51 protein-coding genes and 1 tRNA gene are annotated in these 57,671 nt (G+C 64.1%); 28 read left to right on the forward strand and 24 right to left on the reverse strand.

The annotated features are described in order from the left end of the window. The 3 genes from EBB59_RS06765 to EBB59_RS06775 form a co-directional block, all read right to left on the reverse strand. Nucleotides 1–6,159: non-ribosomal peptide synthetase (locus tag EBB59_RS06765; RefSeq protein WP_122101399.1), on the reverse strand; the 6,159-nt coding region annotated here is incomplete at its 3' end. Next, nucleotides 6,156–12,674, reverse strand: a complete 6,519-nt coding sequence (locus tag EBB59_RS06770; RefSeq protein ID WP_158601734.1) for a non-ribosomal peptide synthetase — start codon at nucleotides 12,672–12,674, stop codon at nucleotides 6,156–6,158. The genes EBB59_RS06770 and EBB59_RS06765, both read right to left, overlap by 4 nt. Before the next feature lie 187 nt (nucleotides 12,675–12,861). Continuing rightward, complete coding sequence (locus tag EBB59_RS06775; RefSeq protein WP_122101401.1) at nucleotides 12,862–13,908, reverse strand: TauD/TfdA family dioxygenase; 1,047 nt, start codon at nucleotides 13,906–13,908, stop codon at nucleotides 12,862–12,864. Between the two features lie 64 nt (nucleotides 13,909–13,972). On the opposite strand from EBB59_RS06775, the gene EBB59_RS06780 reads away from it, so the two are divergent. Next, a complete protein-coding gene (locus tag EBB59_RS06780; RefSeq protein WP_158601735.1) occupies nucleotides 13,973–14,728 on the forward strand; it encodes a thioesterase II family protein in 756 nt (251 codons plus the stop codon). On the opposite strand, the gene EBB59_RS06785 is transcribed toward EBB59_RS06780, so the two are convergent. The 6 genes from EBB59_RS06785 to EBB59_RS06810 all read right to left on the reverse strand — a co-directional run bounded on the left by EBB59_RS06785 (nucleotide 14,694) and on the right by EBB59_RS06810 (nucleotide 21,486). Further along, on the reverse strand, nucleotides 14,694–16,214 hold the full coding sequence (locus EBB59_RS06785) for a PepSY-associated TM helix domain-containing protein (RefSeq protein ID WP_158601736.1): 1,521 nt from the start codon (nucleotides 16,212–16,214) through the stop codon (nucleotides 14,694–14,696). The two genes, EBB59_RS06780 and EBB59_RS06785, sit on opposite strands and share 35 nt — an antisense overlap. A 31-nt stretch (nucleotides 16,215–16,245) precedes the next feature. Next, a complete protein-coding gene (locus EBB59_RS06790; RefSeq protein WP_158601737.1) occupies nucleotides 16,246–16,455 on the reverse strand; it encodes a hypothetical protein in 210 nt (69 codons plus the stop codon). A gap of 65 nt (nucleotides 16,456–16,520) precedes the next feature. Then, entirely contained in the window at nucleotides 16,521–17,150 is a 630-nt protein-coding gene (locus EBB59_RS06795; protein ID WP_122101405.1) for a 4'-phosphopantetheinyl transferase family protein, read from the reverse strand. 135 nt (nucleotides 17,151–17,285) lie between these two features. Beyond that, nucleotides 17,286–19,505 carry a TonB-dependent siderophore receptor gene (locus tag EBB59_RS06800; protein WP_122101406.1) on the reverse strand — a complete coding sequence of 740 codons (2,220 nt, stop codon included), beginning with the start codon at nucleotides 19,503–19,505 and terminating at the stop codon, nucleotides 17,286–17,288. A gap of 281 nt (nucleotides 19,506–19,786) precedes the next feature. Beyond that, entirely contained in the window at nucleotides 19,787–20,989 is a 1,203-nt protein-coding gene (locus EBB59_RS06805; protein ID WP_245979122.1) for a DUF418 domain-containing protein, read from the reverse strand. 14 nt (nucleotides 20,990–21,003) lie between these two features. After that, nucleotides 21,004–21,486: an FKBP-type peptidyl-prolyl cis-trans isomerase gene (locus tag EBB59_RS06810; protein ID WP_122101408.1), complete on the reverse strand. Its 483-nt coding sequence runs from the start codon at nucleotides 21,484–21,486 to the stop codon at nucleotides 21,004–21,006. 79 nt (nucleotides 21,487–21,565) lie between these two features. On the opposite strand from EBB59_RS06810, the gene EBB59_RS06815 reads away from it, so the two are divergent. Next, nucleotides 21,566–22,111: a C40 family peptidase gene (locus EBB59_RS06815; RefSeq protein WP_122101409.1), complete on the forward strand. Its 546-nt coding sequence runs from the start codon at nucleotides 21,566–21,568 to the stop codon at nucleotides 22,109–22,111. A gap of 170 nt (nucleotides 22,112–22,281) precedes the next feature. Beyond that, nucleotides 22,282–22,944, forward strand: a complete 663-nt coding sequence (locus EBB59_RS06820) for a C40 family peptidase (RefSeq protein ID WP_122101410.1) — start codon at nucleotides 22,282–22,284, stop codon at nucleotides 22,942–22,944. A 297-nt stretch (nucleotides 22,945–23,241) separates the two neighbouring features. On the opposite strand, the gene EBB59_RS06825 is transcribed toward EBB59_RS06820, so the two are convergent. Further along, nucleotides 23,242–23,562: a hypothetical protein gene (locus tag EBB59_RS06825; protein ID WP_211327701.1), complete on the reverse strand. Its 321-nt coding sequence runs from the start codon at nucleotides 23,560–23,562 to the stop codon at nucleotides 23,242–23,244. Between the two features lie 88 nt (nucleotides 23,563–23,650). On the opposite strand from EBB59_RS06825, the gene EBB59_RS06830 reads away from it, so the two are divergent. After that, the gene (locus EBB59_RS06830; protein WP_122101411.1) at nucleotides 23,651–24,139 is read left to right on the forward strand and encodes an NUDIX hydrolase; all 489 of its coding nucleotides are present in this window, start codon (nucleotides 23,651–23,653) and stop codon (nucleotides 24,137–24,139) included. Nucleotides 24,140–24,145: 6 nt separating this feature from the next. Here EBB59_RS06830 and EBB59_RS06835 read toward each other — a convergent pair whose 3' ends face one another. From EBB59_RS06835 to EBB59_RS06845, 3 genes are all read right to left on the reverse strand, one after another. Continuing rightward, entirely contained in the window at nucleotides 24,146–24,412 is a 267-nt protein-coding gene (locus EBB59_RS06835; protein WP_122101412.1) for a DksA/TraR family C4-type zinc finger protein, read from the reverse strand. 115 nt (nucleotides 24,413–24,527) lie between these two features. Then, entirely contained in the window at nucleotides 24,528–24,995 is a 468-nt protein-coding gene (locus tag EBB59_RS06840) for a ferritin-like domain-containing protein (protein ID WP_122101413.1), read from the reverse strand. A 39-nt stretch (nucleotides 24,996–25,034) separates the two neighbouring features. Further along, a complete protein-coding gene (locus EBB59_RS06845; RefSeq protein ID WP_122101414.1) occupies nucleotides 25,035–26,375 on the reverse strand; it encodes a dicarboxylate/amino acid:cation symporter in 1,341 nt (446 codons plus the stop codon). 113 nt (nucleotides 26,376–26,488) lie between these two features. Between EBB59_RS06845 and EBB59_RS06850 the strand changes: the two genes are divergently transcribed. The 3 genes from EBB59_RS06850 to EBB59_RS06860 all read left to right on the forward strand — a co-directional run bounded on the left by EBB59_RS06850 (nucleotide 26,489) and on the right by EBB59_RS06860 (nucleotide 30,586). After that, the gene (locus EBB59_RS06850; protein ID WP_122101415.1) at nucleotides 26,489–28,204 is read left to right on the forward strand and encodes an alkaline phosphatase family protein; all 1,716 of its coding nucleotides are present in this window, start codon (nucleotides 26,489–26,491) and stop codon (nucleotides 28,202–28,204) included. A gap of 113 nt (nucleotides 28,205–28,317) precedes the next feature. Further along, a complete protein-coding gene (locus tag EBB59_RS06855; RefSeq protein WP_211327702.1) occupies nucleotides 28,318–29,109 on the forward strand; it encodes a 3-hydroxybutyrate dehydrogenase in 792 nt (263 codons plus the stop codon). A gap of 277 nt (nucleotides 29,110–29,386) precedes the next feature. Continuing rightward, on the forward strand, nucleotides 29,387–30,586 hold the full coding sequence (locus EBB59_RS06860; protein ID WP_158601738.1) for a patatin-like phospholipase family protein: 1,200 nt from the start codon (nucleotides 29,387–29,389) through the stop codon (nucleotides 30,584–30,586). Between the two features lie 30 nt (nucleotides 30,587–30,616). On the opposite strand, the gene EBB59_RS06865 is transcribed toward EBB59_RS06860, so the two are convergent. Continuing rightward, on the reverse strand, nucleotides 30,617–31,033 hold the full coding sequence (locus EBB59_RS06865) for a CopD family protein (protein ID WP_122101417.1): 417 nt from the start codon (nucleotides 31,031–31,033) through the stop codon (nucleotides 30,617–30,619). A 36-nt stretch (nucleotides 31,034–31,069) separates the two neighbouring features. On the opposite strand from EBB59_RS06865, the gene EBB59_RS06870 reads away from it, so the two are divergent. From EBB59_RS06870 to EBB59_RS06880, 3 genes are all read left to right on the forward strand, one after another. Then, a complete protein-coding gene (locus EBB59_RS06870; protein ID WP_245979124.1) occupies nucleotides 31,070–31,666 on the forward strand; it encodes a class I SAM-dependent DNA methyltransferase in 597 nt (198 codons plus the stop codon). After that, nucleotides 31,663–32,067, forward strand: a complete 405-nt coding sequence (locus tag EBB59_RS06875; protein ID WP_211327703.1) for a hypothetical protein — start codon at nucleotides 31,663–31,665, stop codon at nucleotides 32,065–32,067. Before EBB59_RS06870 ends, EBB59_RS06875 begins: the two co-directional genes overlap by 4 nt. A 102-nt stretch (nucleotides 32,068–32,169) precedes the next feature. Continuing rightward, nucleotides 32,170–33,417, forward strand: a complete 1,248-nt coding sequence (locus EBB59_RS06880) for a polyhydroxyalkanoate depolymerase (protein ID WP_122101525.1) — start codon at nucleotides 32,170–32,172, stop codon at nucleotides 33,415–33,417. A 39-nt stretch (nucleotides 33,418–33,456) separates the two neighbouring features. On the opposite strand, the gene EBB59_RS06885 is transcribed toward EBB59_RS06880, so the two are convergent. Both EBB59_RS06885 and EBB59_RS06890 read right to left on the reverse strand, forming a co-directional pair. Further along, complete coding sequence (locus EBB59_RS06885; RefSeq protein ID WP_122101420.1) at nucleotides 33,457–34,365, reverse strand: sensor domain-containing protein; 909 nt, start codon at nucleotides 34,363–34,365, stop codon at nucleotides 33,457–33,459. Then, nucleotides 34,362–34,745: a PadR family transcriptional regulator gene (locus EBB59_RS06890; protein WP_122101421.1), complete on the reverse strand. Its 384-nt coding sequence runs from the start codon at nucleotides 34,743–34,745 to the stop codon at nucleotides 34,362–34,364. Before EBB59_RS06890 ends, EBB59_RS06885 begins: the two co-directional genes overlap by 4 nt. Nucleotides 34,746–34,844: 99 nt before the next feature. Between EBB59_RS06890 and EBB59_RS06895 the strand changes: the two genes are divergently transcribed. Continuing rightward, nucleotides 34,845–35,321 (forward strand): DUF1579 family protein, encoded by a 477-nt coding sequence (locus EBB59_RS06895; RefSeq protein ID WP_158601739.1) that lies wholly within the window; start codon nucleotides 34,845–34,847, stop codon nucleotides 35,319–35,321. Next, nucleotides 35,318–36,241, forward strand: a complete 924-nt coding sequence (locus EBB59_RS06900; protein ID WP_211327704.1) for a peptidylprolyl isomerase — start codon at nucleotides 35,318–35,320, stop codon at nucleotides 36,239–36,241. Before EBB59_RS06895 ends, EBB59_RS06900 begins: the two co-directional genes overlap by 4 nt. A 30-nt stretch (nucleotides 36,242–36,271) precedes the next feature. On the opposite strand, the gene speG is transcribed toward EBB59_RS06900, so the two are convergent. After that, entirely contained in the window at nucleotides 36,272–36,814 is a 543-nt protein-coding gene (gene speG, locus EBB59_RS06905; RefSeq protein ID WP_122101423.1) for a spermidine N1-acetyltransferase, read from the reverse strand. Nucleotides 36,815–36,922: 108 nt separating this feature from the next. Here speG and EBB59_RS06910 point away from each other — a divergent pair, with 108 nt between their 5' ends. Continuing rightward, on the forward strand, nucleotides 36,923–37,216 hold the full coding sequence (locus EBB59_RS06910; RefSeq protein WP_122101424.1) for a hypothetical protein: 294 nt from the start codon (nucleotides 36,923–36,925) through the stop codon (nucleotides 37,214–37,216). A 437-nt stretch (nucleotides 37,217–37,653) separates the two neighbouring features. On the opposite strand, the gene EBB59_RS06915 is transcribed toward EBB59_RS06910, so the two are convergent. The 4 genes from EBB59_RS06915 to EBB59_RS06925 form a co-directional block, all read right to left on the reverse strand. Then, on the reverse strand, nucleotides 37,654–38,514 hold the full coding sequence (locus EBB59_RS06915; RefSeq protein WP_122101425.1) for a sulfurtransferase: 861 nt from the start codon (nucleotides 38,512–38,514) through the stop codon (nucleotides 37,654–37,656). Beyond that, nucleotides 38,511–39,128, reverse strand: coding sequence for an NUDIX hydrolase (locus tag EBB59_RS06920; RefSeq protein ID WP_425451808.1), 618 nt, complete (start codon nucleotides 39,126–39,128; stop codon nucleotides 38,511–38,513). Before EBB59_RS06920 ends, EBB59_RS06915 begins: the two co-directional genes overlap by 4 nt. Further along, nucleotides 39,125–39,325, reverse strand: coding sequence for a DUF1289 domain-containing protein (locus EBB59_RS14555; RefSeq protein ID WP_425451809.1), 201 nt, complete (start codon nucleotides 39,323–39,325; stop codon nucleotides 39,125–39,127). Before EBB59_RS14555 ends, EBB59_RS06920 begins: the two co-directional genes overlap by 4 nt. A 63-nt stretch (nucleotides 39,326–39,388) precedes the next feature. Continuing rightward, nucleotides 39,389–40,081 carry an FKBP-type peptidyl-prolyl cis-trans isomerase N-terminal domain-containing protein gene (locus tag EBB59_RS06925; protein ID WP_122101426.1) on the reverse strand — a complete coding sequence of 231 codons (693 nt, stop codon included), beginning with the start codon at nucleotides 40,079–40,081 and terminating at the stop codon, nucleotides 39,389–39,391. A 141-nt stretch (nucleotides 40,082–40,222) separates the two neighbouring features. Here EBB59_RS06925 and EBB59_RS06930 point away from each other — a divergent pair, with 141 nt between their 5' ends. From EBB59_RS06930 to nth, 3 genes are all read left to right on the forward strand, one after another. Further along, nucleotides 40,223–41,005: an enoyl-CoA hydratase/isomerase family protein gene (locus EBB59_RS06930; RefSeq protein WP_122101427.1), complete on the forward strand. Its 783-nt coding sequence runs from the start codon at nucleotides 40,223–40,225 to the stop codon at nucleotides 41,003–41,005. Continuing rightward, nucleotides 41,005–41,367, forward strand: coding sequence for a hypothetical protein (locus tag EBB59_RS06935; RefSeq protein WP_122101428.1), 363 nt, complete (start codon nucleotides 41,005–41,007; stop codon nucleotides 41,365–41,367). The genes EBB59_RS06930 and EBB59_RS06935 overlap by 1 nt, the downstream gene beginning before the upstream one ends. A 125-nt stretch (nucleotides 41,368–41,492) precedes the next feature. After that, nucleotides 41,493–42,134: an endonuclease III gene (gene nth, locus EBB59_RS06940; RefSeq protein WP_122101429.1), complete on the forward strand. Its 642-nt coding sequence runs from the start codon at nucleotides 41,493–41,495 to the stop codon at nucleotides 42,132–42,134. 204 nt (nucleotides 42,135–42,338) lie between these two features. Here nth and EBB59_RS06945 read toward each other — a convergent pair whose 3' ends face one another. After that, nucleotides 42,339–43,637 (reverse strand): porin, encoded by a 1,299-nt coding sequence (locus tag EBB59_RS06945; RefSeq protein ID WP_122101430.1) that lies wholly within the window; start codon nucleotides 43,635–43,637, stop codon nucleotides 42,339–42,341. 375 nt (nucleotides 43,638–44,012) lie between these two features. On the opposite strand from EBB59_RS06945, the gene pstS (EBB59_RS06950) reads away from it, so the two are divergent. The 10 genes from pstS (EBB59_RS06950) (at nucleotide 44,013) to rnt (ending at nucleotide 52,887) form a co-directional block, all read left to right on the forward strand. Further along, on the forward strand, nucleotides 44,013–45,002 hold the full coding sequence (pstS, locus tag EBB59_RS06950) for a phosphate ABC transporter substrate-binding protein PstS (protein WP_122101431.1): 990 nt from the start codon (nucleotides 44,013–44,015) through the stop codon (nucleotides 45,000–45,002). Between the two features lie 255 nt (nucleotides 45,003–45,257). Then, nucleotides 45,258–46,340 carry a phosphate ABC transporter substrate-binding protein PstS gene (gene pstS / locus EBB59_RS06955; RefSeq protein WP_122101432.1) on the forward strand — a complete coding sequence of 361 codons (1,083 nt, stop codon included), beginning with the start codon at nucleotides 45,258–45,260 and terminating at the stop codon, nucleotides 46,338–46,340. 91 nt (nucleotides 46,341–46,431) lie between these two features. Next, the gene (pstC, locus tag EBB59_RS06960; protein ID WP_122101433.1) at nucleotides 46,432–47,394 is read left to right on the forward strand and encodes a phosphate ABC transporter permease subunit PstC; all 963 of its coding nucleotides are present in this window, start codon (nucleotides 46,432–46,434) and stop codon (nucleotides 47,392–47,394) included. Beyond that, a complete protein-coding gene (gene pstA / locus EBB59_RS06965; protein ID WP_122101434.1) occupies nucleotides 47,394–48,284 on the forward strand; it encodes a phosphate ABC transporter permease PstA in 891 nt (296 codons plus the stop codon). The genes pstC and pstA overlap by 1 nt, the downstream gene beginning before the upstream one ends. Nucleotides 48,285–48,306: 22 nt before the next feature. Continuing rightward, a complete protein-coding gene (gene pstB / locus EBB59_RS06970; RefSeq protein WP_122101435.1) occupies nucleotides 48,307–49,122 on the forward strand; it encodes a phosphate ABC transporter ATP-binding protein PstB in 816 nt (271 codons plus the stop codon). A 125-nt stretch (nucleotides 49,123–49,247) separates the two neighbouring features. Further along, nucleotides 49,248–49,958, forward strand: a complete 711-nt coding sequence (phoU, locus tag EBB59_RS06975; protein ID WP_122101436.1) for a phosphate signaling complex protein PhoU — start codon at nucleotides 49,248–49,250, stop codon at nucleotides 49,956–49,958. 121 nt (nucleotides 49,959–50,079) lie between these two features. Beyond that, a complete protein-coding gene (locus tag EBB59_RS06980; protein ID WP_122101437.1) occupies nucleotides 50,080–50,493 on the forward strand; it encodes an HvfA family oxazolone/thioamide-modified RiPP metallophore in 414 nt (137 codons plus the stop codon). Between the two features lie 31 nt (nucleotides 50,494–50,524). Further along, nucleotides 50,525–51,352, forward strand: coding sequence for an HvfB family MNIO-type RiPP peptide maturase (locus tag EBB59_RS06985; RefSeq protein WP_122101438.1), 828 nt, complete (start codon nucleotides 50,525–50,527; stop codon nucleotides 51,350–51,352). Beyond that, nucleotides 51,349–52,098, forward strand: coding sequence for an HvfC family RiPP maturation protein (locus EBB59_RS06990; protein WP_122101439.1), 750 nt, complete (start codon nucleotides 51,349–51,351; stop codon nucleotides 52,096–52,098). Before EBB59_RS06985 ends, EBB59_RS06990 begins: the two co-directional genes overlap by 4 nt. Before the next feature lie 144 nt (nucleotides 52,099–52,242). Continuing rightward, the gene (gene rnt / locus EBB59_RS06995) at nucleotides 52,243–52,887 is read left to right on the forward strand and encodes a ribonuclease T (protein WP_122101440.1); all 645 of its coding nucleotides are present in this window, start codon (nucleotides 52,243–52,245) and stop codon (nucleotides 52,885–52,887) included. A 33-nt stretch (nucleotides 52,888–52,920) separates the two neighbouring features. Here rnt and rlmB read toward each other — a convergent pair whose 3' ends face one another. Beyond that, entirely contained in the window at nucleotides 52,921–53,664 is a 744-nt protein-coding gene (rlmB, locus tag EBB59_RS07000; RefSeq protein WP_122101441.1) for a 23S rRNA (guanosine(2251)-2'-O)-methyltransferase RlmB, read from the reverse strand. 35 nt (nucleotides 53,665–53,699) lie between these two features. Then, on the reverse strand, nucleotides 53,700–56,168 hold the full coding sequence (gene rnr / locus EBB59_RS07005; RefSeq protein WP_425451810.1) for a ribonuclease R: 2,469 nt from the start codon (nucleotides 56,166–56,168) through the stop codon (nucleotides 53,700–53,702). A 110-nt stretch (nucleotides 56,169–56,278) separates the two neighbouring features. On the opposite strand from rnr, the gene EBB59_RS07010 reads away from it, so the two are divergent. Together EBB59_RS07010 and EBB59_RS13795 are read left to right on the forward strand one after the other, a co-directional pair. Next, nucleotides 56,279–56,363, forward strand: a tRNA-Leu gene (locus EBB59_RS07010). A 1,146-nt stretch (nucleotides 56,364–57,509) separates the two neighbouring features. Beyond that, the gene (locus tag EBB59_RS13795) at nucleotides 57,510–57,650 is read left to right on the forward strand and encodes a hypothetical protein (protein WP_158601740.1); all 141 of its coding nucleotides are present in this window, start codon (nucleotides 57,510–57,512) and stop codon (nucleotides 57,648–57,650) included. Nucleotides 57,651–57,671 lie beyond the last annotated feature (21 nt).

The following is a 57,671-nucleotide window of genomic DNA, read 5'->3' on the forward strand; positions in this document are numbered from 1 at the left end:
ACAACGCGACGTGCGCACCGGCAGCACGCCGGCCCGATCCAGCACCGCCGCGAGCGATGCCGCGGCGGCGTGCAGCTCGCCATAGGTGGATGCGCGATCGCCTTCCAGTACTGCGAGCGCGTCCGCCGGCTGCGACCACAGAAGCGTTGCCGCCGGAGCGGTCACGATGGGCGGGGGTGCGGCCGTATCGATTGCCGCATCCGTACGCAGCAGGTCGGCCACGCGGCACTCCGGCGTCTCCACCACGTGCAACAAGGTCAAGGCGGTGAACTCCAACATGGCCGCTGTCGCCTCGGGCGCGATACGCGAAGCATCCAACAGCGCTTCCAGACGTAACTGTTGGCGATCGGACACACGCAGGGTGAGCGCGTAATGATTGGCGGAGCGGGTTTCGCGCACGTGCAGCCGGAACGGCAGGTCGGCCATATCCATCGCCGGAAAATTCTCGACCACCAACAAGCTGGAAAACGCCTGTTCTGCCGACAGGCCGCTGTCTTGCAGCACGTCGGCGAGCGCGACGACGTCGTTGGCGGCGATCTCCACCATCTGTTCGCGCAGCTTGGCAAGCCAATCGCTGGCCGATTTTTCCGGGTCGATACGAAGGCGCAACGGCAGGGTGTTGATGAATACGCCCACCATGCTTTCGACACCCGGCAGGTCGGCCGGACGGCCGGAGCGCGTCACGCCCAGCACCACGTCATCGCTGTTGCCATAGCGCGCGACGGCCAGGCCCCAGGCCAGGCTGAGCAATTCACTGAGCGTGCAGCCATGCTCGCGGCAGAACGTGCGTACCTGGGCGCTATCCGCGTCGGAAAGCGCGAATACGCACTCCTCTCGGCGCCCCGGCGTATCGGGCTGTTCCGGAGACGGCAACGCCACCGCGCCTTGGTAGCCGGCAAGTCGTTCGCGCCACCACTCGCGCTGCGCGGACAGGTCTTGCCGGTCGCGCCACGCCAGATAGCGGGCGAAGTCCGGCGCCGGCGCCACCTTCGGCACCGCACCGCGCGCGGCCGTGCGGTAGTGCTCGAGTATCTGCGACACCAGCAGCGGCGTGCTCCAACCGTCGACGATCAGGTGATGGATACTCCATACCAGCCAGTAACGCCCTTTGCCACGGACGAACAGGCACATCCGCGCCAGCGGGGGCTCGGCCAGATCGACGCTGCGTGCCTGATCTTCTTCGAGCCACGCGCGCAACGCGGCTTCTTGAGCGCCGTCCTCCAACGCGGACCAATCGATGACCTGCCAAGGTGCTGTGGCCTTGGTGATGACCAACTGGTGCGGCAGCGAGATTCCTTCCCATAGCATCGCCGTACGCAGCATGGGTTGGCAGGCGACCGTGGCTTGCCAGCCGCGCGCCAGCGCATTCACGTCGACATCGCCTTCGAGTTCCGCCACGGTCTGCTGGAAATAGGGATCGCGACCGCTACGGCGGAGGCTTTCCACCAACACGCCGCGTTGCAGCGGAGTCAGAGGGAACGCACGCTCGATCGCCTGGCCATCCGCTCGCGCAGCCAGCACAGTGAACTCGTGCCCAGGTAACCTCATCTGAGGCAGATCGCTCGGCGTCAACCTCCCCTGCCCCGGTCGCAGGCAATGGGCGATAAGGTTCTTCAGTTCATCGGCGAATGCGTCGGCCCAACGTTGGATCGTCGAGGCATCGAAGGCTTCGCCGGCGTAGTTCCATGCCAGTTCGAGACGCGCGCCGACGACACGTGCGTTGATTTCCAGTAAGACATCGGGCGGATTGTCGGCGCCGTTACTGGAGGGCAGCGCCTGCGCATCGAGTTCAAAGCCTGGATGCCCGCCGGTATCCACCACACCGTGATAGTTGAACAACACCTGCCCTGGGGGTTGCTCGGTGAGATGACCGGCGGCACACAACGGGAGGTATTCCAGGCCGCGTTGTTGAACGGCCCGGATCTGTTCCTTGAGCGCGACGATATCGTCGGCCAGCGTGCCGCCCGACAACATCAACGGCAACGGATGCACCGCGGTAAACCAACCCAACACGGACGACCAGTCGCGCTCGGCAAGTACATCGCGGCCATGGCGCTCGCGATCGATCCGCACACGGAGCTTTCCGGCTTGTGCAGAAAGCGCACGCGCAAGCGCAATCAGCAGCAACTCGTCGGTATGGCAGCGATAGGCGGTACCGGCTCGTTCCAGCAGCTCCGCGGTCAATGTTGCGTCGAAACGCTGCATGCGACGTTCGACATTGCCCTGACGCGCTTCCGACAGCGCGATGACTCGATCCTGCGGTAGCCATGTCGCCGACTCGCCATCCACCTCCCGCCAAAAATCGGCATCGAAATCGCCCGCATCGGCTGCGTGCGTCAATGCAGCGACGTAGTCTGCATAGGTGGCCGTGCGAGCGCCCGGCTGCCAGTCCTCGCCACGGGCGAATGCCGCGAGGCCATCAAAGAGCTCGCCGATCAACAGGCGCCATGACACGCCATCGATGATCAGATGATGAGCGCAGACCAGCAAGCGTTCGCCATCATCGCACTGGGCCAGAGCCACGACGGCCAGTGGCCCCCGCAGCGGCGTCTGTCGTTGCAGGACTTCCAGCGCACCAGGTACGAGTGCGTCCGCATCGCCCCGCCCTCGCCAGTCGAAACGCACGACGGCAGGCGCCGGACCCGGCGCGGCCACGGATTGACACCAGTCGTCGCCCTCGCGCTGGAAACTTGCCCGCAACAGGTCGTGACGCTGCCACAGCCGATCCCATACCCGGGCCAGATGTGCGGGATTCGCCGGCTGCTTCAACCGCAACACCAGATACTGGTGGTAGAGATCGGGTTGCCGCGAGTGTGCGGCGAAGAACCAGCGCTGGATAGGACTCAGTGGTACGACACCATGCAAAGGCGCTATTTCTGGCGCTTTCGCCTGCGTCGAAGCCAACTGGCCCGCGAGTTCGGCCACGGTCTGATACTCGAACATCAGCTTGGGCGTAACCTCATATCCGCGCTCTCGCAGTCGTGCGATCACTTGCAGGCTGCGGATCGAATCGCCGCCAAGACGGAAGAAGTTATCGTGCAGCCCGACGACAGGCCGCTGAAGCACTTCGGCCCAGACGGTCGCCACCGCGCGCTCGGCGTCGCTACGCGGCTCGATGAACACATCAGCCGCGATGGGTGCCGGCTCCGGCAAGGCATGACGATCGATCTTGCCGGCGGCGTTACGCGGCAGCGGCTTCAGCACAATGAACTGCGTGGGCACCATATGCGTCGGCAACTGCGCCGCGAGAAGGCGCCGCCAAACAGTTTCTTCGTTTTGCGAGGCTTCCAACCACGCCACCAGGCGCTGTTCTGCTCCTTGGCCTACCACACCGGCAGCTACAGCGGCCACGCCGGGCAGGTCCATCAGGTGCTTCTCGACTTCTTCCAGTTCGATCCGGTACCCGCGCAACTTGATCTGGAAGTCGTCGCGACCGATGAAATCGAGCTGCTCGTCCGCCGACAGGCGCACACGGTCACCGCTGCGATATACACGTGCCCTCTCACCGGACGGCAGCGCCAAGGTGACAAATCGCTCTTCGGTCAAGGCGGGCAACGCGTGATAGCCATCGGCAAGCACGCCCCCCAGCGCAAGCTCGCCGGGCACGTTGCGTGGCGCGAGACGCCCGTGGGCATCCAGCACCATGGCGAGACGTCCGGGCAATACGCGCCCAAGCGGAATCGGCCCGGACTCCTGGCCGACTGGATGCATATGACTGGTGATCACCGCTTCGGTCGGGCCATAGGCGTTGATCAATTCGCAACGTTCGTTCAAGCCCAGCTCACGCCAGCGTCGCGCCAATGTCAGCGGCAGTACATCACCGCCGACCACGATGCAACGCAATGCAGTGGTATTCCAGTCGCGGGCGGTGGTCGCGGCCACCACTGCATTGGCATAGGCAGGCGCCAGATCGGTGACGGTAATCTGCTCCGCCGTGGCGACATCCAGGAAGCGTTCCGGTTCCGGCAGATCGCCGGTCTGCGCGACCACGCAGGCGCCGACCGACCAAGCCGCGAGCATCTGTTCCAGGGTGGTGTCGACCGCTGGATTGGTCAGATGCAGAACCCGGTCTTCGGCATGCAGATGAAGAGTCTGCGAAATGGTGGCGATATGCTCGGCCAACGCGGCATGCGAGACTGCGACGCCCTTGGCTGCGCCAGTCGAGCCTGAGGTGTAAAGCAAGTAGGCGATGTTGCCTTTGCAATGCGCAACGGCGTCCACTTCACCTGGCCCGGTAAATCGCGCATCGTCCACGGCGACTGCTGTTCCCGCGTCAAAGCGGGACAGCAAGGCCGCCGTCGTCACCACCAACGCCGCGCCGCTGTCGGCCACGATCGCGCGCGTGCGCGCTTCGGGCCAATCGGGATCGAGCGGTACGACCGTATAGCCAACGAGCCAGGCGCCGAGCCAGGTCGCGTACCAATCCACACACCGCGGCAGGCACAAGGCAACTACCCGTGCCGCACTGCTTGACGAGTGCCGTTGCAGCCATTGGCCGCGTGCATGCGCCGCTCGCATCAATTCGTCATAGCGCAACGGGTGGACGGCCTCCAGCGCCACGCGGTCGGGGTGGCGTCGCGCCACTTCTGCAATCGTTTCCAGCACCGTGGAGCTGGAAGCGTGCCCTTCCACACGTCGGTCGTCGAGCGCGGTTTGCTCGGCCGGGAGCGGCCACGCCAGTGCCGGTTGCGCCGGTGCGTCGAGCATTGCGTCGAGCGCTTCAAAGTAGTGCGCGGCCAAGCGTTCGATCATGGCTTGGTCGAACAGCGCGGTGTTGTATTCCCAGACTGCGCTCATGTCGTCCTCGCCGATAAGCACTTCCAGGGTCAACTCGTGCTTGGCGACCTCATCCGGTACGGGCAGTGAACATGCCTGCACGCCATCCAGATCAAGGACGATGTCAGCGTCGTGACGTAGTGCGAACATCAGCTGGAACAACGGTGCATGCCGACTGCTTCGCTCCACTTCAAGCAGTTCCAGTACGCGTTCCAATGGCAGATCCTGGTGTTCCAATGCCGCCAGTTGCTGGTCGCGGCAGCGCATAACCAAGGTGGCAAAGTCCGGGTCATCGTGCAGTTGCGTGCGCAACACGACGGTATTGACGAACAGGCCAACCAGCGGCTCAAACTCGGCGCGTGTGCGTCCTGCCACCGGCGTGCCGACCAACAAGTCGTCGCCCGCGCCAAAGCGGGCCAGTAGTGCGACGTAAGCAGCGTGCAGCACATGGAACGGTGTTGCACGACAACCGCGCGCATAGTCGGAGACGCGCTCGGCCAGTCCTGTGGGGAACGGCAACCGCCACTTCGCACCTGCCAGTCCGAGTTGCGCCGGCCGCTCGCGATCCAGCAACAGCCCATGCAGACGTGGGGCGTCCATCAGTGTCTGGCGCCAGAAGGCTTCCGCCGTGACGTGCCGATCGAGCGTATCGCGTTGCCAACGCGCGTAGTCACCGTATTGGCACGGCAGCGGTGCAAGTATGGCCGGCGCTCCCGTGCACTCGGCTCGGTAAAGCGCGCTCAGCTCGCGAGTCAGCACGGCCAACGACACGCCATCGCAGGCGATGTGGTGTACGACGACTTGCAGCCACGCATGAGCCTCGCCACGCGCGACCAGCTGTACCCGCAGCGGCCGTTCTCGATCCAGTGCGAATGGTTGGCGCTGGAATGCGGCCACCGCCATTCTGGCTTTCGCTTCGTCTCGCAACTCGATCCTTTCCAGCGCGAACGGCGTTTCGGTCGCGACTGCGGTTCGTCCATCGAGCAGCCGACGATCCAACACCTGATGCCGTGCCAATAAGCCAGTGACGGCACGTTCGAGCGCGTCGGCATCCAGCGGGCCATGCAGCTCAAACAGTGCACTCAGATGATAAGCAGTGCTGCCCGGCTCGAATTGCTCCAGGAACCACAACCGCTCCTGCGCCAGCGAGAGCGGCGCAGCTTCATCCAGAGCGCTGGTGGCGATGGGCTGGATGCGCCAATCGTCGGCGCCTTGATCGGCCGCCGATAACAGTGCGATCAGTTCCGTGCGGCAAGCGCCGATGGCGCTTCGCAGTTCGTCGTCCAGTGGCGCGCGTGTGGCCTTGTAACCCAGGCGTCCGTTTTCCACATGCAATACGATGCCGGCGCGCCGGGCGCATTCGAGAATTTCAAGAGCGGTCATAGGAATCCAGACTCGATGATCGGCTCTGCGCTTTCCGTGCTGGCCTGAACGGCGAACAAGGCGTCGATCAACTGCGCCTGCTCGCGGATGGTGGTGGTGGCAAATAGGCGACGTAGATCCAGACGCAGCTCGAATTCCTGTGCGATCAGACCCGCCAACCGGGTGGCCAGTAGTGAATGGCCGCCCAAGGCGAAGAAGTCGTCGATCACGCCAATGGGGTCGCGGTTGAACAGCGTCTGCCAGAGACGTTGCAGGCGCTGCTCGGTGGCGCTGCGCGGCATCTCCGGCGCGATTGGTCGCAATACGTCCTCGACCTGCCCCGCCAATGCACGCCGGTCGATCTTGCGGCTTGGGGTCTGCGGCAAAGTATCGACACACTCGATGTGCGCCGGGATCAGGTGAGACGGCAGGCGATCGCGCAATGCCGACCGCAACGTTGCGGGTGCGGCCTTGCCTTGCACGAAGGCCACGAGGCAGGCGTTATCGCTTCCGTGGCGATGCACCAGAACCACGGCTTCGTCGACCTCGTCCTGCTTGCGCAACACAGCTTCGATCTCGGCCAGCTCTATTCGCTGGCCGCGGATCTTGACCTGTGAATCACGCCGACCGAGGAACTCCAGTCGACCGTCCTCAAGCAATCGGACCCGATCGCCGGTGGCGTAGAGACGAATGCCCGCGAGCGGGCCGTGCTTCGGCGTGCGGAACGCGGCAGCGGTCTCCTCGGGCAGACCTTGGTATCCGCTGGCCAAGTAGGCGCCTGCCAGATGCAGTTCGCCCACCAGCCCCGGGCGGCAAGGTTGACCGGCCCAGTCAAGCACATGGCATTGGGCATGCGGCAGCGGCCTGCCTAGCGTGATCTTTCGACCCGGCACGAACCGGTCGGCCGTAACGATGACGGACGCCTCGGTAGGGCCATACGCGTTGTGGAACGTGCGCCCTTCGCCCCAGCGTGCAGCCAACTCGTCCGGGCACACATCGCCGGCCAGCAGCACATGGCGCAGACTCGACAGCGGCGGAGGCGTTAGCGGCGCGAGCACTGCCGGTTGGGCGATCAGGTGCGTGATCGCCTTGTCGGCCAGGTAATCGAGCAACTGTTCGCCCGAGCGGGTGGCCTCGCGCGCAATGAGCTGCAAGCAAGCGCCCTGCGTCCATGCACACAGCCATTCCAGCACCGACATGTCGAAGTACAGACCGGTGAACTGCAGCACTCGATCGCCAGGCGCCGCCGGCAGCAGTGATTGCGTCGCCAGCATCAGGTGCAGCGGGCCGCGATGCGGCACCACGACGCCTTTGGGCTGGCCGGTGGAGCCGGACGTGTAGATCAGGTACGCGGCCGAATCGGCATCGTGCTCGCAACGCGGGTTGGTGTCGGGTTGGTGTGCAAGCACTTCATCGAACGCGGCGTCGTCCAGATCGATGACCGAACCGTTGAAATCACTCGTGCATTCACCCACCGTTCCGCACGCCAACACCAGCCGGCACTGCGCATCGTCGAGAATGAAGGCGATGCGGGCCGCGGGATATTCGGGATCGAGTGGGACATATGCGCCACCGGCCTTGAGCACCGCCAGCAGCGCTACCGTGATGGCGACGCTGCGGTCGGCCACCAAACCCACACGCACGCCCGGGCCGACACCGCACTCGCGCAGATGGTGGGCCAGTTGGTTCGCCCTCCGATTGAGTGCGGCGTAACTCAGCGTCGCGCCCTCGCCCGCCAGCGCCGGCAAGTCGGGGAAAGCTTCCACTACACGCTCGACGCACTGCGCCAACGAGTCGGATTCGGTGTCGTGGGCGAAGCGAGGTGTCTCGCCCTGTCCCAAAGCGATCCATCGCGGCCACTCCCGCGCGGGAACCAGACCGCAACCGGCCACCGGGTTCTCGACACACTGCGCGAACTCGCGCAGCAATCGCTGCCAGTCGGCCAACACGCTATCGACAAACTCATCATCCACCTCCGCGCGCTGGCTTTGCAGCAGCACATGGAGACTTTCGTCTTCCGGCGTAAGCTGAACCAACAGCGGAAAATGGGTAGCGCTGGTGGCGTGCACGCGTTCGCAGATCACACCGTCGCCAAGCGACACCGTGTTGTCGAAGCGAATGTTCTCGATCACCAGCAGGCTACGGAACAGCACCGCACCATTGGAATAACCCGCCGCGGCAGCGATCTGCGCCAGCGGCAAACGATCGTGCGCCTGCAGTGCAAAGCTTTGATCACGAACCTGCAGGCACAGCTGAGCAAGCGTTTGTTCCGCCCGCAGGCGCACGCGCATCGGCACAGTGTTGATAAACAAGCCGGCCATCCGGTCCGCCTGTGCCAGCGCGGGCGGTCGACCGCTCACGGTCAGGCCGAAGCAGACGTCCGCGCTGTTGGTGTAACGACTCAGCAGCACCGCCCACACAGCTTGCAACACGCTGGCCACTGGCACCTGCAGACGGGCAGCGCACTCACGTAGCGCTCGGGTCTCGGATGCGCCCAGGCGTGCCTCGGTGACATACGTTCCAGTGGCCGGTGTCGCGGCTACGGGGAGTTCTTTTCCGCCCTGATGGTCGAGCAACTGCTCGCGCCAGAAGCGAATCTCCGGCTCCGATGGTTGTGTCTCAAGCCAAGCGATGTAATCGCGATACCGGGGCGCTGCCGGCAAACGCTCACCACGATAGAGCGCGGCCAGCTCTTCCAGCAGCAGCACGGCGCTCCAGCGGTCGATGATGAGGTGATGCACGGTGAAGATGAGCCAAGTCTCCTCCCGTCCTGCGACTACGGCATACAGCCGTACCAGTCCCGGCTCGTCCAGTACGAAAGGCTTGGCGCGCTCGGATTCGCACAACAACGAGAGCTCGCGCTGGATCCAGGCGCTGTCGTGCGCCGAGCAGTCTTGTTCCCGCCAAGCGTCCGTTGGCTGCGTTCGCAACCATTGCACCGGCCGGCTGGCGTGTTCCCAGTCGAAGCCCAGACGGAGGCTCTCATGGCGCTCCTGCAGGGTTTGCCACGCCGCACGCAGGCTTGCTAGATCGAGATCGCCGTTCAGGTGCAAAACCTGCTGACTGACGTAATGGCCAGACTCCGGCGATGCCAACGCGTTATATAGCAGGCCCTCCTGTAGTGGCGAGAGGGGAAACGCTTCCACCGCATCGGAACGTGCATGACGCAGTTGTTCACGGTCCTCCGACGATATCAGTGCGAAAGGCTCGAGATCGGTGGATGGCTGCTCCATCGATCGAGGCCCGTACTGCGCAAGATCGGCGGCCAGCGTCGCAACGGTGCGATGCTCGAGCAACCGCAAAGGGCTGATGTCCAATCCCTTATTGCGCGCCGCTGCGACCAGCTTCAATGCCGCGATCGAATCCCCACCCAGCGCGAAAAAGTCCGCATCTGCCGCGACGTGGTCGAGTTGGAGGACTTCGCACCACAACCCGCGCAGGCGCTCGCGAAGATTCGCGTCCGGTCGAATGCGTTCGGCCAGCTCGCGCAGCGTCGGCGTTTCGACGAGCATCGCGGGCGTCATTGTCATGCCATGCTTGCGCGCTTCCGCCACAAGCCTGAGTGCATCGATCGAGTCTCCGCCCAGGGAGAAGAACGACGAATCAGGCCCCAGTTCAATGCCCGGAAACAACGGCTGCCACAAGGCGACCAGGCGGAGTTCGAACTCATCCAGCGTGGCAATCTCGCCACCCGCCTCCACCGGCGCGTCGAGCAAGGCGCACAACGCCGCGCGATCCACCTTGCCATTCGCCGTGACAGGGATCACTTCCACGCGCAGGCACCGCACAGGGAGCAGATAGTCAGGCAGGCTGGCGCGCAGAGCCGCAAGCGGGTCGATATGCTCACCTCGATAGCACGCCATGAGGCGCGCGCCATTGCCCCCTTCCTGGACGATCACCACTGCCTGTTCGACACCTTCCAGCGACCGTAGACGTTGTTCGATTTCACCGGGCTCGACCCGGTAGCCGCGGATCTTCACCTGATCGTCCATGCGGCCGAGGAACACCAGTTCTCCACTGGCCAGACGCCGCACCCGATCGCCGCTGCGATACATCCTTGCCTGCGGATCACGCGGGTCGGGCAAGAACCGCTCTGCCGTCAAGTCATCGCGCTTCCAATAGCCATTGGCGACGCCAGCACCGCCGATGTACAGCTCGCCAATGCCACCGCGCGGGACTGGAGACCCGCGTGCGTCGAGCACCAGCGTGTGATAGCCCGGCAGCGGGGTGCCGATCGCGACCGATGGCGTACCACGTGTCGCTTGGGCCACATCGATGCAGGTGGCGCCTACCGTAGTCTCGGTCGGCCCGTAGTGGTTGAAGACACGGCATTGCGGCGACAGAGCGCCAACTCGCTCGACCAGAGTCCAGGGTAATGCTTCGCCGCCGCAGATCAGCACCTCTCGTGGCAGCACACGCTGTGGCCGGTCGACCACCAGCAGCGCCTGCAGATGCGATGGCACGATCTTGAGCACATCGACCGGATGTCGCTCCAGATGCTCCGCAAGCTGATTCGGGTCGCGCCCCCACTCATCGCCGATCAATCGGAATGCGCGACCGCTCAGTAACGCACCGAACAACGACGTATGCCCGAGATCGGCCGATACCGTTGCGAGTGTGGTGAAAACCGCATCTTCACTAGGGCGCACGCGTTCCAGCATGCCAGTCACGTAGCCACACAGATTCGCGTGCGTCACCGCGACGCCCTTCGGCTGGCCCGTGGAACCCGATGTATAGATCAGATAGGCCAGCGCATCCGGATCGTGGGCAATCGGTCGATAAGGTGCTGGCGAGAGCGTATCGAGCACTTGCCATTGCGCGGTCTCCGGTAACCAGGACGGTCGCGCGCCTTCGCCGAGCACCAAGCGGGCGCCACTGTCTTCGACCATGAATCCGAGTCGCTCATCCGGCAGTTGCATGTCCAGCGCCAGCCACGCCTGGCCCGCGTACCAGGCCGCGAGCATGGCCGTGACCTGGGCGGCGCTTCGCGGCAGTGCCACGGCGACGACGTCACCGCCATGCGCTTGCAACGCACCGGCAAGATTGCGCGCACGGGCACGCAGAGTCTCGAAATCGACAGTTCGGTCGCTTTCCAGTAGAGCTATCCGCGTCCCGGGCGTGGCCTCGATTCGCGCAATCGCATGAGTCGGGCCTGCATCGATATCAGCGCCGCTCTCTCCGGGTTGCGGCTGCCCACCCCATGTGACCGCGCCCACGTTCAATCCCGGCTCCCGTACAACCGCCGCGAGCAGATCCGAATAGCCCAGCAGCCATTCCTGCGCCGTCTCGGATGCATACAGCGCGTCGTTGTAGCCGATCTGGCAACGCAGCCGGTCACCGTCCTCGAACACCGTCAGGATCAATTCGTGCGCCGCACCGCGCATGCCCATGTGCAGCACTTCCAGCCCAAGCGCATCACCCCATTCGTGACGCGCCTGCGAGTAGGTAAAAAAGTGCTGAAACAGAGATGCCTGGTCCGCGCGACGGGGTATCGCCAAATCTTCCAGCAGTTGTGCCAGTGGGTAGCGTTGATGCCGCCGCGAAGCCTCCAGTTGCGACTTCAACATCGCCACAAGCTCGATGAACGAGCTGTCGGCATGCATTTGCGCACGTACCGCCATTGGATTGGCGAGGTATCCGACGATGCTGCGGTGGCGGGCGCCATGGCGTCCAAGGGTTGGCGTACCCACGACAAAATCATCCTGGCCACTCAGCTTCCAGAGCCATAGCAGGTACGTGGCAAGCAGGATCGTGTAGGGCGTGACCTGGAGTTCAGCAGCGAGCGAGCGGACACGCATACAGAGCGCCGCGGGTAACTCGTGATCCAGACGCTCGCCGGTCCACGTCCGCTGTGCGGGCCGAGCAAAATCTATTGGCAGATCCAATGCGACCGGCGCGTCCTGCAACAGTTGCTGCCAATAGGCGAGCGAGTTCTTCCCACGTGCTGAAACGAGATACTCAGCGCATTCGCGTTGCCAATGCTCATAGTCGCTGGTCGGCGCATTCACCGGCTGCTTCTGCAGCTCGCAGACGAGTTCTCTGACAAGCACCTCCGCGGAATAAAAGTCCGCAATGATGTGATGCAGCACCAAGGACACCAGCAGACGATCGCCCACACGAACAGTGCTGGCGCGCATCACCTCACCTTGCTCAAGTGCGAATGGCGCGTCGGCCTCGTCAAGCAGCGCGCTGCGAGCGGTCTCGAAAGTTTCGACAGGCGCGAAATGTCGCCACTTGTTGGCATGCACGGCTTCGATCCGATAGCAAGGCTCGCCCTCCCGCTCGCCAAACCGAGCGCGCAACATTGGATGGCGATCGCACAGACGCTCACAAGCCGCAATCAATTGCGCCTCGGTTACATCGCCACTCAAGTCAAGCACCGCGGCACAGTGCCATGCCGCGCTGGTGGGTGTCACGCGATAGAGAAACCACAATGAGCGCGCATTACCGGCGAGCGGTCGCCAGTCGAAAAAGTCGGGCAATGTATGGAGTAGCGCATCAAGCTCCGACTGCTGCGCCGTGAGCACCCTCTGCATGTCCGCACCCGGTGTCGGAGCATTGTTCGATGCCGGCGTCCACACGCCGTCGTGTCTTGTCAGTACGCCGCCACGTCGCCAGTAGTCGGCCAAAATTGCAGACAGCATTGTGCCTCCCGGTTAATCAGGATCGCCGGCGCAAGCCGGAAAGGAGCGCCCACATGGACGCGGAGCTGGCTGGCAGCCGTCAGGCCGCTAGCTGTTCGAGCTCATCGAGCGAGAATGGCTCGGCAAGGGAAACCACCACTTTGCGCTCGCCTTCGAACGGCTCGCGAGCGTGCGCGGCCAACATGTTGTCGAGCATCACGATGTCGCCCGGCCGCCACGGAAATTTCACCGATTCTTCGGCCATCACGCCGCGGATGTGCTCGAGCACGCTGTCTTCGAGCGGCGTGCCATCGCCATAGAACACATGCCTTGGCAGGTTGCGCGCATCGCCGAGGATGTCCAGCAACATAGCCATCACTTCCGCGCCCTGGCTCGAGGCATGGAACAGATGCGCCTGGTTGAACCACACTGGCACCTTGGTCACTGGATGCCATGCCGTACCTTGCACCAGTTGCTCCGTGCGCAGTTGCTTGTCGTTGATCCACTGCACATTAATGCCGTTTTCATGGCAGAAGTTCTCCACATCGCCGCGCGACTCCGTGCCAAAGGTCTGTTGCCACGACAGGTCCATCCCCGTGCCGTAATTGCGCACGTAGAGCAGATGCATGCGTTCGAAACGCTCACGGATGGCCGGATCGATCCGTTCGTAGATGCGCCGGCTATCCGCGACGGGTGTCTCCCCGCCAACCGGGCTTGCAATTACGCAATGCAACCAGATCTTCATCGGCCAGGCCGTTGTGTAGGCCTGCTCGTTATGCAGCGGTATGGATCGGTTCTTCGGGAACTCGGTCGAGGTATAGACACCTTTCGTCAGCATGGAGCGTTGACTGGACCCGAACTCATAACTGATCGGCGGATGTCCAAAGCTCCGGACGAAGCCATCGAACACATTGAGGTCAGCCACCGAGAACCCACGAAACAACATACCAGCGTGCCTATACAGCAGCCGATCGGTCAGTCGACCGATGTCAGCGATCGCATTTTCGATTGAACTACCCGTTTCGACGGGCTCCACCAGCAAAGGAAAGCGTCGTGCCGCATCAACACAGCTCACCTGCAAAGTAGTGAGATCCGCTGTGGCTCCCGCCAATGCTGCGTCGTCCAACGGCCTGAAGTCATCCGCCATCCCAACACCTCTCCAAAGTGGACTGATTCGGAGTACACTACACTAAATTAAGAATGATTGTCATTTGCATTTGAAGAAATGTGACGTAGGTTCAATACAGCGCCCCAAGCTGATCTGCCTGCCCTACGCAGGTGGGAGCCAATATGTGTTTACACCCTGGATCCAGGCGCTGGAAGGACGCATCGATGTCATCGCACCGGAGCTCCCGGGACGAGGGCGCCGCATCATGGAAGCTCCCAAGACGCGGCTGCGCGATGTAGTTCACTGGCTGTCGAACGAACTGCACGACGTGCTGCATGGCGACTTCGCATTGTGGGGGCATAGCATGGGTGCGCTGCTAGCCTATGAACTTGCACGCACGCTGGCCGCGAATGAACGGGCAATGCCGCGCCACTTGTTCCTTTCGGGCGCTCGTCCGCCCCAACTGCCACGTCACACCGAGCGCTATCACGAGCTCGATGACGCCGCACTTGCATCAAAGCTGTCGCAAATGAATGGCACGCCGGTGGAAGTTCTCGCCGATAGTGATCTGATGGCCTTGATCCTGCCCACGGTGCGCGCCGACTTTGCCATCTGCGAAACCTATCACTGGCATCCCGATCCACACACTCTGCATGTGCCCATGACGGTCATCGGTGGCGACCAGGACCCGGATATCCCGGTGGCCAAGCTTCAGGGGTGGCGCAGTTGTACGAATGGCCCCGTTTCCATCATCGAAATGGCCGGCCATCACTTCTTCCTACGCGATCAGGTCGAGGCGATTACCGATGTCCTTGTCGAGACACTCATTTCGCCGACGCCACTCCGTACCGCAGGTTAGCGCCTTGCAGATTGTCCCGCGCCAACCAGCGCGCTGCCATGGCGCAGCTTGCCGCCAATCCCATACATAACATATGGACTAGTGCTACCGCGCCATCGCCATCGCCGATGGCAGCCATCAGCGCCTTGCCGAAACGCAGCCAGTCGAGCAATGGCAACAGGGCGAACAGCACAGCTGCGGCTAACAGAAGGCAAATCAAGGCGTGTCGCGGCCTTCGCACCCACCACCCCACAAAAGGGCCTGCCAGAAGTATGGTGGCGAACGCGCCGATCACCCAATCCATCCGCGTTGCCGCATCGATAGGTATCAATCGCGTCGTCCACATGGCAACCGCCATTGCCAGAATCACCCCACCACAGCTTCCGACGCTCAATGCAGCGACCAGACGCAGCCCGCGTGGTGGCTTGCGTTGTGCAAGGCGTTTTTCCAGCCATAACAGATTACCGGTCGCAATCAACAGGCAACTGGCGAGTGCGAGGATGAAATAGAGCAAGCGCAGCGCCAATCCACCGAAGTCGCCATAGTGCAAACGGAAGACTACTTCGTAGCCATGCGCGAGTGCATTCGCCTTGGCCGGATGCAGCGCTCGCAAGATCGTTCGATCATGGACCTGATAAGTGATCTGCCCCGTTCGTGCGAACGAACCGACACCGTGACCGTGGACGGTCAGCATCGCGTTACGGTCGCCGAAGTGGTGAACGGACACTCGCAGCGGTTCGAGGCCAAACTGTTGCTCAGCGTCGTGGATCAACCCATCCGATCCGCGCAATACCATCGGCTCGCCTGCTACCGGGACCTGTAACGCCGGTGGAAACAGCAAGGTCATAAGCGGTTGCGAATTGCCATCCAACCGCCCCCAGACGATCACGAGACTGATCAACAACGCCAGGTTCAAGATCGTGCCGGTGAACGCCATCAGCAGGTGGAAGGGGAATCCGAATACGCCCACCGAGTTGTGCAGATCGAGCCAGCGCATTCGCGGACGCTTCCAGCGGATCGAAGTCAGCGAAGCCCAACTCAGCTTGGGCCAATACAGTACGAGACCGGTTACCAGCCCCAGGAAGAAAATAAAAGTCACCAAACCGACCAGATAATGCCCTAACGGCAGGTAAAGTTCCTTGTGGAATTCCTCCAGAAACTCTCCCAAGCCGGTAAGCTCCGGCGCAGGCAACAGCTTGCCGGTGACCGGGTGGAATGCATCGGCGCGGTAGTAGTCACCCTCGTCGTCGTAGACGAACACCTGATAGTAGGCGCTCAATCGACCGGGCAGCAGCACTTCGATATGTGGATCGCGCACTGTCGAAGGTACCTGGGTGGCCGCCAGCACGCTGTCGAGACTCGCCACCGCGCGCCCCTGGCTGCCAAGGTACTCCGGCGCCTTTTCCCATAGGTCGATCTCGCGCTTGAACATGGTCAGCGCGCCGGTGAAGAACACCAGGAACAGTACCCAGGAACCGATCAGCCCCAGCCAACTGTGCGAGATCAAAAGCCCTGCCAGGCCGCCTGACGTCTTCGGCCTAGGTCGCATACATCACCGCGTTGATCACGATCGAAGGCACTGCGAGCACCCCCAGCCCGGCCCAGGCACGTGCGGACGTGCGGACGTGATAGCAGTAAAAGGCCAACGCCACCCACAGCGGGAATGCGGCAAGCAGGATCCACAGCAGAACGACATCGAACTGCACGAACGACAGCCAAGCCAGGTTGAGCATGAGCGTAGCGGTCACCACCGCCCCGCCGAGCAGCGCGGCTGCACTCCGGGCCCACATCGACTACACCGCTTCCACGCGCATCATTGCAGCGCTCCTGGTGCATTGCCCGGCTCGTCCAACGTGTACCAGAGCAGATTCGGACTCGCCCCGGAAGGTACCGCAACGCAAAGCGAATACTCGCCGACCTGGCGGCTGATGACAGTCCAGGCATCGCCCGCGATCTTGGCGTGCCCCCGATCTCCAACCCACACACTCACATCCACATCGCGAGGTTCACGGAGAAAACCCGCCCCCTCCCCTTTCAACACGGCCTCCTTGGCAGTCCACAGGCGGTAAAACCCTTTGGTAGTCGCCCCCTCTCTATGCCACAGCTCGATCTCGGCGGGATGGAAGACGATCGAAGCCAATGCCGCGAAATCGACGGAAGAGTCCCGCCACTGGATGTCGACGCCGACCGGGCACATCGCCACCGCCATCGCGAAGGCATCCTCGCTGTGACTGATATTGAACTGCAGTGGCGCCTCGGGAGCGCACGGCTCCGCCAGGTACGGCTTTCCGCTCGACTGGTGCCGGAACGCGAGTTGCTCAGGTCTTGCATGTCCACAGTAGCTTCCAAGAATCCGTCGCTTGAGCGAATGCGCGCGCAAGCTGCGATCGCGGTCGCGCGCATGCAGCAGGCGCGCGATGGCCGCCGCTTCGTCCCGATCCACGCAGGGAGCCACTGCAACAGCCGTTATCGCGAACCAGACATCCAGCCACGTCTCTCGTACCGCATGCCTCTGCCCGCGCCCAAGAGTGCGGGAAGAGACAGCTGCGACATGATCGAGACGGTTCACACTAGCCGCTTAGAACTGGTAAGCCACCGAGAACAGTGCCGTCCTCGGGGAGCCGATGTTGACACTGGGAGCAAAACGGTCGCCGTCCGAGGCGTAGTACCAAGTCCTGTCGGTGATATTCTTGAGCGCCAGTTGGAAGCGCAGGCTGCTGCTGTCACCGACGGGCAGGTAGTACCAGGCGGTGGCGTCCCACAGGGTGTACGACGGAATGATCCAGGTGTTGTCATCGTTGCCAAAGCGTCTGGATACGTAGTTGACACCCGCACCAAAGCCGAACCCCTTGAGTGATCCATCGCGGAACTCATAGGTACCCCACACGTTGCCGCTGCGCGGCGCGACGTTGCCATTGGTCTTCCCCAGCAGCGTTGGGTCCAGATCCTTGGTGACTGCGTAGTCAAAATCCGAGTAGCTGGCGATCAGGTTGAAACCTTCGGTCAGGCGCACCGTGACATCGAACTCGATGCCCTTGGAGCGCGCCTCGCCAATGAAACGGAAGCGGTCGTTGGTGCCGTTGAAATCCGGATTGAAAGTCGGGATATTGGTCTTACGCAGATTGAACCAACTCAAGGTGAACTGCACGCGGTCATCCAACAGATGACCCTTCAGGCCACCTTCCCACTGCTCGCCCGTCTGGGGCCTGGAGTTCGGGTCGTAATTGAAGAACGGGTGGACGGTGAACGACGTAGCTCGGCTACCGTACAGCGCCAGACCATCGACGAACTCCCACGAAGCCCCCAATTGGTATGAATTGTCACTCCACTGACGATCGGCAGTCATGGCCGGACCATTCGGCTGCCCTTTGGCATAGGGCTGGTTGTAACTGGCCACCCGATACCAGTCCCGGCGCAATCCCGCGGTCAGCAGTACGCGTTCAGTCGGCTTCATCACGCTCTGCACGTACAACCCACGATAGTTGTAGTTGTAACTGCGCTGCCGGCTCCTGATCAGCCCGCCCGATTGCAGATTGCCGTAAATCGGATTGAAAACGTTGAACAACGGCCCATCGGTATAGATGTTGACCGTCTCGATGTGCCCGTTGAACGCGCCTTCGCTGGTATTGGTGTAGCCGCCGTCGGTGCCGACGACGAAGCTGTATTTATCGTACTGGCCAGTCAGACGCAGGTTGTACTGGCCAGAGGTACCATTGAAGGGATCATTGCTGGTGACATTGCGGATCAGGGTGCCAGCGGGAATTGCACGGCCGCCAATCACGGTGTCTTCAGCATAGTAATCCCTGGCGCGCACTTGCAGGTCACGCGAGTTGGTCTTCTGATGAGCATAGCCAACTTGCACGTCCCAATGTGTGCCAAAGTCGTGACGGTATTGCAGGTCAGCCGTATGGCCGGTCGACCAGCTGTTCTCCCACGCTTCGCCGAAGGTGCGCGAGCGTGGCGTGCGCACGATCCGACGTTCGCCATTGAAGCTGCCGACAATCGCACCGCGATCGATCGGCAGGGTCTCGTTGAAATAGTTGTAAGTGAAGCGCAGCTCGTCGCTGTCGGTGGGACGCCAGATCAGACTCGGCGAGACGAACGTACGTTTGACCTTGTGGCCGTTACGGAAGGTATCGGAGTTCTCGTAGGAAGCCGCCAGCCGATACAACAAGCTGCCATCGGCGTTGAGCGGACCCGTGAAATCCCCCATGATATGGCGTTTGCCGTACTCGTCGACGGTCAGCTCCGTGTAGCGCCGGGCCTCGGCCTTCGGCCGTTTGGTGACGATGTTGACCACGCCACCGGGCTCGATCGCGCCAAACAGCAGCGAAGCGGGGCCCTTCAGTACCTCGATGCGTTCAATGTCAGTCGTCGAGTTGCGCTGGTTGAACGTCAGCCTGCGACCATCGCGATAGATCGTTTCAGCGCGGAAACCGCGCAGGAACACGTCGTCGTAGGTCCCTCCAAAGCCGTGCCCACGACTGACGCCGCTGACATTCTTGAGGGCTTCGTCAAGTTGCGTGATCTTCTGATCCAGCAGGATCTGCTCGGGCAGGACAACGACGTTGCGAGGCGTTTTGAACACCGACGCGTCAATACCCAGCGCTGCCGACGAGCCGTCCCTGTTGTAGCGGGCGGGATTGGTGCCGACTACGGTGATGGTGTCGAGGGTGGTCACTTCGCTGGTAGAGACAGCGGGCACCCCGTCGGGATCGTGGACCGGATCGGCCGCCAGCGCCAACTGCGGCATCAAGGCCGAGACCAGTACAGCAAGAGTTCTTTTCCGCAGCTTCATTTACTCGCCTGAACAGCTTGAGAGGAGAGCATTATCCATACAAATGCGAATCATTATCAAGCACCCGGGGCAGATGGCTCGCCAATTCTTCTTAAAGCATTGAGCCTTAGAGCTTGGTCCGACCACATTCCCATCTGATGCTCGTTGAATCGGCCGAGCACGGTACTGCTTAAGCGACAGTGCGACCTACCTCCCCTACTTCGGATGCGCGTTTACTTGCGCCAAGCGCGTGTTGACTGGCCCGCCGCCCGCCATCCGTGGCCACTCGGGCAAGGCGTGATTCATGCCACCCGCCGCATTGGCGGACGCACGCCGTAAGTGCCCCAGCGCCATAGCCACTCCAGCGGGCCATGACGGAAATGCGCGAACCAGACATGGCTGAAGGCCACCAGCACCGCGAACACCGCCAACACGTACAGCGGCTGCCAGGCACGCGGCAACTGGCCGAACCACCCCAGTCCGTAACCATAGAAGATCCATGTGCTGATCAACGATTGCAGCAGGTAAATGGTCAAGGCCATCCGACCCGCCGGCGCCAACCAGGACAGTGCCGATGGGTGGCGATGAAACAGCAGCACAATGGCCGCGAAATACCCCAGGCACATCCACAACTGCGCAACCCACGCCAGCAGGATGCCGGCAATCCCCCGCCAGTGAGCGATGTCGCCAATATCCGGCGCCAGCCAGGCCGCCAGCACCATCAGCGGCAATCCGAGCCCCAGGCCGAACATGGCCATGCGCCGGTAATCCAGCCAATGCCCGGCGATATCGGCAATGGCTCCGCGTTTCACCCAAGCCATGCCAAGCAGGAACATGCCAAAGAGAAGCGGGCCGATCTGAACCAACCCGAACATCACCACCAGGAGATCCCACAACCGCTGCCCGGTGGCAACGCGGAAGCTCCCCTCGCCATAGGCGCTGGCCTGCGCCGCCATCGTGGCCGCCCGTATCTCGGCAAGCGAATCTCCCGCACCGGCACCGCCCGGACCGATCAACAGCCACAGGCCCCAGACCAGCATCGCCAGCGCCACGCCATAGAAGACAAGGCCGAATCGCCATAGCCAGCGCGCGGATCCCTCCCGGAACAGCGGCAACAGCAAACCGACCAGCGCATAGCTCAGCAGCACATCGCCCGGCCAGACCAGCGTGGCGTGCAGCAGGCCGATCACGCCCAGCAAGGCGAGCCGGCGAAGGTAGACGACGGTCTCCACCCGTTCGGCCAACAGGGCGAAACCGATGCCGAACAGGAACGAGAACAGCGTATAGAACTTGCCCTGGACCAGCACGTAGATCAGCGCGTCGACCTGCCGGTCGATGCCGTCGAGCGAAAGGTCGATGCCGCCCTGACTCCGCGCCAGCGTATCGGCCATCCCTTCGATATTCATCAGGAAGATGCCGAACAGCGCAAAGCCACGGACGACATCCAGCGCCGCGACCCGCGTTTGCGGCGGTGTCGGGCCGCAGGACTGCGACGGAATCGACACCGGCCTTGGTTCCATCAGTGCTGGTGACCGCCCTCGCCGTGGACGTGGCCGTGCTCAAGCTCCTCCTTGCTGGCCTCGCGCACTTCGACGATTTCGATCTCGAAGTCGAGGTCCTTCCCCGCCATCGGATGGTTGAGGTCGACATCCACCGTGGTCATGCCGACCTTTTCGATAGTGACCGCGCGCGGGCCGAAATTGGTGTTCAGCACCACCTGCATACCCGGTGCCAGTTTCGCGCCCTGGAAATGCTTCTTCGGCACGCGCTGGGACAGCCCTTCGCGACGTTCGCCATAAGCTTCGCCGGCAACCACTTCGACACTGAACTTGTCACCGGCCTCGTGGCCTTCCATCGCCTTTTCCAGCCCCGGAATGATGTTGCCATGACCAATCAGCACCGCCAGCGGCTCACCATTTTCGTGCGAGTTCTCCACCGGCGCCCGCCCCTTCTCGGCAACGGAATAATGGAAACGGACGGCCCGGTCTTTTTCAATCTTCATGAAATACTCGCAGTAAGCACTTGAAAGTGAAGGAGGAATGGGTTCAAACTTGCGCCGATACCGGCTCAGGGAAACCCGTATGACCGCCCATTATCCCGGCAGCATGCAAGCGACGCCAGCGCGGCACCCATGCCTGGGCTTACTGCCCTTGCTGCTGATCCTCGCCGCCCCGGCCAGCCCGGCCGCGGAAAACGGCCCCGCCGCCACGCCCGGCACCGGCGTCACGCTCGATCGTGCGATGCTCGCCAACGCCGTGCTGATGCGCGCCATCAGCCTGGTCGGCACGCCCTATGTCTGGGGTGGCAACACACCCGAAAGCGGCTTCGACTGTAGCGGGCTGGTCAACTACGTGTTCCGCGACATGCTGGATCTGCGCCTGCCGCGCACCTCGCGCGAATTATCGGCACTGGCGGCGCCCGCGGTGGACGACACCGGCCTGGCCACCGGCGACCTGGTGTTCTTCGCCAGCGGCGGCGTGGTCACGCATGTCGGCATCTACGTCGGCGATGGCCGCTTCATCCACGCCCCGCGCACCGGAGGCACGGTACGGATGGAACAGCTCGACGGCCGCTACTGGCAGGCCCGCTATGCCGGTGCCCGGCGCGTACTGGCCAGCTTGAAATAAATGAGGGCTATCGGTCATGTAAATGAAGGCGGAATGGCAGCCCGGTGAGCCAAAAGTCAATTTTTGTGACAATAATCACGCAAATTAACCTTAATTTAACGAAAACAGAACAACTCTTACCACGCGTATCGGCAAACTCACCGCTGATTTAGCACAGTGAAGACCGCGTGATGAAGTCAAAGCTTCTCCCCGGCCGCTCCGGCGCCCAGCAAGACGCTTCCCGCAAGACCCGATTCCTTCCGGTTTCCGCCATCGTTCTCCTGGCCGCGCTTTCCGCGCCGGCGATGGCCGCCACCGATCTCCCCGCTGTACGCGGCACCGATGTCCAGACCCTACAGACGGCCGCCGCCAGCAAATCGGTCATGGCCAGTTTCGACAACTCCGCGGTACCCGACAACATCGTGCTGATGCCCATGGGCAACGCCGCCCAAGTCACCAACGCCCCCACCCAAAATCGCGTACAAAAGTTGCTGAAGGGCGCGCTCGCCCTGCTCGGCACCCCCTACCGCTGGGGCGGTACCGGCACCGACGGCTTCGATTGCAGCGGCTTGGTCGGCTACGTGTTCCGTACCGCGTTGGGCGTGGAGCTGCCGCGCGTCTCTCGCGAAATGGCCACCCGTGGCGAACGCGTCAACCGCGACCAGATGAACGAAGGCGACCTGGTGTTCTTCAGCCGCAGCGGCCGCCGCATCGACCACGTCGGCATTTACCTCGGCAACGGCCAGTTCGTCCATGCCCCGCGTACCGGCAAGGACGTGATGGTCTCACGGATGGATACCGGCTACTGGTCCGGCAAATTCATGCAGGCGCGCCGCGTCGCCACCCACGGCTGAGCCACCCCACCCCGCGATCGTTTTGAGGCCGCCGAAAGGCGGCCTTCTCGTTCCAAAACCACCGGCATGAAATCCCCATGCCGCCGTCCATCGACATCCCCTGCCCGGCGACAGTACTCAACTCAGTGGCCGGGCGCCCCCAACCCGCATTCGACCAGCCCCCTGAGTCCCCGGTTGTGCGAGCGCGTCGGCATCAAGCTTCCACTATCCCGCCCAACACCACGCAGACGATCCAGTCACGCGGCGACTGCCGATCCGGCCGGCCGTGAGTGGCGACGGAACGTCATGGCCACGGCATCAAAGCGAGCGGCCATCAATCGCTTGACTTGGCAACCCGGCCAGCTCGATGCACTCCTGGCAGCGCACGTTGATCGCTATGGGGCATCCAGAGAGCGCATCCACAGGTCGGGCAAAACTTGGGCTGGATGAGGTGCTTATTGAACGCGCAAGTGGAAAGCGCATTACTCCCGACTCGGTCGACAACGCGGTACGCGGCAGGAACCAAAGCAGATAGCCCTTGCACTGGCAATGCGAGCGGTTGCATTCCATCACGGCCTGCATGTCGCCCGCATCGACACCGAAGCGGGTTCGCCCACACTGGCAGCTTCCTTCGCACATGGCGCGACTCCATGGCTCGGAGGCCGATACCGCCTGTCATGGCGTGGACCTATCGTGACCGCCCGGCAGGCTCGGGTAAAATGCCCGGATGCCTTATACCCCGATCATCGGTACCCTCGGTTACATCCTCTCGCCCGACCGCGAACAGGTGCTGATGGTGCACCGGAACGCCCGCGCCGACGACGAGCACCTCGGCAAATACAATGGTCTGGGCGGCAAACTGGAGGCGGACGAGGACGTGCTGGCTGGGATGATCCGCGAAATCCGCGAAGAAGCGGGCATCGAATGCACCGCGTTGGAGTTGCGCGGCACCATCAGTTGGCCCGGTTTCGGCAAGCGCGGCGAAGACTGGCTTGGCTTCGTCTTCCTCATCACCGCCTTCGAGGGCGAACCGTATTCGGAAAACCCGGAAGGCCCTCTGGAATGGGTACCGCTGGAGCGCCTGCACGAACTGCCGATGTGGGAAGGCGACCGCCATTTCCTACCGCTGGTGTTCGATGACGACCAACGCGCCTTTCACGGCGTCATGCCCTACCGCGACGGCCGTCCGCTGAGCTGGCAATTCTCGCGGATGTGAGGCGTCTCAGCGCAGCTGAGAATCCTTGCTGCCACGACGGTTGTAGCCGCCATGGGCCGCCTCTCCGGCATCGCGCGTTTCCTGACAGGGCACGCACAGACGCACGCCGGCAATCGCCTGGCGCCGCGCCTCGGGGATGGGCGCATCACAGGCTTCGCAATGGCGCAGGCTCTCGCCGGTCGGCAGGCGGCTGCGCGCCCGTGCGATGGCATCCTTCACCGTGGCGTCGATCTGCTCCTGCACGGCACCATCGCCGGCCCAGCCCGTGGCCATGTCATCTGCTCCAGAAATACGGAAGGCGAAGGGATTACCTTCGCCTTCCAATATCGGGCTTCATTGCCCGTGCTTCAAGCGCCTGTCGGGCGACATGCGCCCGACGGTACCGGCATCAGCCCTTGAACGGCGCGATGTCGCCCGGACGACGCAGCATCTTGTTGACCTCGTCGGCGTGCAGTTCCTCGCTCTCGATCATCTGCCGGGCATATTCCTCCAGCAATACCGACTTGCCCTCGACCAGATCCAACAATTCGTAATACGCCTTCAGGGCTTTTTCCTCGTGCGCCAAGCTTTCGCGCAGCATGTCGCCGATGTCGTGCTGTTCGGTTTCCAACAGCGGCCCGATCTTCAGCGAAGGATGGCCACCGAGCAAAGTCACCAGTTCGCCCGCCTTGTGTGCGTGCGAAAGCGATTCGTCGGCATTCGATTTCATCCACGAAACGATCGGAATACGGTTATAGCCGTAAACCATCAGCGAATAATGCGTGTAACGCACCACGCCGGCGAGTTCCAGCTCCATGATGGTATTGAGCGTATCAATGGCCTGGGCCTTGATGGCGGGATCGATGGTGCGACTCATGGGTGCCTCCTGATTAGTTAGTTTGAAGATTCCCGCTGATTATGACTCACCCTTGCCCGGCGTGTCGGAATGCGAATCCACCTCGATTCCCACGTCGGTCGGGGCGGCTTCGTACACCTCACGGTCGAGCATGCCGGTTTCCTTCGCCACCAGCACCGGCACCAATACCTGGCCGGTGACGTTGGTCATCGTCCGCATCATGTCCAGCACGCGATCGATCGCGTAGAGATAACCGATGGTTTCCAGCGGCAGGCCGGCGGCGGTCAGCACCACCGTCGCCATCACCACCGCCGTGCCCGGCACGCCGGCGGTGCCGAAACTGCCCAGCACCGAGGCCAGCATGATGACCAGATACTGGTTGAGGGTAAGGTCGATGCCCATGTATTGGCTGATGAACACCGCCGCCAGCGCCGGGTAGATCGCGCCACAACCATCCATCTTGATGCTGGCGCCCAGCGGCACCGCGAAGCTTGCGTAATCCTTGTTCACGCCAAGGTTGTGGGTGGCCGCGCGCAGCGAGACCGGCAGCGCCGCGAAGCTCGACGAGGCCACGAACGCCACCTCCATCGCCGGCGCCGCGCCCTTGAAGAACTTGAGCGGATTGAGCCCGTGCGCCAGCAGCAGGCCGGTATAAACCACCACGATATGGAAGGCGCAGGCCACGTACAGCGCGATGACGAAACTGCCGAGCGGCAGCAGCTTCTCGAAACCATAAGTGCCGACCAGCGCGGCAATCAGGCCGAAGGTGCCAAACGGCGTGAACTCCAGCACATAGCGGGTGATCTGGATCCAGATATCGCTCAGTTGAGCGGCGATCTTGCGGGTCTCCGCCACCTTGTCGCCCAGCCTGACGATGGCGAAGCCGATCAACCCGGCCACGAAGATCACCGGCAGGATCGACCCCCGGCCGGCGGCCAGCACGGTTTCGCCGGCCGCGTTGACCCGGGTGCCAATGCCGGCCAGCGCGTAGAACAGGTTGTCCGGCACCACGCCCAGCAATACCTGCATCACGCTGGGCACGTCGCGCTGCGTCCAGTTCTCGGCCACCGCCAGTTGGCTCACTCCGCTACCGGGTTTCAAGATCAACCCCGCGCCGATGCCGACCAGCACCGCCAACACCGCGGTGAAAGCGAACCACAGGAAGGTGCGCCCACCCAACGCCGCCATCGATTTCTGCCCGGACAGCGCCGAGACCGCGCTGATCACCGCGAAGAACACCAGCGGCACCGCGATCATCTTGATCAACGTGACGTAGAGATTGCCCAGCCAGCCGAACCAGGTCTCGGCGTTGGGCCCGAGCCACCATCCCGCCAACATGCCGAGCGCGAAGCCGAGCAACACCCGCTTCCAGAACTTGATACGGAACCACCAGTCGAACATGGGTCAACCCCTGGACACGATCCGGCGACGATACCCCAGCGCCCGCCGCCCACCAAGCGTCACATCGGCACTTCATAATGCGTATTCCGCATTAGCCCGCGACCGACTTTCCGATGCCCCACGTACCTCCTTCCATCACGCCGCTGCTTGCCGCACTCGCCGCCACCGTGCTGTCCGCCTGCGCCGCCGGCGCGCCCACCCGCGCATCCGCGCCCGCGATCCACGTCGATGTCCCCTCGATCCAGCGCCCGGACGGCGAAACCCCGGCCTGGTGGTTCCGCCACGGCGCCGCCCAGGCCTCCCAGCGCGGCGCGACGGCGGGACGGGCGAAGAACCTGATCCTGTTCGTCGGCGACGGCATGAGCCTACCCACGGTCGCCGCCGCGCGCATCTTGGAAGGCCAGCGCGCCGGCCGCCCGGGCGAGGAGCAGAAACTGGCCTGGGAAGAATTCCCCGCCACCGCGCTCAGCCGCACTTACAACACCAACGCGCAGACGCCGGATTCCGCCGGCACCATGACCGCGATGGCCACCGGCGTGAAGACCCGCATGGGCGTGCTTTCGATCGGCCAGGACGCGCCGCGCGGCGACTGCGCCGCCGCGCGCAAATCGCCGATGTTGACGCTGTGGGAACTGGCCGCCGCCAACGGCCTCTCCACCGGCGTGATCACCACCACCCGCGTCACCCACGCCACCCCCGGCGCCACGTTCAGCCACAGTGCCGACCGTAATTGGGAGAGCGACACCGACCTGCCGCAGGAGGCGCGCGATTTCGGCTGCCACGACATCGCCCGGCAAATGATCGAATCCGATTTCGGCAACGGGCCGGACGTGCTGATGGGCGGCGGCCGCAAGAATTTCATGCCGGTCGATCAACGCGACCCGGAATACGACGACAAAGTCGGCGAGCGCCTGGATGGCCGTGACCTGATCGCCCAATGGAAGAGCCGCCACCCCGAGGGCGCTTACGTCTGGAACGCCAGGCAACTGGCCGAAGCCCCCGCCAACGCCCCGCTGCTCGGCCTGTTCGAACCCGACCACATGCATTACGAGCACGACCGCCCGCAGGACAAGGCCGGCGAACCGACGCTGGCCGAGATGACGCGCGCCGCCATCGCCCGCCTGCGCAGCAACCCGGAAGGCTACGTGCTGCTGGTGGAAGGCGGGCGCATCGATCATGCCCACCACGAAGGCAACGCCTATCGCGCCCTGGTCGACACCATCGCCCTGTCGGACGCGGTGCGCACCGCCACCGAGATGACCGATGAAGCCGACACCCTGATCCTGGTCACCGCCGACCACGCGCACACGATGAACTTCGTCGGCTACCCGGCGCGCGGCAACCCGATCCTGGGCAAGGTCAAGGGCGGTAGCGGCGAGGATGGCGACCCGACCCAATATGCCCGCGACGCCACCGGCCTGCCCTACACCACGCTCAACTACGCCAACGGCCCGGGCTACGCCGGCGCCAACGACCAACAGACCGAGGGCCCGAAACGAGCCAACCGCGAATCCAGCGGCTGGCAGGTAGCCGAGCGCGGCCGGCCCGACCTGACCGACATCGATACCGAGCACCCCGACTACCTACAGGAATCGATGATCCCGATGCGCTCGGAAACCCACGGTGGCGACGATGTCGGCATCTGGGCGCGCGGCCCCGGCAGCCAGGCGGTACGCGGCAGCGTGGAGCAGAACACCATTTTCCATTTCCTGCTCCAAGCCCACCCTCGCCTGCGAAAAGCGGTATGCGACACCGGCCACTGCAATGCCGGGGGCGTACCCACCGAGCTGCCGTCACCGGGGAAATTCGCCACCCCGGTCAAGCGCTGATGCCCTTTCGGACGATGCCGGCCAGCGCCGGCTTCGTTCATTCTGGGCCTTCACCCTCCCCCACCACACGCGGCGGAGCATGGCCGCGGCGCACACCCAAAGGAGCTTCCAACATGACCCACATCAATCTGGACGACAAAGTCTGCCTGGTCACAGGCGCGGCCAGCGGCATCGGCAAGCGCATCGCCGAGGTCTACGCCGAAGCCGGCGGCAAGGTGGTCATCGCCGACCTCAAGCTGGACGCCGCCGAGGCCACCGCGCGGGCCATCCGCGAGGCCGGCGGCGAGGCGCTGGCGGTGGCGATGGACGTCACCGACGAGGCGCAGGTGATCGAAGGCTTCGCCCAGGCCATCGCGAAATACGGCCGGATCGACGTGCTGGTGTCGAACGCGGGCATCCAGATCATCCACAAGATCACCGATTTCCCGCTGGCCGACTGGAAGAAGATGCTGGCGATCCACTGCGACGGCGCCTTCCTCACCACTCGCGAGGCCATGCGCGACATGGAGAAGCGCAAGGCCGGCGGCGCCATCATCTACATGGGCAGCGTGCATTCGCTGGAAGCCTCGCCGCTGAAAGCGCCCTACGTCACCGCCAAGCACGGCCTACTGGGCTTGGCCCGCACGGTGGCGAAGGAAGGCGGCCCGCTGGGTATCCGCGCCAACGTGATCTGCCCAGGCTTCGTGCGCACGCCGTTGGTGGAAAAACAGATCCCCGAGCAGGCCAAGGAATTCGGCCTCAGCGAAGAAGAGGTCATCAAGAACATCATGCTGAAAAATACCGTGGATTTCGAATTCACCACGGTGGACGACGTCGCCAACGTCGCGCTGTTCCTGGCCGCGTTCGAAACCAATGCGCTGACCGGCCAGAGCATCGCGGTCAGCCATGGCTGGCATATGCAGTGAATTCGGGGCTCGGGGCTCGGGGCTCGGGGCTCGGGGCTCGGGGCTCGGGGCTCGGGGCTCGGGAAAGCGTAGCCGTGGATTCGCACGAGTAGACATGGACACGCTTTCCGCGCCCTTGAGGAAGCGAGTTGGGGGAAGGGGGCGTCCCGAGCCCGGCAACGTCGATCCCCGCAAGAAGACACGGCACAGCCCAGTTCCGGGGCCGGAAACGAAGCATGCTTCGGCCGCACGACGATGCGACGCGGCGGCATCCATCCATGTTCAAACCGGGAACACCATGAAGGACGCATCCAAACGCCTGCACGGCAGAATCGCACAATATCCCGCCATCGCCCTGGTATTGCAGGGTGGCGGCGCGCTCGGCGCCTACCAGTGCGGGGTGTACCAAGCATTGAACGAAGCCGCCATCCGCCCCAACTGGTACGCCGGTATCTCGATCGGGGCCATCAACGCGGCGATCATCGCCGGCAACCGCCCGGAAGACCGTATCGAACGCCTGCGCGACTTCTGGGAAACCATCTGCGAACCGGCCGGGCTCGCCACCTGGCCGGCGATCTCTATCCGCGCCGGGCTGGCCATGCTGCCGATGAACCCGGCGCTGGAAACCTGGGCCGCCACCATGAGCGCATTGGCCGCGCTCTGGCAGGGGCAGCGCGGCTTCTTCGAACCCTGGCCGGCCTCCCCCTTCCTGCTTTCCGACGGCAGCCCGCAGGCGACCAGCTTCTACGACACCACCCCACTGCTGGCGACACTCGAACGACTCGTCGATTTCGACCGGATCAACGGTGACGCCGACGTCCGCCTGACCGTCGGCGTCACCGATGTCGAAAGCGGCAATTTCCGCTATTTCGACAGCCGCGAGACCCGGATCGGGCCAAAGCACGTCCTGGCCTCGGGCGCGCTGCCGCCAGCGTTCGCGCCGGTGGAAATCGAAGGTCGCTTCTACTGGGATGGCGGCATCGTCTCCAATACGCCGCTGGAGCACATCCTCGATGACTGGCCGCGGCGGGACACGCTCGCTTTCCAGGTCGATCTATGGAGCGCCAGCGGGCCGAAGCCACAAACCATGATGGACGTGCTGGAACGCGGCAAGGACATCCAATACTCGAGCCGCACCCGGCACGGCACCGACATGGTGGCCCGTACCCAGCAGTTGCGCACCGCGCTCAACGAGCTGATCGAAAGACTGCCTGGCAAGCAACTGCCAGAAAACATGCGCGAGGCGCTGGCCCCTTGGATGGATGACCGCGTGTTCAACATCTTCCATCTGATCTATCAGGCCCGGCCGCACGAACAACAATTCAAGGATTACGCCTTCGGCCGGTTTTCCATGGAAAACCACTGGCAAAGCGGCCTGCACGATACCCGCGCCACGCTGCAACGCACCGAGTGGTTCGACCTGCCCGACCGCGACGCCGGCTACGCCGTGCACGACATCCACCGCCAGGAACAGAAACGCAGGCTGACGCGTTTCTGAGCGTGCGGCAAGCAACGCCCTTCATTCGGCTCAGAACGGCTTGGCCAGCACCAGCCAGACGATCGGCACCAATGCCAGCAGCGGCAACTCGTTGACCAGCCGCAACGCGCGCGATGACGGCAGCGACCGCCCCGCCTCCGCGCCCTTCAGCCATCGGCCGATCACGATGCCGTAGGCGAACAGCAACGCCACCAGGGTCAGCTTGGCATGCAACCAACCGCCACTCATGCCATAGCCCATCCACATCCACGCGCCGAACACGAACAACAGGCCGAACATGATCTGGCCGAAGCGCGCCAGCCGCCTGCCCATCAGCACCAGCCGCGCATGCACCGCGGGCTCCCCGCCGGCCTCGGCGAGGTTGACCAGGATGCGCGGCAGATAGAACAGCACCGCCATCCAGGCGATGACGAACACCAGATGGAAAGTCTTGATCCAAAGATACATGCGGCGCTCCGACGAATTGCCGATAGGATGCCACGCATGAATGACAAGACCTACGACCGCGAATACTTCGACCGCTGGTACCGGCGCGAAGGCATCGGCGATGGCAGGCGGCTCGCGCGCAAGGTCGCGCTGGCGGTGGCGATGGCCGAATACCACCTGGAACGGCCAATCGGGACAGTACTCGACATCGGCTGCGGTGAAGGCGCCTGGCGCGCACCGCTACTGAAGCTGCTCCCCGACCTCGACTATCTCGGTTTCGATGCCAGCGAATACGCGGTGCGTCGCTACGGTCGCAGCCGCAACCTGCGCCCCGCCCGTTTCGCCGATTTCGAATACCTGCGCCCGTGCGCGCCGGTCGATTTACTGGTGTGCAGCGACGTGCTGCACTACCTCGACGCACGCGAACTCGGCCGTGGCCTGCCCGGGCTTGCCGAATTGACCGGCGGCGTGGCCTTCCTCGAAACCTTCACCGCCGAAGACCAGGCGACCGGCGACGAACACGGCTTCCACGTCCGTCCGGCCCGCTGGTACCGCCAGCGCTTCCGCCGCGCCGGCCTTGTCCAGATCGGCTCACACGGCTGGCTGGGCCCGGCCCTGGCCGCAAACGCCACCTCCCTCGAAACCGCGCCATGACGCCCCGAAAGCACGCCATGGCCCATATCCTCGGCCTATCGATCGGCCTGTCCGCTCAGCCAGCGCTGGCGGTGACGGACATCTACACGGGGACGCTCAAGACCGAAGACAGCGGCACAGATGTCTGGCTCGAACGCTGCGACGCCATCCGCAGCACGTATCGCCTGCTCGAAGCCGCCCCCGTGCCCGCCGATGGCGCCCCTTTGGCGACGTTCCTGCGGCGCTGGGGCACGCATCGCGGCCCGATCCAGCTCACCGTCGTCGGCGAATACCATGAGAACGACGGTGAATCGCAATTGCGCGTCACCACCATCGACAACGTGAAACCGGGCAAAAGCTGCCACCTGGCCGATATGCTGGACGCGCTGGAGCCCACCCCATCCCCCGTACCGCGCCGCTGACCGGGCAAGGACGGGCAACGCATCCATGCCACGACCGACACATACCCGATCCACACCCGGACAAGGTATGCTGCGTCGCAGCATAAAAGAGGAATGTCCATGCTGCTCTACCAGATACACGAATCCGCCCGCGCCTGGATGGCGCCGCTCACCTACTGGTCCGAAGCCATCGCCAAGATGTACACCGCGCCGGGCAGTTGGCTCTCCGGCCTGCCGGGCGCGCCGCGCATCGCCGCCGGCTACGAGCTGATGCACCGGATCGGCAAGGATTACGAGAAACCCGAGTTCGGCATCCACGAGATCGAGGTCGATGGACTGGCGATCCCCGTGGTCGAGCGGGTCGCCTTGGAAAAGCCGTTCTGCCGCCTGCTGCGTTTCAAGCGCTACCACGATCAGGCAGACGGCCTGGCCGGCATGAAGGACGACCCGACGGTGCTGATCGTCGCCCCGCTTTCCGGCCACCACAGCACGCTCTTGCGCGATACCGTCAAGACGATGCTGAAGGACCACAAGGTCTATATCACCGACTGGACCGATGCCCGCATGGTGCCGAAAGAGGCCGGCGCGTTCCATCTGGACGATTACGTGGCCTACATCGAAGCATTCATCCGTCATATCGGCGTGGAGAGTCTGCACGTGGTCAGCGTCTGCCAGCCGACCGTGCCGGTGCTGGCCGCGGTATCGCTGATGGCCTCGCGCGGCGAACCGACCCCCAAGACCCTCACCATGATGGGCGGCCCGATCGACGCCCGCGAATCGCCGACCCAGGTCAACGCGCTGGCGATGAAACGGCCGCTGTCGTGGTTCGAGCAAAACCTGATCCACACCGTGCCGGCCAATTATCCCGGCCGCGGCCGCCGGGTGTACCCGGGCTTCCTGCAATACATGGGCTTCGTGGCGATGAACCCGGAGCGCCATGCCATGTCGCACTGGGACTACTACCAGGACCTGATCAAGGGCGACCAGGAAACCGCCGCCTCGCACCGCCGCTTCTACGATGAATACAACGCCGTGCTGGACATGCCGGCCGAGTACTACCTCGACACCATCCGCACCGTGTTCCAGGACTATCTGCTGCCGCGCGGGCTATGGCGGGTCCGTGGCGAGAAGGTCGACCCGAACGCCATCGGAGACACCGCGCTACTCACCATCGAAGGCGAACTGGACGACATCTCCGGCGCCGGCCAGACCCGCGCGGCGCTCGCGCTTTGCGGCAAGGTGCCGGAAAGCCGCAAGCGGCATGTCACCGTCGAGGGCGCCGGCCATTACGGGATCTTCAGCGGCCGCCGCTGGCGCCACAAGGTCTATCCGCAGGTGCGTGACTTCATCGCCGCGAACAGCGGCAAATGACGGGCATGCCAGACGCATCCGGCATCCGGCACGGCCGCCTCACACCTTGACCAGCAGTTGCTTGGCCAGCATCCCGTGCAGGCGGCCAATGCCGCGCGCGACGTGCAGGGCCAGCGTCAACAGCAGGAAACCGGCCAGCATCACCAGCGGCGCGGCGAATGGATATTGGCCGATCAGGTCTTGGCTCCCCGCCACATCGATCTTCAGGGGGAATCCCAAGAGCCGCGCCGGCGGCCCGAACATCAAGCCCAACGAAACCGACAGCCCGGTCAACGCCACGACGAAATAGGCGATGCCCAGCGGCAACATCAGCAGGAAATAGAAGAAAGTGCCCCAGGTTCGCGGGTCGGTGAACATCGCGCCGATCCGTTTCAGCAATGGCATCCCGACATCGCTATAGGGCGGGCGGCGCGGCATCCGCTCATCGAGCAACGCCTCCACCAGCCGCCCTTCCACCAGCGCCAGCAACCGGCTCAAGCCAATGAACAGCACGAACAGAGGCAACCCGACGATCAGAATCATCAGCCCCGCCGACAAGCTCATGCCGGTGACGGTCCAGGTGAAATAAGCGATGCCGGTTCCCAGCGACAGCAGCATGTAGAACAGCGCCCCGTAACTGCGCGGATCGGTGAACACGCCAAAGATCCTCCGCCACGGCGAAAGCCCGTCCAGCCACTTCGAAGGCGGGTTTGGCGTGCGCAACGCGGCCCGCACCTTGACCTCGGTGTCGCGGTAGATGTCGGCAACCTCCTCCGGGTCGCCATAGCTGCCGGCGACATCGGCGATCACCTCGGCCTCGCACTTGCCGGGATTGGCCGCCAGCTCGGCGCGCAGATATTCCTCGGCGTCGTACAGGGCGTCCTGGATCATCGCCGGGTCGGCGCCTTCCAGTGCGCGCCTGAGGTGCGCCAGATAGGCGGGAATGGTGGTTGGCAGTCCGGTGTTCATTTCAGGCTCCCCTTGAGCACGGCATCGACGGAATCGCGGGTGGCGCGCCAGGCTTCGCTCCAGTCGCGCAGCGTGGCGCGCCCGCTGCCGGTGGCGCGGTAGTAACGGCGCGGCGGGCCGCTGACCGAGGGTTCGACAAAACTCTCCAGCAGGCCCGAAGCCTCCAGGTTGCGCAGCACCGGATACAACGCGCTCTGCTTGCCGGCCAGCACGCCACCGGCCTGCTCCAGCGCCTTGGCGATCTGATAGCCGTACATCGGCTCGCCCGAGCGCGCCACCACCGCCAGCAACGCCAGCGCCACGGTGCCAACGGACAGCTCGCGTTGGAACTTGCGCAGGCGCAGTTCGTCGTCGCTCGGCTTGTCGGTTTGGCTATTCATGTTTCGATACTATTGTTGATTTCGATATAGAGAATGTGCCACTAGTCATTGTCGGCCATGCCCGCGCTATCCTCGGGTTCGGTTTCCAAGGAGTCTCCGATGAGCCTGTCACCCAAGGCCGGCCCCGGCCATCAACGCCTTCGCCGTTTCATCGGCGCCTGGAGCGGCCCCGAGCGCGCGAATGCCGGAGATGCGCCGGCCAGCACCGGACATGTGCGCTTCCAACCCGATGTCGAGGGCTTGGTGCTGTTGCAGGAATACCGGCAGGAGGTCGAGGGCCGAATCGTGTTTCGCGGCCACGGGGTGATGACCATCGCCCCCGATTCCGGCGACGTGCTGTGGTGGTGGTTCGACAGCCACGATATGCCGCCGCTAACGCCGGCGCATGGCCGCTGGGAAGGCGAAACGCTGATCTTCGAGCACGAAACCCCGCAGCTCGCACTGCGCCACCGCTATGCCTTCGATGGCGCGGATCGCTACCGCTTCAGCGTCGAAGTCAGGCGGCCGGGCGAAACCGGCTTCGAACCGTTTCTCGATGCCGACTACCGCCACGAACGGCTGGGGCTGCACGCGTGAAGCACGCCATACTCGCATTCGCCCTGCTCGCCCCCGCCGCCGCCGCACAGCAGGCCGCCGCCCCGTCGGACCCGCCCAAGTACCGCAGCGCCAAGGAAATCATCGACACCGCCCCGGCCAGCGCCTGGCGCACCCCGGCGCCGGACAACCTGCTCTACATGGAATTCGGCGATGGCCGCCGCGCCATCATCGAACTCGCCCCGCAGTTCGCGCCCAGGCACGTGGAAAACATTCGCCGGCTGGCAAAGGCCGGCTTCTGGGACGGCACCTCGATCTACCGCTCGCAGGACAACTTCGTCATCCAATTCGGCGATGCCGAGGCCGACGACGGCGCCAAGGCCAGACCGATTCCTTCAGGCGTCGAGAAAAAACTGCCCGCCGAATTCGAACGCAGCGCCAAGGGCCTGGCATTCACCGCCATGCCCGATCACGACGGCTGGGCGCCGCAGGCCGGCTTCGTCGATGGCTTCCCCGCCGCGCGCGAGGGCGAATCGGGCGACGCCTGGCTGGCGCATTGCTACGGCACCCTCGGCGCCGGCCGCGACAATGCGCCAGACAGCAGCATCGGCGCCGAGCTGTACGTGGTTACCGGGCAATCACCGCGCGGGCTGGACCGCAACATCACCACCGTCGGGCGGGTGTTGCAGGGCATGGAATTCCTGAGCGCGATCCCGCGCGGGCCGGAACCGATGGGCTTCTACGAGAACGCCGGGCTGCGCACGCCGATCCAGCGCATCCGCCTGGGCAGCGCACTGCCGGAAAACGCGCGCGTCGCGCTGGAAGTGATGCGCACCGACGCCCCCGCCTTCGCCGCGGTGGTCGAGGCGCGCCGCAACCGCCGCGACGCCTGGTACGCGCGAGCGGCCGGCCATATCGACCTGTGCAACATCAACATCCCGGTACGGGTGAAAAAGCCCTGATGGCCACTGTGACGCCGGGAAAGCCCGGCATCAGCCATCCGTCGCCAGCACCTCGTGCTGGAACAGGCACATGCGATACGCGCTGCGATAGCGACCGTCGCTGAAGAACTCGTCCTTCAGCAAGCCCTCGCGCTGGAAGCCGCAGCGCTCGTAGATGCGGATCGCGGCGGCGTTGTCGACATCCACCAACAAATAGAGCTTGTAGAGGTTGAGCACGCGAAAGGCATAGTTGATGGCGAGACAGGTGGCGATGCCGGCATGGCCGCGGCGCTGGTGCTCCGGCGCCACCATGACCAGGAATTCGGCGCGCCGGTGCAGATGGTTGATCTCGACCAGTTCCACCAACCCCACCCGCTGGCAGGCGGCGTCCTCGATGATGAAACGGCGCTCGCTCTGGTCATGGATGTGCTTCGCGAACAACTCCTCCAACTCCACGAACGATTCGTAAGGCTCCTCGAACCAGTAACCCATCACGTTGCGGTTGTTGTTGAGCTGATGGACGAAATGCAGATCGCCACGCTCCAGCGGACGCAGACTGACCGGCGGTGTGGTGGCGTCGCGGACGGTTTCCATACCCCGAGCTTACCTCCAGCGCGATGCGTTTTCGTCAGTGCGATAGATTTCCTCCCCACGCATTCGCCCAGGCTGCTAGTCTGGGCGCGGTTCCCAGCGAGACACCCCATGCCGCTCCTCCGCATACGCATCACCGGCAGCGAAGACGACATCCGCGCCATCACCAACCTGTTGCAGAGCCTGGACGGCATCGAACACGTCGAGGAAGTGGCCGACCTGATGCCGCATATGGACGATGCCGATTCCAGCTCGGCCGGCCTCTCCGACGTGCGCGGCCCGGACGCCCACGAGATCGAGATCGACGCCCCCAACGATTCGACCGCCCGCCATGTACGCCAAGTACTGGAGGAGTTGGCCTTCGACCTCGACGCCATGGTCGAGTTCGAGGAAGAGGAGGACTGAAAGCACACCGCCTGAGTCCGGGGGATACGCCACGGACTCGCCGGCCCCCACCCGCCGCCGATCGGCTTGAAGACGGTGCCGATGCACTGACCGAGCACACTCGGCTTGAAGACGATACCCAGGCCCTGACCGAGCACGCTCGGTTTGGAGGCGATACCCAGGCGATGACCGGGCGCGACCGGCTTGAAGACGGCGCCCAGGCGATGACCGAGCACGACCGGCTTGAAGACGGTGCCGATGCGCTGACCCAGCACGACCGGCTTGAAGACGGTGCCAATGCGCTGACCCAGCACGACCGGCTTGAAGACGATGCCGATGCACTGACCGAGCGCGACCGGCTTGAAGACGGTGCCGATGCGCTAACCGGGCACGCTCGGCTTGAGCACCCGCATCGATGTCAGCGGGCCGCCATGATGCGGCGCCGGGGTCGGCCGGAATCAGCCTTCGCCCGTGGCGACGGGCCGCGCGGGGTCATCAATCCAGCCGCTCCACGACCCCATGTAGAGCTTGCCGCCCTCCAGCCCTGCATGCGCCATCGCCAACAGGTGATGGCAGGCGGTGACGCCGGAACCGCACATCGCCACCAGATCGGAAGGCGTGCGCCCGCCCAGCAGAGCGGCGAATTCAGCGAACAGCGCCTCGCGTGGCTTGAAGCGGCCATCGGCGCCGAGATTGGTCGGGAACGGCCGGTTGACCGCGCCCGGCACGTGTCCGGCACGCCGGTCGATCGGCTCCACCTCCCCGACGAAACGCTCCGGTGCGCGGGCATCGACCAGCAGCCCGCCGTGAGCCAGATGGGCGATGACATCCTCATGGTCGAACAGGCGGGCGCGATCGAAATCGCCCGGATACGGCGTGGCCCGCGCGCGCGGTGGCGCGGCTTCGATGGAAAGCGGCAGGCCAGCCTCGCGCCAGGCTTTCAACCCGCCATCCAGCACCGCGACCCGCACATGACCGAACAACCGCAGCAGGCACCAGGCACGGGCGGCGTACATGCCGTTGTCGGCATCGTAGGCCACCACTTGCGTGTCGGGCGCGATGCCCCAGCCAGCCAGCGTCCGCGCGAACGTCTCGGCGCACGGCCACGGATGGCGGCCCTGCCCCGTTCGCGCCATGTCGGAGAGGCGATCCTCCAGATCGGCGTGGAGCGCGCCGGGAATGTGGCCCTCGGCATGGAGCCGCGCGCCGGCGGCACGGTCGGTCAGCACCGCGCGGCAATCGAGGATCACCCAATCCTCGCGTCCGGACGCGGCGGCCAGGGTGGCGGTATCGATCAGGGTTTGCCGGTGCATCTTCATCGCGATTTCTCCAGGCGGTGGCGCAGATTCTCCACGATCATCGCAGTCGCGCCCCAGATACGCGGGTGCGCCGCCCCCGGCCATGGGCGCAGTTCGGCAACGCGGCGCTTCCGGCCCTGCCACGACAACGCCTGATGGAACAAAGTACCGGGCGCGAGAACGAAATCCAGCGGCAACTCGAACACCTCGGCCACCTCGCCCGGGTCGGGCACGGCGCGATAAGCGGGATCGATCCGCGCCACCACGGGCACCACCCGGAAGCCGGTGACGGTCGCCATCGGATCGAGAAACCCGAGCGGTACCACCTCGGGATCGCCGATACCGATTTCCTCACGGGTTTCGCGCAGCGCCGCGGCAACCACGCCTGCATCGCACGGCTCCACCGCGCCACCGGGGAAACTGACCTGGCCACCGTGATGGCGCAGGTGCTCGGTACGGCGGGTGAAGAGTATCCGCGCGCCTTCGGCACGCGTCACCAGCCCCACCAGCACCGCCGCCTCACGCAGCGTGGCCGGCAGCAGATCGTCGATACCCTCGCGGTTCCACGGCGCGTCCAGCGGCGGTCGCGGCAACGGCCGCAACGCCGGGAGGATGTCGGCCAGCCCAGGACTCATCGCGGAACCACCGACAGCGACTGCCAACCACGACGCGGCAGCACCTCGTGCATGATGCGACGGCGTTCGCCATCGTCCATGGATCGCCAACGCGCAATCTCGTCACGGCTGCGCCGGCACCCCAGACACAATCCCTCCGGGTCCAACTGGCAGACGCCACTGCACGGGCTTTCGATGGTCTTCACCGGGTCGTTCATCGGCATTGGGTCGCACAAAGAGAAACGCCGGCGCGAGGCCGGCGTTCCATTCTGCCATCGGTCTTACTTGATGCTGACCAGCTTGATTTCGAAAGTCACCGCCACGTTCGGCGGAAAACCCGAGCGCGGGTCGTTGCCGAAAGCCTTGTCGGGCGGCAAGGCGACTTCCCACTTGGCGCCACTCGGCATCTGGGTGATGACATCGCGCATCGCCTGCATCTCGATCTCGCTGACCTTGATGGTGGGCGTTTGCGCCGGCTGGGCCTGCTGCGGGCGCTGGCCGAACGGGAACGGGCCGCTGACCTCCAGCGAGACGGTATTGGCAAGCGTCGGCTTGGCGCCGGCGCCATTCCCGATCACCCGATACATCACGCCGCCCGGCAGCGTTTTCACACCGGCCTGGGCCTTGAACTGGTTGAGGTACTGGGTGCTCTTGGTCTGGTTCTCGCCAGCGACTTTGTTGAACTCCGCCTGCGCGGCCTGGGCCTTGGCCTGCTGGCGCCTCTGGAAAGCCTCCAGCGCCGGACGGGCCTGCTCCGGGGTGATCGCCGGCTGCTTCTTGGCCAGGCCGTCCTGCACCGCCTTCACCACCGCGGCGGTATCGACCGGCTCGCCGCTCTCGGCCAGATTGCGGGCGAAGTCATAACCAAAGGCGTAGCTCAGCTTACCCTTCTCGGAATTCATGTCCTGCGCACCGGCGACGCCCGCGGTCAGGGTGAGCGCCGCGACGGCGGCAGCCAGCAAACGCAATTTCATAGATTTCCTCTTGATGTGGGGCGGACATCATGCCCGCAAACAACGCGCTAGGATAATCAGCCACGGCCTTAACCGCCACTGACAGCATCAGACTACCCTTCCCGGCATTGGTTCCCGCGACTTTTCCCACCAAGAGGCAACATGTCCGCTTCCCCGCTTTCGATCGAAACCCGCGACGGCATCCGCACTCTCACCGTCAACCGCCCCGACAAACTCAACGCACTCGATTCGGCCACCCTCGGCGCCCTGCACCGCGCTTTCGATGAAGCCGCGAGCGATGCCGAGGTGCGCGTGGTGGTGCTGACCGGCGCGGGCGGTAAAGCCTTCGTCGCCGGGGCCGACATCAGCGAAATGAATGGCCTGACGCCGGTGGAAGGGCGCGACTTCTCGCTGCGCGGGCAACGTATGATGCGGCGGGTGGAAAAGATGCCGAAGCCGGTGATCGCCGCGATCAATGGTTTCGCCCTCGGCGGCGGGCTGGAACTCGCCATGTGCTGCCACCTGCGGATCGCCGCCGACACCGCCAGGCTCGGCCAGCCCGAGATCAACCTCGGCCTGATCCCCGGCTTCGGGGGCAGCCAGCGCCTGCTGCGGCTGGCCGGCCGCGCGGCAACACTGGAGCTGTGCCTGACCGGCGCGCCCATCCACGCCGAACGCGCGCGCGAACTCGGCATCGTCAACCGCGTGGCGCCGGCGGCCGAACTGATGGATGAAACGATGAAACTCGCCACCCAACTCGCCAACGCCGCGCCGCTGGCGCTGCGCGCGATGCTCGACTGCGTGAACATCGGCGGCGAATGCGGTATCGAAGAAGGTCTGGAATATGAATCGGCCCAGTTCGGCCTGGTGTTCTCCACCGAGGACATGCGCGAAGGCACCTCGGCCTTCCTCGACAAGCGCACCCCCGCCTTCAAGGGGCGTTGATGGCGGCGGACACCACTCCCGGCATCGACCTCGCCGCCATCGCCACGGCTTTGAACGAAGACGATGTGGATGCCGCGCTCGGCCTCGGGCTGCTGGACTGGCCGGGCGATTCGGAAACCGCGTATCGCGCCGGCCTGGCCGACACCGACATCGCCACCCTGAAGCGTGTGCGCGACGAACGCCTGGCCGCGCTGGCCGCGCGCGAACGCCACCGCGCCCGCGCCGCCCGACTGGCGCGGCAGGCCGGAGAGCGGCGGCAACGCCAGTCCGACACCCTTGCCAATGGCCCTACCGGCAAACCGGCACTCTCCGGAGCGGCGGCGGCGGCGCTGGCCCGCGCGCTGGCCAAGGCCAAACGATGACACCCACAAAGAACATCCCAGCCGGCAAGGCGGTGAAAAAAACGCCGTCGAAAAAACCATCGGCCGAGAAACCCGTATCGAAAAGCCCCCCCGCGGCAAAGAAAACACCGTGCGAATCCACCTTGATGAGCGCGGCCGAGATCACCGAAGCCTTCCGCCGCTGGCACGACCTGGAGCCGGAGCCGAAAACCGAGCTGGCATATTCGACGCCATTCGAACTGCTGGTGGCGGTCGCCCTCTCCGCCCAGGCCACCGACGTCAGCGTCAACAAGGCGACACGACGGCTGTTCCCTATCGCCAACACGCCAGCGACGATCGCCGCGCTGGGCGCGGAAGGGCTGAAGCCTTACATCGCCACCATCGGCCTGTTCAACACCAAGGCGGCGAATGTCGCGCGGCTGGCCGAATTGTTGCTGGAGCGCCACGGCGGCGAAGTGCCGGCCGAACGCGCCGCGCTGGAGGCGCTGCCGGGCGTCGGCCGCAAGACCGCCAACGTCGTGCTCAATACCGCCTTCGGCCAGCCGACGATGGCGGTGGACACCCACATCTTCCGTGTCGCCAACCGCACCGGGCTGGCGCCGGGCAAGGACGTGCGCGCGGTCGAAGACGCGCTGCTGGAACGCGTGCCGCCCGGATACCTACGCCACGCGCACCACTGGCTGATCCTGCACGGGCGCTACATCTGCAAGGCGCGCAAGCCCGATTGCGGCCTGTGCCCGATCCTCGACCTCTGCCACTGGCCCGAGAAAGCGCAGGCAGCCGCCTGAGCCAACTGGCGGCAGGCCCGCGCACGCCAACAGAAACCTACCGGGACGATGGTGATCACCGAGCCTCGCAACCCAGCGGCAGGTTCACACACCAGCGGAAACGCCCCGGCAAACGAACCGCCCCCGGAAATTGAACACTCATCCAACTTCCGGGGGGCGGTTCGGTCGCTACGGAGCGCTCGTTTTCCTTCGCAACCGGACCGATCAGAACGCGAACTGCGTGCGCAGCGCGTACTGGTTGGTCTTGTCGTTGTTGACTTCGTTGTTGCCGCGGGTGTAGTTGAACATGAAGCGCAGATTCGGGGTGACGTAGTAATTCACGCCGAGGATCGCCGAGCTGGCCTCGCGATTGGCAATGCGCTTGTTCTTGATGGTGTCGTAACGCGCGGTCAACTCCCAGGCACCGCCTTCCGGCACCGCGGCCGACCCGAATATGCCGGTATCGGATTTGTACGGCTTATGGCCGCCAGTCAACAGCCAGCTACCCTGCACGTACCAGGTATCGACCTTCTGCGAAGGGCCGATCGGCATCCTGAAATCGGCATTGGCATATTCGGCCTGGAAGAAGGCCGGGCCGAACGCCCCGGCGGCTTCCAGCCCAATCACGCTCACGCTCTTGGCGCTGCCCGCGTTGATGCTGGCGATGGTCTGCGACGGCCCACGACGGCCCGCGTAGTTGGCAACGGCCGACAGCGTCGGAGTCGCCTGGTTGCTGTTCTCATTGCTGTACGAAAGACCGAAGTGCAGGGTGTTATCGGCATCGTTGATCGGCGCCCAGGTGCCGCGCGCGGCAAAGCCGATGCCTTCGTTGCGCGTGCTGGAAGCGCTGCGCAGATTGAACAACGAACCGCCGATGGTGTAATTCGGCGCGCTCATCCTGTAACCAACGCCCTGCTGGAACTGGCGGCCGCTGTACAGGCCGGTGGCCGAGGAGAGCGGACGCTCCATCATCAGGATTTCGTTCGAGCTGGTGAGTTCCTCCATCGACCGGTAAGGCTTGAAATGGCCGATGGTCAGCTTGCCCGGGCCGATCTTCCTGGCGATGTACACGTCACGGAAGCCATCGGGGTTGGTGCCGGCGGCGAAGTCCTGCTCCATCTTGTAATCCCAGCCCAGCGCCTTGCCCTGCAAGGTCAGGCGGGCACGGCGGAACTCGGTGGTACCGGTGACGGGAGCGATGTCGCGGTCGAAGGCATAGGTGTCGAAATGGATGCGGCCACCCAGCGACGCCTCGAACTTCTTGTCCTGCGAGGTGATCTTGATACCGCCCTTGGTCTCCACCTTGGGCAGGTTGTCGGCCAGCTTGTCGAACTCTTCCTTGTTGGCGACGTTGATTTCCTGTTGGCCTTCGGCGCGCACTTCTAGCTCGGCGACCTTGGCTTGAAGCTCGGCGATCTGCTGACGCAGGGCGGCCAATTCGCTGCTGGAAACGTTCTGGGCATAGGCGGCCGGGCTGATGCCGGCGGCGACCGCCAGCGAGATGGCCAAGGTGGAAACGCGCATGGGTGACTCCGAAGTCTTGTGTGGGGAATTTGAAAGGTGGAAGAAAGCCGCCGCGGCGCGCGGCGCGTTAAGGAACCGTCAAGGCGCGGCCAGGGTGTCCGAACCCGATGACAATTTCATGCCATCCACATGTCAATTGGATGACATTCCGGACAACCGCTCGCAAAGCCTCCAGCGGCGCGTCTCTTGCCGGACAAATCAGGAAATCGGGCGATACGAAAACAAAATCGTCCGATATCGATATGTCACCCACGTGTCATCCGCACAACATGTTTTTGTCATCAAAGCCGGGTCGAATGGCGGCCTTGCAATCCCGCCATTTTCATTCGCTAACCGGAGTCACTCGTGCGCAACCTCCTCAAGACCTCTCTTCCCATGCTGGCGATCGCCGCTGGCATGAGTGTCAACGTCCAGGCCGCCGAGGCCACTGGCGCCGGCGCTTCGTTCGTGTACCCCGCCATGTCGAAGTGGTCGGCCGACTATGCGCGCGCCACCAACAACAAGATCAACTACCAGTCGATCGGCTCCGGCGGCGGCATCGCCCAGATCAAGGCCGGCACGGTCAACTTCGGCTCCTCCGACGCCCCGCTGGCGCCGAAGGAGCTCGCGCAGTTCAAGCTGGCGCAGTTTCCGTCGGTGATCGGCGGCGTGGTGCCGGTGATGAACGTGCCGGGCGTGAGCGCCGGCGCGATGAAGCTCGACGGCGACCTGCTGGCCGACATCTACCTTGGCAAGGTCACGATGTGGAACGACCCACGCATCGTCACGCTCAACGGCGGCGTCAACCTGCCGGAAATGAAGATCACCGTGGTGCGCCGCTCGGACGCCTCGGGCACCACTTTCAATTTCGTCAACTATCTGTCCAAGGTCAGCCCGGAATGGAAATCCAAGGTTGGCGAAGGCACCTCGGTGAGGTGGCCGGTGGGCATCGGCGGCAAGGGCAACGAGGGCGTGACCGGCTACGTGAAGCAGATGCGCGGCGCGATTGGCTACGTCGAGCTGTCCTACGCGATCCAGAACAAGCTGGCCTACGCCCGCCTGAAGAACTCGGCAGGCAACTACGTGAACCCGAGCGAGCAGAGCTTCCAGGCCGCCGCCGCCAATGCCAACTGGAGCGACTCGAAGGACTTCTACCTGGTGATGACCAATGCGCCGGGCGCGCAAAGCTGGCCGATCACCGCCACCAACTTCATCCTGATGCACAAGGAACCGAAGAACGCCGATGGCGCCAAGGCCGCCAAGGAGTTCTTCCGCTGGGTCTACGCCAACGGCGGCCAGCAGGCCCGCCAGCTCGGCTACGTGCCGCTGCCGGCCACCCTGGTGCAGCAGATCGAAACCTACTGGTCGGCCAACATGGCCTACTGAGCCTCTTCCTCCGTGCAAGACCCTCTTTGCGCGGGCTTCGGGCCCGCGCTTTTTTTGCGATGACGTAAACGACCCGGACGCATGGGGAGCAAAACCGACACGGCTACCAAAGAACCCAAAAAACACTGGAATTTCAATTCATTACGGAATTGCGACGAGATTTGTGACGGATAGTAATCGTATTGTCACATTGAAATCGTCCCATAGACGCACCGCCCACGGCGCGGATCTATTCCCTGCTCAACAGGAGCCCACATGAATTTCCATCCGGTGCGTCTCACCGCCCTCGCCCTTGCCGCCACGGCCGTCCTGGCCGGCTGCAATCAACCCGCCGCCGACGGCACCCAGAACGCCTCCGGCAACGCGCCGGCCGCCGCCGCGGGCGAGAAAGTCACCGCCGACATCACCGGTGCCGGCGCCAGCTTCATCTACCCGCTGGTCTCGCGCTGGTCGGCCGACTACAACAAAGCCACCGGCAACAAGGTCAACTACCAGTCGATCGGCTCCGGCGGCGGCATCGCCCAGATCAAGGCCGGTACCGTGAACTTCGGCTCCACCGACCGCCCGCTCTCATCCGAGGAGCTGGCCGAGGCCGGCTTGGCGCAGTTCCCCTCGGCGATCGGCGGCGTGGTGCCGGTGTTCAACCTCGAAGGCATCGAGCCGGGCAAGCTGCGCATCTCCGGCCCGGTGCTGGCCGACATCTACCTCGGCAAGATCACCACCTGGAATGACGCCAGGATCGCCACCGAAAACCCCGGCGTGACGCTGCCGAAGGACAAGATAAGCGTGGTGCGCCGTTCGGACGGCTCCGGCACCACCTTCAACTTCACCAACTACCTCTCCAAGGTCAGCGCCGACTGGAAGGGCAAGGTCGGCGAAGGCACCACGGTGAACTTCCCGGTCGGCATGGGCGGCAAGGGCAACGAAGGCGTGGCCGCCTATGTCAAGCAGATCAAGAACTCGATCGGCTACGTCGAGCTGTCCTACGCGCTGCAAAACAAGATGCCGTATGCCTCGATGCAGAACGCCGCCGGCCACTGGGTGGAACCAAACGCCGCCAGCTTCTCGGCCGCCGCCGCCAGCGCCGACTGGGCCAACGCCAGCGACTTCAACCTGGTCATCACCAATGCGCCGGGTGCCGACGCCTGGCCGATCACCGCCACCAACTTCATGCTGATCTACAAGCAGCCGAAGGATGCGGTGCGCCAGCAGGCCACGCTCGACTTCTTCAAGTGGGCGTTCGAGCAGGGCCAGGCGCAGGCCAAGACGCTCGATTACGTGCCGCTGCCGCCGGAGCTGGTCCAGCAGATCGAAGCCTACTGGGCCTCGTTGAAGTAATCCGCGCACGAACGCCGGCGGGAAGCGCGCGTCGCTTCCCGTCGTTCGCGCAAGCACGCTTTTCCGGCGCCTCCCGCATCGAGCCTTTCCGATGAATGCAGTTTCCCTGCCCGCTCCCAGCAACCGCGATGCCAAGGACGCACGCAACGACAGCACCTTCCGCTGGCTATTGACGGCCGCTTCGATCTTCGTCCTGTTCACCCTGGCCGCCGCGGCGCTATCAATGCTGTGGGGCGGGCGCGAGGTGTTGTCGAGCGAGGGCTGGCGTTTCTTCACCTCAAGCGACTGGAACCCGGTCGAGAACAAATACGGCGCGCTGGTGCCGATCTACGGCACCATCGTCACCGCCATCATCGCCATGCTGATCGCCGTGCCGGTCAGCTTCGGCATCGCCTTCTTCCTGACCGAAGTGGCGCCGCGCTGGATGCGCGGGCCGGTGGGCACGGCGATCGAGCTGCTCGCCGGCATCCCGTCGATCATCTACGGCATGTGGGGCTTCTTCGTGTTGATGCCGGTCATGCGCGAACACGTCATTCCATACCTGGACAGCCATCTCGGCCCGATCCCGGTGATCGGAAAACTGTTCCAGGGCCCGCCGATCGGCGCGGGCATGCTGACCTCGGGCATCGTGCTGTCGATCATGGTGATTCCGTTCATTTCCTCGGTGATGCGCGAAGTCTTCCTGACCGTGCCCTCCCGGCTCAAGGAGTCGGCCTACGCGCTCGGCTCGACCAAGTGGGAAGTGAACTGGGACATCGTGCTGCCCTACACCCGCTCGGCGGTGATCGGCGGTATCTTCCTCGGCCTCGGCCGCGCGCTCGGCGAAACGATGGCGGTGGCCTTCGTGATCGGCAACAGCGTGCAATTCACCAGTTCGCTGCTGGAGCCTTCCACCACCATCGCCGCGCTCATCGCCAACGATTTCGGTGAGGCCACCGAGACCTACCGCTCGGCGCTGCTGCTGCTCGGCTTCGTACTGTTCATCGTGACGTTCATCGTGCTGGCGCTGGCGCGATTGATGCTGATGCGCCTCTCTCAGAAGGAGGGCAACTGATGAACGCCACCGCGCTCAAGCCCAAGGATTTCGAGAAGGCCGACGCCCTCTATCGCCGCCGCCGCTTCACCAATCTCATCGCGGTGAGCCTGGCCAATCTGGCCGCGTTGTTCGGCCTGTTCTTCCTCGGCTGGATCCTGTGGACGCTGATCAGCAAGGGCATCGCCCATCTCAACCTGGCGCTGTTCACCATGGATCAGCCGCCGCCGATGGAGCAAGGCGGCCTGCGCAACGCCATCGTCGGCAGCCTGATGATGTGCGCGATGGCGGTGATGATCGGCACGCCGCTCGGCATCGCCGCCGGCACCTGGCTTGCCGAATACGGCAACCGGGCCAAGCTCGGCACGGCGGTGCGCTTCGTCAACGACATCCTGCTTTCGGCGCCCTCGATCGTCCTCGGCCTGTTCGTCTACGCAATGTTCGTGATGCAGACCGGCGGCCGCTTCTCGGCGATCGCCGGCGCCGTCGCCCTCGCTTTCATCGTGCTGCCGGTGGTGGTGCGCACCACCGACGAGATGCTACGCCTGGTGCCGGTACAGATGCGCGAGGCCGCGCTCTCGCTGGGCGTGCCGCAATGGAAGGTGATCGTGCAGGTGTTGTATCGCTCGGCGCTGCCGGGCATCGTCACCGGCATCCTGCTGGCGCTGGCGCGCATTTCCGGCGAGACCGCGCCATTGCTGTTCACCGCCTTCGGCAACGAATTCTTCAGCCTCAACCCCAACGGCGCGATGTCCGCCGTACCGCTGGTGATGTACAAGTTCGCCGGTTCCGGCTTCGAGAACTGGGAGCACATCGCCTGGGCCGGCGCGCTGTTCATCACCTTGTTCGTGCTCGCCGTGAGCCTGTTCGCCCGCGCCATTCTGCTGCGCAACAAGATCACCCATGACTAATCTCTCTGCCCGGATCCCCACCATGAACGACGCCCGCCCCGCCATGCAGATGCAGGTTCGCGAAGGCCAGGCCACCATGCCGGCCTCGGTGAAAATCTCCACACGCGGCCTCGACTTCTACTACGACAAGTTCCACGCGCTGAAGAGCATCAACCTGGACATCCCGGAGAAACGCGTGACCGCGCTGATCGGCCCTTCGGGCTGCGGCAAGTCCACCCTGCTGCGCATCTACAACCGTATCTACGCGCTGTATCCGAAGCTGGAGGCCAAAGGCGAGGTGCTGCTGGACGGTGAGAACGTACTCGACCCGAAGTACCCGATGAACCGCCTGCGCTCGAAGGTGGGCATGGTGTTCCAGAAGCCGGTGCCGTTCCCGATGACGATCCACGAAAACGTGGCCTACGGCATCCGCCACCACGAGAAGCTCTCGAAGTCGGAGATGAACGATCGCGTCGAGCTGGCCTTGCGTCAGGGCGCGCTGTGGGACGAGGTCAAGGACAAGCTCAACCAGAGCGCACTGGGCCTCTCGGGTGGCCAGCAGCAGCGCCTGTGCATTGCGCGCGCCGTGGCGCTCCGCCCCGACGTGCTGCTGCTCGATGAGCCGACCTCGGCGCTCGACCCGATCTCCACCAGCCGCATCGAGCAGTTGGTCGAGGAACTGAAGCACGACTACACCATCGTCATCGTCACCCACAACATGCAGCAGGCCGCGCGCGTGTCGGATTTCACCGCCTTCATGTATCTGGGCGACCTGATCGAGCACGACGAGACCTCGACCATCTTCTCCAACCCCTCGAAACAGCAGACCGAGGATTACATCACCGGTCGATTCGGGTAAACGGCGGCGCCACGAACGTCCGGCCGTCCTCGGCCTGAACGGTCCGAAGCCCGCAATGCCTCGCCAGGGACAACCGTCCGGAACCCCGCCGAAAAACAGAATCCGTTTCGAAACAGGATCACCTCATGCCCAACGAACACGACCACATCGTCAAGAGTTACGACGAAGAGCAGCAGCGACTCGGCCACGAGATCCAGCGCATGGGCGCGATGGCGGTGGCGCAGCTCGAAGCCGCGCTCGACGTCATCGACCGCCGCGACGACAGCGCCGCCGAACGCATCATCGCCAACGACGACGCCATCGATGCGCTGGAACACGAAGTCAGCCAGGACGTGATGAAACTCGCCCTGCGCGGCCCGATGGCCACCGACCTGCGCATCATCCTGGTGGCCTTGCGCATCTCCTCGGATATCGAGCGCGTCGGCGACTACGCCGCCAACATGGCCAAGCGCTCGCTGGCACTGAACACCACCCCGGCACTGCCGGTCACCGGCGGCCTGCACTCGCTCGGCCGGCTGGCCGCACAGCAGATGCGCGATGTCCTGCGCGCCTATCGCGATCTTGATGCGAACGCCGCCCAGACGGTGCGCGAGCACGACGCCGAGCTCGATCTCCAATACACCGCGCTGTTCCGCGAGTTGCTGACCTACATGATGGAAGACCCACGCAATATCACGCCCTGCACCCACCTGCTGTTCATGGCCAAGAACCTGGAGCGCATCGGCGACCACGCCACCAATATCGCCGAGAACATCTGGTTCCTTGCCCACGGCGACCAGCACCCGCTGCCGCCACGCGAGAAACGCGACGACAGCAGCGTGATCGCCAAGGTTTGAATTCCGCCTTCGAGGCCCGCTTCCGGCGGGCCGAACGCTTTCTGGCGGAGCACTAACGCTTTCTTCAACCCTTGCCAGCCCCTTGGCGCTACCATCGGTCTCCCCCAAAGGAGATGCTCCGATGAAGTCTCGCAACAAGACCGCGCTCGCCCTCGGCACACTCGCCGGCTCGCTGGCGCTTTCCGGTGGCGCTTTCGCCATCCAGCCGCTCGAATCCGCCTACATGGGCGATACACCGCCCGCCCGCCAGGCCGAAGGCAAGTGCGGCTTCAAGCGGATGGATGCCAATGGCGACGGCAAGGTCTCACGTGAAGAATTCGCCGCCGCCCACGATGGCAAGGACGACCAGTTCGCAAGCCACGACCTCGATGGCGATGGCAACATCACCCAGGCCGAAATGGACCAATACCGCGCCGACAAGAAGAAGGCTGCCGAAGGCAAGTGCGGCGAGGGCAAGTGCGGTGCCCAATCGGACGAAGGCAAAAACGACAGCGAAGGCAAATGCGGCGCCGGCAAGTGCGGTGGCAGTCTTTGACCGGATCGGTTGACAACGGGCGCGCCGGTCGATGACCGGCGCGCTTGCCGATGCCACTGTCGGCCTTGGCTTGCGCCGTGGCCTGCTGAGGGCGATCGAAACCGCGCCGGCGGGCGATTTCGATTTCCTCGAATGCGCGCCGGAGAACTGGATCGGCGTCGGCGGCGCGTTGGGCGCGCGCTTCGACGCCCTCGCCGCGCGCCATCCCATCACCCTGCACGGGCTGTCGCTCTCGCTAGGCGGCGCAATGCCCCTGGATGACGACCTGATCGATGCCATCGGCGGTTTCATGCAACGCCACGACATCCATCACTACAGTGAACACCTGAGCTACAGCGCCGACGACGGCCACCTCTATGATCTACTTCCACTAGCGTTCGACGAAACCAGCACACACCACGTCGCTGCCCGCATCGATCGCGTGCAACAACGCCTCGGCCGGCGCATTGCCATCGAGAACATCAGCTATTACGCCGCGCCCTGGCAACGCATGCCGGAAGCCGACTTCATCAATGCCGTGCTCGACGCCGCCGACTGCCAGCTATTGCTCGACGTCAACAACATCTACGTCAATGCCACCAACCACGGCTATGACGCGCGCGCATTCCTCGCCGCCATGCCGTCCGCGCGCATCGCCGGCTATCACATCGCCGGCCATCACGACGAAAGCGACGACCTCAAGATCGACACCCACGGCACCGCGGTCAAGGAAGATGTCTGGTCGCTGCTGGCACAAGCCTACCGATTACATGGCACCCACCCCACCCTGCTGGAACGCGACTTCAACTACCCGCCCTATGCCGAGTTGCGAAGCGAGCTGGCACGCATTCGCACGCTGCAAGCCGAGGCGCGCCCATGAGTCCCGATGACGCCCTCAAGGCCCGGCAATTCGCTTTCGCCGCCCACCTGCGCGATGCCGGGCACCCGCCACCGCCCGGCATCGGCGAGCGCCGGCTGGCGGTCTATCGCACCCTGTTCTTCAACACCATCGAAAACCTGCTGGCCGCGAATTTTCCGGTGATCCGGCGCACGCTGGGCGCGCACGGCTGGTCATCGCTCGTGTGCGAATTCCATCGCCATCACCGCTGCCAAACGCCCCTGTTCACCGAAATAGCACAAGAATTCATCGGCTGGCTCGCCGAACACGAATCCGAACACGCACCCTGGCTGCCCGAACTGGCGCATTACGAATGGATGGAACTGCGCGCCGAGATCGACGACACTCCAGCGCCGCCGCACAACGCCGAGGGCGATCCGCTGAGCGGCATTCCCGTGCTGTCCCCGCAAGCCTGGCCGCTGGCCTACGCCTGGCCGGTCGATCGCATTGGCCCCGGCTTCGTGCCCGAAACACGCCCGGATACCCCAACCCTGCTGCTGGTGCGTCGCGACCCGACGATGAAGCCGCACTTCGCCGCGCTCTCCCCACTGGCATTCAGACTGTTGCAGATCATCTCGACGAATGACGCTGCCGATGGCGCGACACTGCTGCAAGCGCTCGCCACCGAAGCCGGCCTGCCAGACGACACCATCTTCCTTGCCGAAGCACGCACCATGCTGCAACGCCTGCGCGATGAAGGCACGCTGATCGGCACCCGGCCCCCCTGATCCCAAGCACCCACGCAGCACGCACAAACCGCCAAGAAAAACCCCGCCTCGACACCTGTACGGGCCACCTGGAAAACCATCAGCCGATCCCTGTCCGGCCCATACCCGTTCACGCCTCCCACGGGCAACGATTAAACTGCGCGCATGTCCGACCCCACCTCGCCCAGCACCCTGCGGATTTCGATGGCCGGCCGCTTCCGCGGCTTTCTGCCAGTGGTGGTGGATGTCGAAACCGGCGGCTTCGACTGGAACCAGCATGCGCTGCTGGAAATCGCCGCCATACCGCTGGACCTCGACGAAAACGGCCAACTGGCCCTAGGCGAGACCGCCTGCGCTCATCTCGACCCCGCGCCCGGCACCAAGATCGACCCGAAATCGCTGGAAATCACCGGCATCCAGCTCGACCATCCCTTCCGCCTCTCCAAACCTGAGAAGGAAGCGCTCGATCATGTTTTCGCCAAGGTGCGCTCGGCGGTGAAGAAACACCACTGCCAACGCGCCATCCTGGTCGGCCATAACGCCCATTTCGATCTCAACTTCCTCAACGCCGCCGTGGCCAGGACCCGGCACAAGCGCAATCCGTTTCATCCCTTCAGCGTGTTCGACACGGTGACGATGGCCGGGCTCGCCTACGGGCAGACCGTGCTGGCGCGCGCCGTGCAAGCCGCCGGCATGACCTGGAACGCCGCCGATGCGCACTCCGCCGTGTACGACGCGGAAATGACCGCCAAGCTCTTTTGCGCCATCGCCAACCAGTGGCCGCGCGTTCTGCCGCCGCCCGCGCCCTGACCGCCCAGCCACCGCCGGCTTCGAGCGGCGGCGCTACGCGCGTTGACGCACCGCCTCGAACAGCGCCACGCCCGTCGCCACTGAAACATTCAGACTCTCCATCTCGCCCGGCATCGGGATCTTCGCCAACCCATCACAGTGCTCGCGGGTCAACCGACGTAGGCCATCGCCCTCGCCGCCCAGCACCAGCGCCACGTCGCCCTTGAGGTCGATGGCATACAGCGAGGCATTGGTTTCGCCGGCCAGCCCGTAAACCCACACGCCCAGCTTCCGCAGATCGCGCAACGTGCGCGAAAGATTGGTGACGGCGATCACCGGGACGCGATCGGCCGCACCGGCCGAAGTCTTACGCACGGTGGCATTGACCTGAACCGCCTTGTCGCGCGGGATCACCACCGCCGTCGCATTGGCCGCCGCCGCAGAGCGCAGACAGGCGCCGAGATTGTGCGGGTCCTGCACGCCATCGAGCACCAGCAGCAAGGCGCGCCCCGCGGCGGCCTCGACCAGCGGCGCCAGTTCGTGCTCGCCCCAGGTCTTCGCCGCCTGATAGCGCGCCACCACCCCTTGGTGACGCAAGCCGCCGGCCACACCGTCGAGCGCCTGCTGCGCGACCCGGCGCACCTCGATACCGCGCCGCCGCGCCTCTGATTCGATGTCGGCCAGCCGCGCGTTCCGCCCCCCGGCCTCGACCAGCACTTCGCGGACATTCGCCGCATCGTGCGCCAACGCCGAGGCCACGGCATTGATGCCGGCAATCCATTGGGAAGCTTTGCTCATGCCGGCATTGTAGAGCCTGGGCGATGCCGCTTCGCTCAATATTTCCGCTTCTGCCGCCGCGCCGGCTGGCCGCGTTGCGCCTTCTCCACGTCATTGTCCTCGGCCAGACGGAAGTCGATCTTGCGCTCCTCCAGGCTGGCCTTCAGCACCACGATGCGCACGCGATCGCCCAGGCGGAATTCGCGACCCCGGCGCTCGCCGGTCAGCGTTTTGCGGATGGCGTCGAAGTGGTAATAGTCGTGCGGCAACTGGGTGACGTGCACCAGCCCGTTGACCTTCGAATCGTCCAGTTCCACGAACAGGCCGAAGCTGGTCACGCCGCTGATCACGCCATCGAACTCGCCGCCGATGTGCCGTTCCATCCAGGCCGCGCGGTAGCGCTCGTCCACTTCGCGCTCGGCCTCGTCGGCACGGCGCGCGCGCTCGGAGCATTGCAGCGATAGGCGATCCATCTCACGGGCGCTGTAACGGAAATCATCGACGTCGCCACCGGCCAGGCCGTGCTTGATCGCGCGATGCACCAGCAGGTCGGGATAGCGGCGTATCGGCGAAGTGAAATGCGCATAGCTTTCCAGCGCCAGTCCGAAATGGCCGACGTTGGCAGGCGAATACACCGCTAGCGACTGGCTCCGCAGCAACACCGATTCGATCAGCGCGGCGTCGGCGCGCTCGCGCACCTGGTGGATCAACGCGGTGAAATCGCGCGGATGCACGCGGCTCCACGGCGGCATCGACAATTTGAACTCCTTGAGGAACTCCTGGAGATCGGCGTATTTCTGCTCCGGCGGCCGCTCATGGATGCGGAACGGGGCCGGAATGCCGGTTTTCAGCAGGTATTTCGCCGCCTCCACATTCGCCGCGATCATGCACTCCTCGATCAGCTTGTGGGCGTCGTTGCGCTGGAGCATGCCGGCCTGAGTCACTTCGCCACGGTTGTCGAGGACGAAACGCACCTCGCCCGACTCGAACTCGATCGCGCCACGCGACTCGCGCGCCTTCGCCATTCGCTGGTACATCTGGTGCAACTGCCGCACATGCGGAAGCAGTTCGCCGATCTTCGCTTCAGCGGCGGCGCGATCCTCCGCCGGAATCCCTTCGCCCACCGCGTTCCAGACCTCGGTATAGGTGAGGCGCGCGTGCGAATTCATCACCGCCGTGTAGAACGTCGAGGACTTCGGCACACCGTCATTGTCGAGCTTCATGTCGCAAACGAAGCACAGCCGGTCCACCTTCGGGTTGAGCGAACAGATGCCGTTGGACAAGGTTTCCGGCAGCATCGGCACCACGTAGCCAGGGAAATACACACTGGTGGCGCGCTTCTCGGCCTCCTCGTCCAGCGGCGTGCCGGGACGCACGTAATGCGAGACGTCGGCGATGGCGACCACCAGCCGCCAGCCGCCACGCACGCGCTCGCAATACACGGCATCGTCAAAATCCTTGGCGTCCTCGCCATCGATGGTCACGAGCGGCAAGCCGCGCAGATCGGCGCGCTCACGCAGATCGGCCGCGACGACTTCCAAAGGCACGGCGGCGGCTTCGTCCAGCACCGCCCGCGGGAATTCGTGCGGGATATCGCGGCCGTGGATGGCCGCTTCGACCACCAGCGAAGGCGTCAGCTTATCGCCCAGCACGGCGACGACACGGCCGATCGGCGGGCGGCGGGCATCCTGCGGCTGGGTGATCTCGGCGACCACCAGCTGGCCGGTTTTCGCGTCGTTGCGCTCGGCCTGCGGGATCATCACGTTGCGCTGGATACGGGCATCGTCCGGCACCACGAAACCAACGCCGGCCTCCTCCTCGTAGCGGCCCACCAGTCGGGTGACGCCGCGCTCCAGCACCTCGACGATCGTGCCTTCGCTGCGTCCGCGCCGATCCATCCCCGTGATCGAAGCCAGCACACGATCGCCGTGCAACACCTTGCGCATCTCCGCCGGCGGTAGGAACAGGTCTTCGCCACCCCCCGCGTCCGGGCGCAGGAAACCGAACCCCTCGGGATTGGCGATCACCACGCCGGCGATAAGATCGAGCTGCCGGGTCGGCGCGAAACCGCCACGCCGGTTCTGCAACAACTGCCCGTCACGCACCATCGCACCGAGTCGGCGATCCAGCGCCTCGCGGCGGTCGGGCGCGGTGAGTCCAAGGAGGGCGGCAATCGCATCGGCATCCAACGGGCCATCGGCATCGCCCAGCACTTGCAGGATGTATTCGCGGCTGGCGATCGGCTCGGCGTAACGCCGGGACTCACGCTGGAAATGGGGATCGTGATGCGGCCCGCCGTTGGCGGGCATCGCCTGTGGCTTCGCCTTTCGCCCCACGACATCGGCGCGGACATTCGTCTGGCGGGTTGACTGCTTGTCCGCATGGCTCCGCCCGCCCGGCACGGCCGTGCTGTCAGGCATCCACGGCGCGGCCTTACCGGTTTTCTTCGCCGGTCGGCGGCCGGGCGCCGCCGACTTGGGATTTCCAGGCTGGCCCACGCTCGTTTTCTTCGTTTTCTTCTTCATCCGCTCATGCTCGCACATGCCCGCGTGCAGCGGACGCGAGCACGCCCACGATGACTTGCCAGGAAGTGTTGACAGCCCATTCATCGCCACCCATAATTCCGCTCCCACCTGCCCAGGTGGCGGAATTGGTAGACGCACTAGTTTCAGGTACTAGCGGGTAAAACCGTGGAGGTTCGAGTCCTCTCCTGGGCACCAACGGTTGGAATCAAACGACCTCGCGCAAGCGGGGTTTTTTGTTGCCTGGCATCTATTTATCGTTGCAAAACAATGGCTTGTAGCGCCCAGCCGGGCAGCAGGTCGTCTCACCAGATCAAACTGGCTTGCACGGCAAGTGTGAGTAACGATTCCATGCGTTGCCGACCCCGCAGGCTTGCTCGGCGAAAGTTTGATTGCCAGCGTCAAGCCACGACCGACGGTTTAACGGGTTGCGGGCGGGGATGACTTGCGCATCGAGATGCGCCCATCGGGCCTGAAGCGCGGGCGCTATCGCTTTCGGCTCGCTGGTCGTGGACAACCGCACTTGGACGCCGCCGGGATGTTTCGTTGAAAGAGGCACGCGAATTCGCCAGCCAGGCACGCCGAATGGTAGGAATAGCACGGCATCCACTGAATGAACATCGAAAGCAGCTGCCGGAATGTCAACGTGCTCGCAACGGCAGCTTCAGGCACGTTGCGTTGACGTGGTTGGAGGACAAGAGCAAGGGCATCTGCGTAGACACCCTTCGCAGGGCTCGTCCGGTTATCGAGCGCGACTTGGTAGCGTCATCCGGCCAGATCCCGATCTCGTCATCGATGACGGCAGATGTCCTGCCCGTTCTCCGTTCGATTCATGCGCACGCCCCCAGTCCGCCCAGCGGAACGCGCCAGTACATCACCGTGTGCGCTTGGCCATCCAGGCCAGAAAACCTCATGGCTCCGAACTTTCACTGCGTGGCGCCCTGCCCAAGCATGAAGGTGGGCATATCGCGGCGGCAACCGAAGCGCCCCCGTTGAAGGATGTCCAAATTGCCATCGACGCCTACGAGTCGCCCGTCACGCGTGCAGCCCCGTAATTGCCGCCATGCGACCGCCAGTGGTCGCGGCTGCACGTTGGGAGCACATCGACCTCGAGAATGCACTTGTTCGATACCCGCGAGCCGATGAAGATGCGTCCCGCCCATATCGTGCCAGCGCGCCGGCAAGCCATCGAGCCACCGGGGTCGATCAAACGCAAGCCTTGATGCCCATGAGTTCTCCCGACACTGGCCAAGCAAACATGCCCATACCTCAATTGCGATACGCTGAACGTGGCACTGCCGCGGATGGGTTTCCAAGGGAAACCAAGCGACGCATGGCTCTCGCATGAGCTCGCGAAAGATCGGGCACGAACGTCTGGAAATCGACATTGATGTGCTGGAAGTACAACTTGCGCACGTCGAAGAAGAATGTCCAGCGAGCCTGCGACCATGCGACAAAAAGCGCATTGAGCTGATGTGGCTGTGAGCGGACTATCTGGATCGGTTG

The sequence above is a fragment of the Solilutibacter pythonis genome (genome assembly GCF_003697345.1).
GTDB lineage: Bacteria > Pseudomonadota > Gammaproteobacteria > Xanthomonadales > Xanthomonadaceae > Solilutibacter > Solilutibacter pythonis.

Coding starts and splice junctions, on each gene's coding strand:
- EBB59_RS06770 (WP_158601734.1), bottom strand. CDS start 12,674: ATGCAGAGGGTGCTCACGGCGCAGCAGTCGGAGCTTGATGCGCTACTC.
- EBB59_RS06775 (WP_122101401.1), bottom strand. CDS start 13,908: ATGGCGGATGACTTCAGGCCGTTGGACGACGCAGCATTGGCGGGAGCC.
- EBB59_RS06800 (WP_122101406.1), bottom strand. CDS start 19,505: ATGAAGCTGCGGAAAAGAACTCTTGCTGTACTGGTCTCGGCCTTGATG.
- EBB59_RS06810 (WP_122101408.1), bottom strand. CDS start 21,486: ATGAAGATTGAAAAAGACCGGGCCGTCCGTTTCCATTATTCCGTTGCC.
- EBB59_RS06815 (WP_122101409.1), top strand. CDS start 21,566: ATGACCGCCCATTATCCCGGCAGCATGCAAGCGACGCCAGCGCGGCAC.
- EBB59_RS06820 (WP_122101410.1), top strand. CDS start 22,282: ATGAAGTCAAAGCTTCTCCCCGGCCGCTCCGGCGCCCAGCAAGACGCT.
- EBB59_RS06825 (WP_211327701.1), bottom strand. CDS start 23,562: ATGTGCGAAGGAAGCTGCCAGTGTGGGCGAACCCGCTTCGGTGTCGAT.
- EBB59_RS06830 (WP_122101411.1), top strand. CDS start 23,651: ATGCCTTATACCCCGATCATCGGTACCCTCGGTTACATCCTCTCGCCC.
- EBB59_RS06835 (WP_122101412.1), bottom strand. CDS start 24,412: ATGGCCACGGGCTGGGCCGGCGATGGTGCCGTGCAGGAGCAGATCGAC.
- EBB59_RS06840 (WP_122101413.1), bottom strand. CDS start 24,995: ATGAGTCGCACCATCGATCCCGCCATCAAGGCCCAGGCCATTGATACG.
- EBB59_RS06845 (WP_122101414.1), bottom strand. CDS start 26,375: ATGTTCGACTGGTGGTTCCGTATCAAGTTCTGGAAGCGGGTGTTGCTC.
- EBB59_RS06850 (WP_122101415.1), top strand. CDS start 26,489: ATGCCCCACGTACCTCCTTCCATCACGCCGCTGCTTGCCGCACTCGCC.
- EBB59_RS06855 (WP_211327702.1), top strand. CDS start 28,318: ATGACCCACATCAATCTGGACGACAAAGTCTGCCTGGTCACAGGCGCG.
- EBB59_RS06860 (WP_158601738.1), top strand. CDS start 29,387: ATGAAGGACGCATCCAAACGCCTGCACGGCAGAATCGCACAATATCCC.
- EBB59_RS06865 (WP_122101417.1), bottom strand. CDS start 31,033: ATGTATCTTTGGATCAAGACTTTCCATCTGGTGTTCGTCATCGCCTGG.
- EBB59_RS06870 (WP_245979124.1), top strand. CDS start 31,070: ATGAATGACAAGACCTACGACCGCGAATACTTCGACCGCTGGTACCGG.
- EBB59_RS06875 (WP_211327703.1), top strand. CDS start 31,663: ATGACGCCCCGAAAGCACGCCATGGCCCATATCCTCGGCCTATCGATC.
- EBB59_RS06885 (WP_122101420.1), bottom strand. CDS start 34,365: ATGAACACCGGACTGCCAACCACCATTCCCGCCTATCTGGCGCACCTC.
- EBB59_RS06890 (WP_122101421.1), bottom strand. CDS start 34,745: ATGAATAGCCAAACCGACAAGCCGAGCGACGACGAACTGCGCCTGCGC.
- EBB59_RS06895 (WP_158601739.1), top strand. CDS start 34,845: ATGAGCCTGTCACCCAAGGCCGGCCCCGGCCATCAACGCCTTCGCCGT.
- speG (WP_122101423.1), bottom strand. CDS start 36,814: ATGGAAACCGTCCGCGACGCCACCACACCGCCGGTCAGTCTGCGTCCG.
- EBB59_RS06910 (WP_122101424.1), top strand. CDS start 36,923: ATGCCGCTCCTCCGCATACGCATCACCGGCAGCGAAGACGACATCCGC.
- EBB59_RS06915 (WP_122101425.1), bottom strand. CDS start 38,514: ATGAAGATGCACCGGCAAACCCTGATCGATACCGCCACCCTGGCCGCC.
- EBB59_RS06920 (WP_425451808.1), bottom strand. CDS start 39,128: ATGAGTCCTGGGCTGGCCGACATCCTCCCGGCGTTGCGGCCGTTGCCG.
- EBB59_RS14555 (WP_425451809.1), bottom strand. CDS start 39,325: ATGAACGACCCGGTGAAGACCATCGAAAGCCCGTGCAGTGGCGTCTGC.
- EBB59_RS06925 (WP_122101426.1), bottom strand. CDS start 40,081: ATGAAATTGCGTTTGCTGGCTGCCGCCGTCGCGGCGCTCACCCTGACC.
- EBB59_RS06930 (WP_122101427.1), top strand. CDS start 40,223: ATGTCCGCTTCCCCGCTTTCGATCGAAACCCGCGACGGCATCCGCACT.
- EBB59_RS06935 (WP_122101428.1), top strand. CDS start 41,005: ATGGCGGCGGACACCACTCCCGGCATCGACCTCGCCGCCATCGCCACG.
- nth (WP_122101429.1), top strand. CDS start 41,493: ATGAGCGCGGCCGAGATCACCGAAGCCTTCCGCCGCTGGCACGACCTG.
- EBB59_RS06945 (WP_122101430.1), bottom strand. CDS start 43,637: ATGCGCGTTTCCACCTTGGCCATCTCGCTGGCGGTCGCCGCCGGCATC.
- pstS (WP_122101431.1), top strand. CDS start 44,013: ATGCTGGCGATCGCCGCTGGCATGAGTGTCAACGTCCAGGCCGCCGAG.
- pstS (WP_122101432.1), top strand. CDS start 45,258: ATGAATTTCCATCCGGTGCGTCTCACCGCCCTCGCCCTTGCCGCCACG.
- pstC (WP_122101433.1), top strand. CDS start 46,432: ATGAATGCAGTTTCCCTGCCCGCTCCCAGCAACCGCGATGCCAAGGAC.
- pstA (WP_122101434.1), top strand. CDS start 47,394: ATGAACGCCACCGCGCTCAAGCCCAAGGATTTCGAGAAGGCCGACGCC.
- pstB (WP_122101435.1), top strand. CDS start 48,307: ATGAACGACGCCCGCCCCGCCATGCAGATGCAGGTTCGCGAAGGCCAG.
- phoU (WP_122101436.1), top strand. CDS start 49,248: ATGCCCAACGAACACGACCACATCGTCAAGAGTTACGACGAAGAGCAG.
- EBB59_RS06980 (WP_122101437.1), top strand. CDS start 50,080: ATGAAGTCTCGCAACAAGACCGCGCTCGCCCTCGGCACACTCGCCGGC.
- EBB59_RS06985 (WP_122101438.1), top strand. CDS start 50,525: ATGACCGGCGCGCTTGCCGATGCCACTGTCGGCCTTGGCTTGCGCCGT.
- EBB59_RS06990 (WP_122101439.1), top strand. CDS start 51,349: ATGAGTCCCGATGACGCCCTCAAGGCCCGGCAATTCGCTTTCGCCGCC.
- rnt (WP_122101440.1), top strand. CDS start 52,243: ATGTCCGACCCCACCTCGCCCAGCACCCTGCGGATTTCGATGGCCGGC.
- rlmB (WP_122101441.1), bottom strand. CDS start 53,664: ATGAGCAAAGCTTCCCAATGGATTGCCGGCATCAATGCCGTGGCCTCG.
- rnr (WP_425451810.1), bottom strand. CDS start 56,168: ATGAAGAAGAAAACGAAGAAAACGAGCGTGGGCCAGCCTGGAAATCCC.
- EBB59_RS13795 (WP_158601740.1), top strand. CDS start 57,510: ATGAGCTCGCGAAAGATCGGGCACGAACGTCTGGAAATCGACATTGAT.